This window comes from Sphaerotilus sp. (assembly GCF_031429695.1).
GTDB lineage: Bacteria > Pseudomonadota > Gammaproteobacteria > Burkholderiales > Burkholderiaceae_C > Sphaerotilus.
The window spans coordinates 1-41785 of record NZ_JANPAB010000094.1 but is presented as its reverse complement, the minus strand read 5'-3'; the positions used below and the strand labels follow the sequence as shown (position 1 = coordinate 41785).

Genomic DNA, 41785 nt, shown 5'->3' with positions numbered 1-41785 from the left:
TTCACGACCCACACCGGCCCGCCCAGCTTCTGCGCGGCTTCCACCGCCTCCTGCACCGTGAACGCCGCATAGCCTCGCGGCACCGGCACGTCGAACTGGCGCAGAACTTCCTTGCCTTGGTATTCGTGGATCTTCATCGGGTTGAACTCTTGGAGAGATTGGGAACGATGCGGAGCTGCATGGCGTAGAGGTGGCGCGCAGCAGTGGGCGCCTCGTTCGGCGGCGATGCCGAAGCGCGTGAACTTTAGCATGCTGCACTGCGGCAATCGCATGCGTGGTAACCGCTGTGTACCTGGGCGTGCAACCTGTCAGGGCAGGTCGTCGGTGTCTGGCGCGGCGTCGTCGAAGGACTCGGGCAACTCGCCCTTGAGCACCCGCCGCACCACGTCGCCTGAAAACCCCCGGGCCATCAGGAAACGCATCTGCCGGGCTTGCTCGCGTGGCTCGGTGGCTGGGCTGCCAAACCGGCGCGCCCAGACAGCGTGGGCGCGGGCCAGCTCGCTGGACTGGAGTTCTTCCAGCGGCGCGCGCATCTGGTCGGCCGTGATGCCCTTGAGGCTCAGTTCCTGGCGGATGCGGGCGGTGCCGTGGCCGGCCGCACGGCGGTGGACCACCGAGGCGACAAAACGCTCTTCGCTCAGAAAGCCACGGCTCTGCAGGTCGTCCAGCACCCGTTCGATCTCGGCCCGGTCCTCGGCGTGCGGGGCGAGCTTGCGCATCAGTTCGCTGCGCGAATGCTCACGCGCCGCAAGGTACTTCAGCGCCCGACCCTTGAGACTGAGCGTGGCTTGCAACCGTGGCTCCGTCCGGGTGGTCAGGCCTTCTCGCTGCCCATCGGGGGCAGCGGGCTGATGTCGAGCGACTCGCGGATGCGGTTCTCGATTTCGTAGGCCAGCGCAGGGTTCTCGCGCAGGAACTCGCGCGAGTTGTCCTTGCCCTGGCCGATCTTCTCGCCCTTGTAGGCGTACCAGGCGCCGGACTTGTCCACGATCTTGGCCGTGACACCCAGGTCGATGATTTCGCCCTCGCGGCTGATGCCTTCGCCGTAGAGGATGTCGAAATCAGCGGTCTTGAACGGCGGTGCGACCTTGTTCTTCACCACCTTGACGCGGGTCTCGCTGCCGATGACTTCCTCGCCCTTCTTGATCGAACCGACACGGCGGATGTCCAGGCGCACGGAGGCGTAGAACTTCAGCGCGTTGCCGCCGGTGGTGGTCTCGGGGCTGCCGAACATCACGCCGATCTTCATGCGGATCTGGTTGATGAAGATGACCATGCAGTTGGTCTTCTTGATCGTGGCGGTGAGCTTGCGCAGGGCTTGGCTCATGAGGCGGGCTTGCAGGCCGGGCAGGGAATCGCCCATCTCGCCTTCGAGTTCGGCCTTGGGGGTCAGCGCCGCGACCGAGTCGATGACGATCAGATCGACCGAACCGGAACGCACCAGCGCATCGACGATTTCCAGTGCCTGCTCGCCGGTGTCGGGCTGGCTGATCAGCAGATCCTGCAGGTTGACGCCGAGTTTCTGGGCGTACTGGGCATCGAGCGCATGTTCGGCATCGATGAAGGCGCAGACGCCGGCAAGCTTCTGCATTTCGGCGATGACCTGCAGCGTGAGCGTGGTCTTGCCGGACGACTCCGGGCCGTAGATCTCGACGACGCGGCCGCGGGGCAGGCCACCGACGCCGAGCGCGATGTCCAGACCGAGCGAGCCGGTGGAGCAGACCTGGATGTCGGGGACGACCTCGCCTTCACCGAGCCGCATGATCGAGCCTTTGCCGAACTGCTTTTCGATCTGGGCCAGTGCGGCCTGCAGGGCTTTGGCTTTTTCGGTGCTGAGGGCGGTGCCGTTCGGGTTGGATTTGCTCGGGGCGTCCATCGAAGTTCTCCTGGGTGGATGTGCCATTATGTCAAATGCTGGATGTTTGTACAGTTTTTTGAGGGCGATAATCTCGGACAGACCCCGTCCCCAGGGGACAAGAGGAGACAGACCCCATGCGCATTCTCATCGCTGAAGATGACCAGATTCTGGCCGACGGTTTGCTGCGCAGCCTGCGCTCTGCAGGATACGCCGTCGACCATGTGGGCAACGGCTCGGAGGCCGACGCGGCGCTGGCCGCCCACGAGTTCGACATGCTGATCCTGGACCTGGGTCTGCCGAAATTGCACGGTCTGGAGGTGCTGAAGAAGTTGCGTGCGCGTGGCTCGTCGGTGCCGGTGCTGATCCTGACGGCGGCCGACTCGATCGAGCAGCGCGTCAAGGGCCTGGACCTCGGTGCAGACGACTACATGGCCAAGCCCTTCTCGCTGCAGGAACTCGAAGCCCGCGTGCGGGCGCTGACGCGGCGTGGTCTGGGATCCGCCAGCGCGCTGATCAAGCACGGCCCGCTCACCTTCGACGCCACTGGCCGCGTGGCCTACATCAACGAGCAGATGATCGACCTGTCGGCGCGCGAACTCAGCCTGCTGGAGGTGCTGCTGCAGCGCGCCGGCCGCCTCGTGAGCAAGGACCAGCTCGTCGAGCGCCTGTGCGAGTGGGGCGAGGAGGTGAGCAACAACGCCATCGAGGTCTATATCCACCGGTTGCGCAAGAAGATCGAGCAGGGGCCGATCCGCATTGCCACGGTCCGGGGGCTGGGCTACTGCCTTGAGAAGATCGCCGCTGCCTGAAGTCTCGCCGCGTCGGCGCGAACAGCGATCGCTGTTCGGCGAGATCCTGGACTGGATGCTCGCACCGTTGCTGCTGCTGTGGCCGATGAGCCTGGCGCTGACGTGGCTGGCCGCGCAGGGTATCGCCAGCCGCCCTTATGACCGGGCGCTGATCGAGTCGGTGCGTTCGCTGGCGCAGCGCGTCGAGGTGCGGGGTGACAGTGTCTACTTCGACCTCTCGCGCGAGACCGCGCGCATGCTGCGGGCCGACGAGGTCGACAACGTCTACTACCAGGTGCTGGGGCCGCGGGGCGAGTTCGTCAGCGGCGACCGTGACCTGATGCTTCCCGCCGAGGACGATCCACGGGTACTGGGCGAGATGCGCGTGCGCGACGATGAGGTGCGTGGCGACAGCGTGCGCGTGGCCTACCAGTGGATCAACGGCGGGGCGGGCGAGCGGGCGGTGCTGGTGCAGGTGGCCGAGACGCTGACCAAGCGCTCGCGGCTGGCCACCGAGATCATCAAGGGCGTGATCCTGCCGCAGTTCGTGATTCTTCCGGTGGCGGTGCTGCTGGTGTGGCTGGCGCTGGTGCGCGGGCTGGCGCCGCTGAACGCGCTGCAGCAGCGCATCCGCGAGCGCGACAGCGACGACCTCTCGCCCATCGACGTGCACGAGGTGCCGGAGGAGGTCTCGCCACTGGTGCAGTCGATCAACGATCTGCTGGAGCGCCAGCAGACCGCGCTGGTGACGCAGAAACGCTTTCTCGCCGATGCTGCACACCAGCTCAAGACGCCACTGGCGGGCCTGCGCATGCAGGCGGAACTGGCCACGCGCGAGATCGACGCCGGCCACGGTGACCCGAAGGTCATGAAGGCTTCGCTGGCCCAGATGGCGCATGCCTCGCAGCGTGCGGCGCACATGGTCAACCAGCTGCTGTCGATGGCCCGCGCCGATGCCAAGGCCGGTACGGCAGCGCGTGACGAGGTCGATCTGGAGGCACTGGCCACCGACGTGGTGCGCGATTTCGTGCCGCAGTCGCTGGATGCTGGCATCGACCTGGGCTTCGAGGGGCCGGACACGCAGGTACCCAGCGGACTGCGCCGCCCGGGTGACACGCGGGTGCTGGGACACTCGATGCTGCTGCGCGAGCTGATCACCAACCTGGTGGACAACGCGTTGCATTACACGCCGCGGCGCGGCACGGTGACGGTGCGGGTGGTGCCGGATCCGTTCGGGCAGGTGGTGGTGCTGCAGATCGAGGATTCGGGGCCGGGCATTCCCGCCGGCGAGCGCGATCTGGTGTTTCAGCCCTTCTACCGGGCGCTCGGCACGACCGTCGACGGATCGGGCCTGGGGCTGGCCATCGTGGCGGAGATTGCCCAGCAGCACGGGACGACGGTGGTGCTCGACGATGCCCGTGCTGCAGCCCAGGTGCCGCCTGGCGAGGGGCCGGGCGCCCGGTTCACCATCCGCCTGCGCCACGCACCGTCGGCCGCCGCGTCTGATGCAGAGCTGCCCTCAGCTCTGCATCAGACGCCTTGATCGCGCGATCGACATCAGGATGCCCAGCGACAGGCCCAGCGTCACCAGGGCGGTTCCGCCGTAGCTCATGAACGGCAGTGGCACGCCCACCACGGGCAGGATGCCGCTGACCATGCCCATGTTGACCATGGCGTAGACGAACACGCTCATCGTGATCGCGCCGGCCATGAGCCGGGAGAAAGTGGTCGGCGCCTCGAAGGCGATCATCAGGCCACGCACGATCAGGAAGGTGTAGCAGGTGATCAGCGCGAGATCACCCATCAGGCCGAACTCCTCCGAGAAGGCGGCGAAGATGAAGTCCGAGGTGCGCTCCGGAATGAACTCCAGGTGGGTCTGGGTGCCCTTCATGAACCCCTTGCCGGTGACGCCGCCCGAGCCGATGGCGATCATGCCCTGGATGATGTGGAAGCCCTTGCCCAGCGGGTCGCGGGTCGGGTCGAGCAAGGTGCAGATGCGGTTCTTCTGGTAGGTGTGCAGCACCTGCCAGTCCACGTCCGGCTCGCAGAGGGTCGGCCCGGCCAGCACCATCGCGACGATGGCCGCGATGCCGACGATGCCGACCGGCAGGATGGCCTTCCACGACAGCCCGGCGAAGAAGATGACGAAGAAACCGGCCGAGAAGATCAGGATGCCGGTGCCGAGGTCGGGTTGCTTCGCCACCAGCAGGAACGGCATGAGCACGAGCAGGAAGGCCTGTGCGATGTCGCCGGTGCGGGGGCGCCCCTCGCGGCGCTGGAACCACCAGGCCACCATCAGGGGCGTGGCGATCTTCAGGATTTCGCTGGGCTGGATGACGATGCCGACGTTGAGCCAGCGGCGCGCGCCCTTGTGGGTCGGGTCGATGCCGAACAGTGCCGTCAGCACCAGCAGGACCATGCCCACGGTGTACAGCGGCACGGCCAGCGCCATGAACCGCTGCGGCGGCACCTGCGCGACCAGGAAGAACACGGTGCCGGCCAGCACCATGTTGCGGATCTGCAGCGTGAAACGGGCGCCGTTGTCGAAGCCGGCGGAGTACATCGCTGTCAGCCCGATGCAGGCGAGCGCCAGCATCGCCAGCAGCAGCAGCGGATCGAATCCGCTGAACCAGGGGCGCATCCGCTGCCACAGCGTGGGTTGCCCGAACGAGGACTGCAGGATCATGGTGTGCTCACGGTTGGCGGCGTTCGGCGCGGCACCCACTTCAGCGGGCGTTCCGGCGCGAGTGGCGAAAGCATCACCCTGGAGGACGGGGCGGCCGCCATGCCCGGCACGGATGTGGCAGCGGCTGGAGCGGAGGCCGCCAGCGCGCCCGACGCCGGAAAGGCCAGGGCACTCGCGGCAGCGGACGTCGCCACCGATTCCGCATCCACGCCGGCTGCCCGGGTCGGCGGCAGTGGCACGGAGGCCACCGGCAGACCTGGTCCGATCGGCGCCGAGCCGTGGCCCTTCTGGACGATGGCGAGGTCTTCCGGGGTGGGGTAGACGCCGGAGATCACGTAGTCGAGTACCCGACGCGCGATCGGGGCAGCGGCTTCGGCACCAAAACCAGCGTTCTCGACGATGATGGCCAGCGCGATGCGCGGCTCGTCCAGCGGCGCGAAGGCGGTGTAGAGCGAGTGATCGCGCTGGTAATCGGCGAGCTTGGAGGCGTTGTACTTCTCGTTCTGGCGCACGCCGACCGCCTGCGCCGTCCCGGTCTTGCCACCGCTCTGGTAGGGCGCGCCGACGAAGACCTTGGCCGAGGTGCCCGTCTGCGTCACGCCGTACAGCGCGCGGCGGATCACGGCCACATGCTCGGGCTTGAGGTCCAGCGGAGGGACGGCGTGCGAGGACACCGTGCGCCGCTCGCGGGTGACGACGTTCTCGATCTGGTGCACCACCCGCGGCTCGAAGCGCAGACCGCCGGACACCAGCGTGGACATGGCGGTGGCCAGCTGCAGCATGGTGAAGTTGTTGTAGCCCTGTCCGATGCCCAGCGAGATGGTTTCGCCCGCGTACCAGCGCTTCTGCTCGGGGCGCTTGTACTTGTTGCGTTTCCACTCGGTCGAGGGCAGGTCGCCGGTGGACTCGCCTTCCAGGTCGATGCCCGTCTTGCGCCCGAAGGTGTAGAGGTCCATCTGGTCGTGGATCAGATCGACGCCCATGTCGTTGGCCAGGCCGTAGTAGTAGACGTTGCTCGACTGCACGATCGAGCGCGTCATGTCCACGGCGCCCAGGCCACCGTCGCCGTGGCTGCGGAAGCGGTGGTTGCCGAACATGAAGAAACCGTTGTCGTAGATGACCTGGCCGGCGGTGCGCTTGCCGGTGACCAGCGCGGCCATGGCCATGAAGGGCTTGTAGGTCGAGCCGGGCGGGTAGGTGCCGCGCAGCGCCCGGTTGAGCATGGGCTTGTCGAGGGACTCGTTGAGTTCTTTCCACGAATCCTGGTCGATGCCGCCGACGAACAGGTTCGGATCGAAGCCAGGCTTGCTGACGAAGGCGAGTACCTCGCCATTGCGCGGATCGATCGCCACCAGCGCGCCGCGCCGGGTGCCGAACAGTTCCTCGATCAGGCCTTGCAGCTTGATGTCGATGGACAGGCGCACGGTGTTGCCCGGGGTCGCCGGCTCGGAGCGCAGTCTGCGGACCGGGTGGCCGCCAGCGCTGGTCTCGACCTCCTCGAAGCCGGTGGAGCCGTGCAGTTCGCGCTCGTAGCTCTGCTCGATGCCGAGCTTGCCGATGATGTCGGTGCCGCGGTAGTTGGCCTGGTCCTCGTCGGACCAGTCGGCCATGTCGTCCTTCTCGCGCTGGTTGATGCGGCCGATGTAGCCCAGCACGTGGCCGCCCAGCTCGCCGTAGGGATAGTTGCGGAACAGCCGGGCCTTGATCTCGACGCCGGGGAAGCGGTAGCGCTGGGCCGTGAAGCGGGCCACTTCCTCGTCGCTCAGCTTGGTGCGGATCGGGATGGACTCGAAGCTCTTGGAGTCGCCCATCAGGCGCTTGAAGCGGCGGCGGTCGCGCGGCTGGACCTCCACGACCTCGCCGAGCTGGTCGATCACCGACTCCAGTTCGTCTTCGAGCTGCGAGCGCGTGATTTCCAGGGTGTAGGCCGAGTAGTTGTCGGCCAGCACGACGCCGTTGCGGTCCACGATCAGACCGCGGTTGGGCACGATGGGCACCACGGCAATGCGGTTGTTCTCGGCCTTGGTGGTCAGCTCGTCGAACTTGATGACCTGCAGCGTGAACAGCCGCGCCACGAGCAGCCCGAAGCTGCACAGCACCACCAGCGCCGCGACGATCAGCCGGATGCGGAAGCGGTCGATCTCCTGTTCGACGTTGCGCAGTTCAGTCATCGCACCCAGACCCGAGCGCTTCACAGCGGACGGTTCTTGTCAGGATCCGGCGCACGCCGCTGCGGCGCGAGCAGCGCCAGGCTCACCAGCGGCCACAGCAGGCTTTCGACGACCGGCGACAGCAGCACCGGCCAACCGGGAAAGTCACCGCCAGAGGCCATGCGCAGCAGCAGCGAGGTGAGGTGCGCCGCCGCGAACAGCGGCAGCACGTGCACGGCCTGGGCCGGCGCCGTGAACCACAGCAGGCGGCGGTGGATGGTGATGGCGAAGTAGCTCACCAGCGTGTAGGCCATGGCGTGCTGGCCGAGCAGGCCGCCCTGGTGCACGTCCATCAGCAGGCCGAACATGAACGCCGTGCCGACACCGACCCGGCGAGGCTGGTGCACGTTCCAGAACACGAGGGCCAGCGCGATGAAGTCGGGCATGGCCGGCTGGCGCCCGATCGGCACCAGATTCAAGGCCAGCGCGATGAGCAGCGTGGTCCACATGAACCACGGATTCACCGGCAGCAGCAACTGGTCCGCGGAGCGGGGCATCATGGCTTGCGTGCTCCCTTGGCGGCGGGTTTGGCGGGCGGGGCGTCCTTGGCGTGGACCGGCAGCCCGGCGTCGGCCGGCGTCGGCTTGGGCGGCTGCTGCGTGCCCACCGGTTCGAGCACCAGCACATGCCGCACGCTGTCGGGCAGGGTGGCCGGGATCAGCGCGATCTTGGCGAAGTCGGACTGCGTGCGGCGGTCGAGCCGACTGACCTTCGCCACTGGCAGGCCAGGCGGGTACACACCGTCCAGCCCGGAGGTCTGCAGGATGTCGCCCACTTGCACATCGGCATTGGCCGCGACGAAGCGCAACTCCATGCTGTCGACCGACGGGTCGCCAAAGGCCACCCCGCGGTGGCCGGTGCGGATGTTGTGCACGGGGATGGCCGCGTTCTCGTCGACCACCAGCGTGATTTCGGAGGTCATCGGGTAGACGCGCGTGACCTGTCCGATCACGCCCAGCTCGTTGATCACGGGCGATCCGTGCTGGACACCCTGGTTGCTGCCGCGGTCGATGATGATCTTGCGCGTGTACGGATCGGGCGCGTCATAGAGCACTTCCGCAGCCCGAGCACGGACAGACAGCCGCGTGCGCAGCTCCAGCAGCGCACGCAGCCGGGCGTTTTCCTGCAGCAGTTGCTCGGCCTGCAGCGAACGTTCGGCCTGGCGGGTCAATTCGGCGCGGGCGCGCTCGGTGGTCTGCTGGGCCTGTGCGATACCGGAGAGGTAGTCGTTTATCGAGCCCGCACCGCGCACCGGCACCAGCAAGGCCCGTTCGATCGGATGGAGCACCACGGCCGCAGCCGTGCGCAGCGGCGTCGTCAGCCCGACCCGCGTATCCGCGGCCATCAGCAGCACCGACAGCGACGCGAAGAACAGCAGCCGCGACAGGGCCGAGGGGCCCTGTCGAAAAAACGGCGGTGGAGATCGATCCAGGGTGCCCAGTGGCATGTCAGCAGGCGCCTGCCTTCGCCGAAATCACCGAGGACGGCACGCGCTCACTCCGAGGTGAAGATCGAGCCCAGGCGCTCCATGCGCTCCAGCGCCATGCCGCAGCCGCGCACGACGCAGGTCAGCGGATCCTCGGCGATCAGCACCGGCAGGCCGGTTTCCTCGGCCAGCAGCCGATCGAGGTCGCGCAGCAGGGCTCCGCCGCCGGTCAGCATCATGCCACGGTCGGCGATGTCGGCGCCGAGTTCGGGCGGAGTCTGCTCCAGTGCCTTCTTGACGGAGGAGACGATCTGGTTGAGCGGGTCGGTCAGCGCCTCCAGGATCTCGTTGGACGAGACCGTGAAGCTGCGCGGCACGCCTTCGCTCAGGTTGCGGCCCTTGACTTCCATCTCCTTGATCTCGGAGCCGGGGAAGGCCGAACCGATTTCCTTCTTGATGGCCTCGGCGGTGGGCTCGCCGATCAGCATGCCGTAGTTGCGGCGGATGTAGTTGATGATGGCTTCGTCGAACTTGTCGCCGCCAACCCGCACCGAGCCCTTGTAGACCATGCCGCCGAGCGAGATGACGCCGACCTCGGTCGTGCCACCGCCGATGTCAACGACCATCGAGCCCGAGGCTTCCGAGACCGGCATGCCGGCACCGATCGCCGCCGCCATCGGCTCCTCGATCAGGTAGACCTCGCTGGCGCCCGCACCGAGCGCCGATTCGCGGATCGCGCGGCGTTCCACCTGGGTCGAGCCGCAGGGCACGCAGATGATGATGCGGGGACTCGGCCTGAGCAGCGAGCGCGGATGCACCATCTTGATGAACTGCTTGAGCATCTGCTCGGTCACGGTGAAGTCGGCGATCACGCCATCCTTCATCGGGCGGATGGCCTCGATGTTGCCCGGCACCTTGCCAAGCATGGCCTTCGCCTCGGCGCCGACCGCCTGGATGGTCTTCTTGCCGTGCGGGCCGCCTTCATGGCGTATCGCCACCACTGATGGCTCGTTCAGCACGATGCCCGTGCCTCGAACGTAGATCAGGGTGTTGGCAGTGCCGAGGTCGATCGCAAGATCGGTAGAGAAATATCGACGCAACGATCCGAACATGGTGAACTCGTAAGCATCCCGACAGCCGACTTGGACTGCTGGTGAGCGTGACTGGACTGGAAATTCGGGGCCCGCCAACCCATTGTGTGTCGTGGTGCGACGCAGCAATCAGTTGATCCAGAACCGACGGGTACATGAACAAAGGGCGGGTGATAATACCCCATGGCTTACGGCGTGATCTTGTCCACACCGGGCCTGCCACTCCATGTCGGCGTCTGATGGCCTCCCATGTAGGGGTCTTATCTGAGCCCCGCGCACCCATTTCATTTCATAGTTCACACAAATGGCACTCACGCCCCAGGATGTGAGCCGCATCGCCAATCTGGCACGGCTTGAACTGAGCGAGGCCGAGCAGGCGAGTCTGCTGGGCGATCTCAATGGTTTCTTCGACATCGTCGAGCGCATGCGTGCGGTGGACACCACCGGCGTGGCCCCGCTGTACACCCCGCTGTCGGCGGTGCAGGACGTGGTCCTGCGTCTGCGCGAGGACGCGGTGACCGAGTCCGACAACCGTGCCGCCAACCAGAAAAGCGCCCCGGCCGTCGAAGGCGGGCTGTTTCTGGTGCCGCGCGTGATCGAATGAGATCGAGTGAAACAGCCATGACCTTGTCGACTTCCCCCTTGCACGCCCTGGGCGTGGCCGAACTGTCCCGACTGCTCGACCAGAAGCAGGTCTCCAGCGTCGAACTGACCCGCCACCTGCTGGACCGCGTGAATACCCACGCCGCGCTCGGTGCCTTCCTGGCGGTCGATGCCGACGTCGCGCTGGCCCAGGCCACCGCCGCCGATGCATGGCGCGTGCGCGGCGTGACCGGCGCTGGCCACACGCTGCTGGGTGTGCCGATCGCGCACAAGGACATCTTCGTCACCCGCGACTTCCCGAGCACCGCCGGTTCGAAGATGCTGGAGGGTTACCGCAGCCCCTTCGATGCCACCGTCGTCAGTCGGCTGGCGTCGGCCGGCGCCGTGACGCTGGGCAAGCTCAACTGCGACGAGTTCGCGATGGGCGGCTCGAACGAGAACTCGGCCTACACCCCGGCGCGCAACCCGTGGAACACCGACCGCATTCCGGGTGGTTCGTCCGGCGGCAGTGCAGTCGCGGTGGCGGCTCGGCTGATCCCGGCAGCCACCGGCACCGACACCGGCGGCTCCGTGCGCCAGCCCGCTTCACTGACGGGCATCACCGGCATCAAACCGACCTATGGCCGCTGCTCACGCTACGGGATGATCGCCTTCGCGTCGAGCCTGGACCAGGCGGGGCCGATGGCGCGTTCGGCCTTGGACTGCGCGCACCTGCTGCAGGCCATGAGCGGCTTCGATCCACGCGACGCCACCAGCGCCGAGCAACCCGTCCCGGACTTCGTGGCAGCGACCACCGCGCTGCGCGAAGGCGCGACCGCCTCCCGCCCGCTGGCCGGCCTGCGCATCGGTCTGCCGAGAGAGTTCTTCGGCGAGGGCGTGTCGGCCGACGTGCTGGCCGCGACCCGGGCAGCACTTGCGGAGCTGGAAAAGCTCGGCGCCACGCTGGTCGAGGTCAGCCTGCCGCGCACCGAGCTGTCGATCCCCGTGTACTACATCATCGCCCCGGCCGAAGCCAGCTCGAACCTGAGCCGCTTCGATGGCGTGCGCTACGGCCACCGCGCGGCGCAGTACAAGGATCTGAACGACATGTACCGCAAGAGCCGCAGCGAAGGCTTCGGCACCGAGGTGAAGCGCCGGATCATGATCGGCGCCTATGTGCTGTCACACGGGTACTACGACGCCTACTACCTGCAGGCCCAGAAGCTGCGTCGCATGATCGCCGACGATTTCCAGGCGGCGTTCATGCAGTGCGATCTGATTGCCGGCCCGGTGTCGCCGAACGTGGCACGCCCGATCGGCAGCCAGACCGACCCGGTGGCCGAGTACCTCGCCGACATCTTCACGCTGCCGGCGTCACTGGCCGGTTTGCCCGGCATCAGCGTGCCGGCGGGGTTCGGTGCGGGTGGTCTGCCCGTGGGCCTGCAGCTCATCGGCAATTACTGGCAGGAAGGCGCGCTGCTGCACGCTGGCCATGCCCTGCAGCAGGCCACCGACTGGCACCAGCAGGCGCCGCAGGGCTACTGAACGCTCATTCGGCTGCAGGTGCTGCGACGGGCTGGCCCGAATTGCCCAGGTGCACGACGCTCAGCAGTCCGAACGCTGCGACCACGATCAGACCCGCCAGCACCAGCACCTTGACACGGGTACGCCGCGTCAGGGTGCGGTTGGTGGTCCTGCTCGGGCGCACAAGCAGCAAGAAGGTGGCACCTGCGAGCAGCAGGGTGACCACCGCCACCGTCCACCAAGGCAAATCCCCTACCAAGGCTGCCGTGGCCGATGTGAACTCACCCAGCGTCAGCGCGAATACGCTGCCCGTCAGTGCCAGCCGTGGGTGCGAGTGCCTGTGGCAATACTTGCAGCGGGCTGGCCAGGCCGGATTGGCAGTGAGCTTGTCCAGCGCAGAAAAGCCGCGGTGCTGGCAATGGGGGCAGACGATCCGCATGGCTGGGCAAGGTACTGGTTTGTGTCGTGCAATTGTCGCGCGGGAGTCACGCCGTGATCAAGGTCGCTGACCCAGCGCATCGACCATCGCCTTGATGGCCGACATCTGCGGCCCGGCCTTCCAGGCGTAGGTCGGCCCGGTGTAACCGAACCAGTCCCAGCAGCCCTGCGGATTGAACGGCACGGTCGAGGCGTTGACCTGCGGGTACAGCACGAGCATGCGGTTGTTCTCGGCCCATTCGTTGTAGCCGGTGTCGGCGATGAAGTTCTTGCCTATTTTCTCGGCCGATTGCGCGCAGCCGTGGAGGGCGACATGGACCTTGCAGGTCTGACCAGCGTCGCAGGACCGTGGCACGTACAGGAAGGCCTCCTCGGCCATGCCCGTGCCCGCAGGGGCGAAGGCGCGCTGGTTGAACGTCACCATGCGGCCAGCCAGGCTGTTGGCCTTGGGTTGCAGCGGGCCATGGAGATGGGCCAGCAAGGCACCGGACTGGTCGTAACCCTGGCCATTGACCTCGCAGTGGCTGATGTAGGGCGTGGCGTTGGCGTCGCAGGCGTTGCCGCGGGTCGGGGTGATCACGGCGTGCCCGGCAGGTACCTTGTTGACGTAGACCAGCTGACTGGCGGGAACACCGACCTGCTGGAAGAACGACACCGTGGCATTGACGGCCGGTTGCTTGACGACCGTGTCCCGCGTGCCGCTGAACACGTAGAGGCGACGCCCCTTCAGGGTGCTCAGCTTGTCGATCTGGCCGGCGGACTCGAACTGCCGGGCGGCGCCGGCCATCAGTGCGGCGTTGGGGTGGACCAGCGGCACCTGGCCCATGCAGATGCTGGTGTAGGCCATGTTGCCGGCAGCGCAGTAGTACGGACCGCCGGCGATGAGGCCCGCGCCCTTGAAGGTGGCGGAGTAGGCCACCTGCAGCTGCGCCGCCATGAAGGCACCCGACGACAGGCCGGAGACCGAGAGTTCGTTGCGGTCGATCTGGAAGTGGGGCAGTGGCTCGGCGGCCTGCGCGGGCGAGCCGGACAGTGTGGCGGCCAGCAGCAGGCCGGGCGTGAAGAGGTTGGTGCGGGGCATCGGCGGCTCCTGAAGTGGCGAATGGGGCAGGCCGGACATCGACTTGAGCCAAGCGTAACCCGCAATGCTGCATCGCAACATGAAGGACGTCGCTCGCGTGCCACACCCGTCGGCCGTGCGCGGGCGGACCGTATGATGCGCGCCCCCTCGACCTCCGCCTCGTGTCCGCCCATGACAGCCATTTCCCGTTTCTGCGCGATTGATTTCGGCACCTCGAATTCCGCGGTGGCCGTGCCCCGGAACGGCGAGATGGTGCTGGTGCCCCTGGAAGAGGGTGCCACCACGATGCCGACCGCCACCTTCTACCTCGGCGAAGGGCCGGACCTGCAGAACCTGCCACGTCTCGTCGGCCGTGCGGCCATCGCGTCCTATGTCGAGGGCACCGAAGGCCGGTTGATGCGCTCGATGAAAAGCGTGCTCGGTTCAGCGCTGATGGCGCAGCACACCGACATCGGCGCTGGCCGCTCCGTGAGTTTCGCCGAGGTGATCGCCGGCTACCTGCGCCACCTCAAGCGCAGCGCCGAAGCCCACGCGGGCCATGCGCTCACCGCGGTGGTGATGGGCCGCCCGGTGTTCTTCGTCGATGATGACCCTGTGCGTGATGCGCAGGCGCAGGCCTCGCTGGAAGAGGCGGCGCGGGCCGCGGGCTTCGAGGAGGTGCAGTTCCAGTTCGAGCCGCTGGCTGCCGCGTTCGACTACGAGTCGCGCATCGACGCCGACCAGCGCGTGCTGGTGGCCGACATTGGCGGGGGCACGTCCGACTTCTCGATCGTGCAGGTCGGCCCCAGCCGGCGGGATCGGGTCGATCGGCACAGTGACGTGCTCGGTCACCACGGCATCCACATCGCAGGCACCGATTTCGATCGGCGCATTGAATTGGGCAGCATCCTGAGCGAGTTCGGGTTCGGCGCGCTCGGGCCGTCGATTGGTGGACAGCCGGCGCGCGAGGTGCCCAGCCGCGTCTACTACGACCTGGCGACCTGGCACCTCATCAACAGCGTCTACCGGCCGCAGCGCGTGCAGGAGCTGCGCGCGATGAAGATCAACTACGCCGACCTGCGCCACCACACCCGGCTGATGACGGTGGTCAACGACCACCTCGGCCACGACCTGCTCGGCCGCGCCGAAATGGCGAAGATCGCGTCGGCCGCGGGTGACGAGGCCCGCATCGACCTGCGGCTGGTGGAGCGCGGCCTGTCGGTGACGATGACCCCCGCCCAGGCACAGCGTGCGCTGGACGATGACATCGGCCGCATCGCCGACGCAGCCCAGGAAACGGTGCGCCTGGCGGGACTGCGGATCGAGCAGATCGACGCGCTGTACTTCACCGGAGGCTCGACCGGTCTGCACCTGCTGACCGACCGACTGGCAGCGGCGTTTCCCCAGGCCAGGGCGCTGCAGGGCGAGCGGTTGGCGAGCGTCGCCAGCGGGCTGGGGCTGGATGCCCGGCGCCGCTTCACCCGCTGAACCACCCGGTCAGAGCGCGCGCTGCGAGCGGCGTGGTTCGTCCTGGCGCGGCATGGAGGGCGCCGAGGCCGAGACTGGGGGCGCCGGCAGCATCTGCGGCGTAGCGTCGTGGGCGCGTCGGTCCGGCCGGGGCGGCGCGACCGCGGTGTCTCGCGGCGGAGTCGGCATGGGGGCCGGCGCAGGAGCCACCCAGCGTGGTGGGCGCTGGTCCCGTGGTTCCGGCATGGGGGTGCGCCACTGGCGCTGGGGTGGTTCGATCACGATCGGCGCAGGCACCACGATCACGCGCGGCGGGGGTGCGGGCAGCGGGGGCTGTGTGTCCCAGGAGGGAGCGGGCGCGGCTTGCCAGTGTCGGGGGCGACGGTCGGTCCAGTCGTCAGGAGGTGGCTGGTCATTCTCGGCTGGCCCCATGGCCCAGGCGGCGAAGGCGTCGGCCTGCGGGATTCCGACCTGCCAACGGCCGTTGCGGTCGCGCTCGGCCCGGCGACCGGGCGGCAGCAGCAGCGTGCCGTCCTCGTTTTCGATGCGCAGTGCGCTGCGCCAGGCGGTGGCGCTGCCTGCGTCGGGGCCTCGCCGGTCCGGCGCATCGATGCGGAACAGGCCGGCGCCGTGCGGCTGGTGCCGGCCGGCGGCGGTGTCCACCTGCCAGCGCCAGGCGCTCTCGCCGCGGCGCAGCTCCAGCACCACGCCGCCGCGTTCGAGGTCCAGCTCGACGCCGTCGCGGTCGAGCCGGCGCACGAGCAGTTCGCTCTTTTCGTCGAGTTTCAGGCGGTTCGGGCCAATGTCGATCACCAGGCGGCTGTTCCAGCTGGTCTGCAGCCGGTCGCCTTCGCGGATCGCCATCTGGCGTGCGCGCGGGCCGTCGCCGAGTTCGACGACCTCGCCGCTGGCGCGCTGCACACGCAGGCGGCCGTCCAGATCGGCGATGCGGCCGCTGCGTTCACCGTCTTCCTGGTGCCAGGCGGTGGTCTGGGCCAAGGCTGGCGGAGCGGTGGTCGCCAAGGCGGCGATGACCAGCACGGCGGCGATCAGCAAGGGCATGTGAAAACTCCATGGGCAGTGCGAATGCACCTGCAACGGTTCAACCCCTCACTCGGACGACGCCCGACGGGTCGACGCCCCGTGAAAACCACCCGAGCCCGAATGGCGAAAAAGTGACACCTTGTTCTGCCTGCTCTTTGGATCGGACCAGACGTTGGCGGCGTGACTGGCCCGAGGGTTTGTCATATTTCACAGTTCGGTGGGCACTGGCTCAGTCGGTGATCTTGGACCGCGCGGAGATCGGTATCCCTAAGTGCTTCTTTTGTATGGCTTTTTTGCCAATCCGGTGAGAGTGGCTGTAGAAATGATCTAAGTGCTTGATTTCATTGGTTATTCCGATATGGCTTTCTTGACCCCCTGACAATTTCTCCGCTACAGTGGGAGATCGTGTTGATTTGTGGGTATTCGTGGCCGGTTTTCATTTCCAGGGAACTTCAGCGCTTGCGCTGGACGCCAAGGGCCGCCTGAGCGTTCCTGCGCGTCAGCGCGAGGTGCTGCACGCGATCCCGGAAGACCGCCTGACGCTCACGCGGCATCCCGATGGGTGCCTGATGGTGTTTCCGCGCACGGTGTGGGAGACGTTCCGTGCCCGCATCGAGTCGCTGCCGCTGTCGGCCAGCGGCTGGAAGCGCCTCCTGCTCGGCAGCGCCATGGATGTCGAGATGGACAGCGCCTCCCGTGTGCTGATTTCCCCGGAGTTGCGCGCGGCCGCGGCGCTCGGCCGGCAGGTGCTGCTCATCGGCATGGGCAACCACCTCGAACTCTGGGACGTGCAACGCCACTCGGCGGCCGAGGCCGCTCTACTGCAGCAACCCATGCCGGTGCTGCTGCAGGACTTCAGTTTCTGACCCCCTCTCCATGGCCCTAGACGACGCAGTACCCCGACAGCACCGCACGGTGTTGCTCCATGAAGCGGTCGATGCCCTTGTGCACCGGCCGGATGGCACCTATGTGGACGGCACTTTCGGCCGTGGCGGTCATTCGCGCCTGGTCCTGTCGCGCTTGTCACCCGAAGGCCGACTGCTGGCCATCGACCGCGACCCGGAAGCCGTGGCCCATGCGACCCAGGGCGAGGCGGGCATCGCCGACCCGCGCTTCTCGATCGACCACAACCGCTTTGCCGACTATCCCGCCGTGATGGCCCGCCACGGCGTGGCGCAGCTCGACGGCCTGCTGCTCGACATCGGCGTGTCGTCACCGCAGATCGACGATCCCGCGCGCGGCTTCAGCTTCCGCCACGATGGCCCGCTCGACATGCGCATGGACCCGACCCGCGGCCAGAGCGCCGCGGAGTTCCTCGCCACCGCGCCGAAGGAGCGCATCGCCGAGGTCGTGCGCGATTACGGCGAAGAACGCTTTGCCCCGGCCATCGCGCGGGCCGTGGTCGCGCGCCGCGAGTCCGGGCATCCCTTGCAGCGCACCAGCGAGCTGGCGGAACTGCTCGCCAGCGTCGTGCGCACCCGCGAGCGCGGCCAGGATCCGGCCACGCGCACCTTCCAGGCGCTGCGCATCCTCGTCAATGGCGAGCTGGACGAGCTGGAGCAGGCGCTGGCGGCCTCGCTGGCGGCGCTCAAACCGGGTGGGCGGCTGGCGGTGATCAGCTTCCATTCGCTCGAAGACCGGATTGTCAAGACGTTCATCAACCGCCATTCCCGGGAAGAGTTCGACCGGCGCGCGCCGTTTGCCGAACCCAAGCCGGCGCTGCTGAACGCGCTGGCGCGCATCAAGCCCTCCGACGAGGAGGTCAGTGGCAATGGACGCTCGCGCTCGGCGGTGCTGCGGGTGGCCGAACGAACCGACGTCGCGCTGCCACCGGTGTGGACGCGCCCATGACCCGTCTCAATATCCTGCTGCTGCTGGCCGTCATCGCCAGCGCGCTGTATCTGGTTCAAGTGTCCTACGAGACCCGCCGCCAGTTCATCGCGCTGGAGCGCGAGCGCAACCAGTCGCAGCGCCTCGAACAGGACGCGGACAAGCTGCGGGTGCTGCTGCGCACCCAGGCCACGCACTTGCGCGTCGAGCAAATGGCCCGCGAGCGTCTGCAGATGACGGTTGCCACGCCAGCGGTGACCCAGTACCTCACGGCCGATGGTTCGCTGCCTGTCACCGCGCCGTCGTCTGCCGCTGCTTCGAAAGGCCGTCCATGAAGCTCCCCGGAAGGGATGCGCTGCGCGAGCGTCTGGCCGCGCGCAAGCCGGCGCCCCAGGGCGCGAAGTACGCCTCCAGCCCGCTGCTTGCGGCCAAGACGCCGATCTGGCGATCGCGATTTCTCGTGCTGGGCGTGGGGTTGACCTTCTGCCTGCTGATCGGGCGGGCGGTCTACATCCAGGTCGTCAACCACGACTTCTTTCAGCAGCAGGGCGAGAGCCGTTACCAGCGCACCTTCGAGCTGCAGGCGAGCCGCGGCCGCATCACCGACCGCACCGGCCAGGTGCTGGCCGCCAGCGTGCCGGCGCAGTCGATCTGGATCATCCCCAAGGACTTCGATGCGACGCCTGCCCAGCAGCAGGCGCTGGCCCGGCTGCTCGGCATGACGGCGGGCGAGCTGGGCAGCCGGCTCAAGGAGAACCAGAACTTCGTCTGGCTGCGCCGCCTGGTGGACGACGGCGTGGCCGCGCAGATCAAGGCGCTGGCGCTCAAGGGGGTGCACCAGCAGCGCGAGTACCGCCGCGAGTACCCGGAAGGTGAGGCGGTGGCGCACCTGGTGGGCTTCACCAACATCGAGCAGACTGGCCAGGAGGGCATCGAGCTGGCCTTCCAGAAGGATCTGGACGGTCGCAACGGCAGTCGCAGCGTCATGCGCGACCGCCTGGGCAATGTGATCGAGGACATCGGCGACCGGATCGAGCCGGCCGACGGCCACGACATCGCGCTGTCGATCGACACCAAGATCCAGTTCGTTGCTTACCAGCGCCTGCGGGATGCCGTGACGCTGCACAAGGCCAAGGCCGGCAGCGTGGTGGTGCTCGACGCGCAAACCGGTGAGGTGCTGGCGCTGGCGAACTACCCGAGCTACACCCCCGGCGACCGCCAGACCCGCACCGGCGCCAACCTGCGCAACCGGGCGCTGACCGATACCTTCGAGCCCGGCTCGACCATGAAGCCCTTCATCACCGCGCTGGCGATGCAGACGGGCCGGGTCAATCCGGGCACTGTCATCCAGACCGCCCCGGGCAGCATCACCATCACCGGCTCGACCATCCGCGATTCGCACCCGCATGGCGCGCTCACGGTGCAGCAGATCATCCAGAAGTCCAGCAACGTCGGCACGGTCAAGATGGCCATGCAGATGCAGCCGCGCGAGATGTGGGACGTGTTCCATGCGGTCGGCTTCGGCCAGAAGCCGCCGCTGGCCTTTCCGGGACTGGCCACCGGCAAGCTGCGGCCCTACAAGAGCTGGCGGCCGATCGAGCAGGCGACCATGAGCTACGGCTACGGCCTGTCCACCTCGCTGTTCCAGCTGGCGCGTGCCTACAGCGTGTTCGCCCGCGACGGCGATCTGGTGCCGGTGTCGCTGCTCAAGCAGGCCGGGCCGGTGGCGGGGGAGTCGGTGTTCCGGCCCGAGGTAGTGCGTGAAGTGCGCACCATGCTGAACATGGCCGCTGGCGAAGGCGGCACGGCGCCCAAGGCGCAGGCGGTTGGCTACTCGGTCGGCGGCAAGACCGGCACTGCCCACAAGCAGGATGGCGGCAGCTACGTCAGCAACAAGTACCGCGCCTGGTTCGTCGGCATGGCGCCGATCCACGCGCCGCGCATCATCGTCGCGGTGATGGTCGACGAGCCGAGCAACGGCATCTACTTTGGCGGCGATGTGGCCGCGCCGGTGTTCAGCCAGGTGGTGCAGCAGACGCTGCGCGTGATGGGCGTGGCGCCGGATCTGGAGATCAAGCCGCAGATCATCGCCCGTTCCCAGGCGGCCAAGGCCGAAGAGGAGTCGTTCTGATGGCGCACCCCGAGACGCTGGCCGGTCTGTCTGCCGTCGTCGGCTGGCTGCAGCAACGCGCACCGGGCGCACTGCTGCGCACCGACAGCCGCCAGGTGCAGCCCGGTGACCTCTTCATCGCGTGGCCGGGCCATGCGCAGGACGGCCGGGTGCATGTCGGCGCCGCGCTGGCGGCCGGCGCGGCGGCCTGTCTGGTCGAAGCCGACGGGGTGGAAGCGTTTGCATTCGACGATGCCCGGATCGCCGCCGTGCCGGGCCTGAAGGCGCTGACCGCCGGTCTGGCCGATGCCTGGCACGGACAGCCGAGTGCGGCGCTGTCCGTCATCGCCACCACCGGCACCAACGGCAAGACCTCCACCGCCTGGTGGACGGCACAGGCGCTGAGCCTGTCGGGGCGGCGTTGCGGCGTGATCGGCACGCTCGGCGTGGGCGAGCCACCCAGTCGCGTCGCGCCCGACGCGCAGGTCATCGCCACCGGCCTGACCACGCCCGATCCCGTCACGCTGCACCGCAGCCTGCGCGCCTTCGTGGACCAGGGCTTCGCGGCCTGCGTGATGGAGGCCTCGTCGATCGGCATCGCCGAGCACCGCCTGGACGCGGTGCGCATCGGCGTGGCGCTGTACACCAACTTCACGCCGGATCACCTCGACTACCACGGCAGCATGGCCGACTACTGGCTGGCCAAGCGCGCGCTGTTCGATTGGCCGGGGCTGCGTGCCGCAGCGGTCAACCTCGACGATGCCCAGGGTGCGCTGCTGGCCGAGGAGCTGGTGGCCCGCGGTGATCTGGACGTGTGGACCTACGCGATCCAGCCGCGCACGGTGCCTGCCCGTCTCCAGGCTGATGGGCTGCACTACGAAGCCGCCGGCCTGTGTTTCAGCGTGCGCGAAGGCGCCGACGTCGTTGCGGTCCGCACCGGGTTGATCGGTGAATACAACGTCGCCAATGTGCTGGCGGTGTTCGGCGGACTGCGGGCGCTGGGCCTGTCGCTGGCCGAGATCGCACTGCTGGCGGCCGACTTCATGCCGGTGCCTGGGCGCATGCAGCGGGTCGAGCTGCCGGAGTCCATCGCCGCGGGCGTGCTGCCGCAGGTCGTCGTCGATTACGCCCACACGCCCGATGCACTCGACAAGGCCCTGCAGGCGCTGCGGCCGTTCGCGGTGGCGCGGGGCGGGCGGCTGTGGTGCGTGTTCGGCTGTGGCGGCAACCGGGACGTGACCAAGCGCCCGGTGATGGGCCGCATCGCGCAGACGCTGGCCGACGAGGTGGTTCTCACCAGCGACAACCCGCGCAACGAGGCGCCCGCGGACATCCTGGCCCAGATCGCTGCCGGCTGTGTCTGGTCACCGCTGCTGCGCACCATCGAGGACCGGGCGGTGGCCATCGCCACCGCGCTGGCCGACGCCGATGCCCGCGACGTGGTGCTCATCGCTGGCAAGGGCCACGAGGACTATCAGGAGACGGCGGGCGTGAAGCGCTTTTTTTCAGATCTGGGTGAGGCGGCCGCTGCGCTACAACGCCGTGTGTCCCACCGTCCCTGAGCCCTTGCGATGATCTCCCCTGCATTCCTGACCCTGGGCGAGGCCCACGCGCTGGTGGCGGCGCGCCTGCCCGGCACGCGGCTGGTCGGTGACCCGGCCACGGCGCTGCTGCGGGTCCACACCGACACCCGCAGCCTGCGCCCGGGCGACCTGTTCGTCGCGCTGCGTGGCGAGCGCTTCGATGCCCACAGTTTCCTGCCGCAAGCCGGTGCGGCGGGTGCGGTTGCCGCAGTGGCCGAGCACGGGCTGGCCGAGGCCGGGCTGGCCGGCCTGGAAGTGCCCGACACGCTGCGCGCGCTGCAGGTGCTGGCCGAAGGCTGGCGCGCCAGCCTGGCGTTGCCGCTGATCGCAGTGACCGGCAGCAACGGCAAGACCACGGTGACGCAGATGATCGCGTCCATCCTGCGCACGGCGTACGGCGACAAGGCCCACGCCACCGCCGGCAACCTGAACAACCACATCGGCGTGCCGCTGACGGTGCTGGGCCTGCGCCGGCACCACCGCATCGCGGTGATCGAACTCGGCATGAACCACCCCGGCGAGATCGCCGAACTCGCGCGCATCGCCCAGCCGACCGTCGCGCTGGTGAACAACGCGCAGCGCGAGCACCTCGAATTCATGAAGACGGTGGAGGCGGTCGCACGCGAGAACGGCGCGGTGATCGCTTCGCTGCCGGCCGATGGCGTGGCGGTGTTCCCGGCCGACGACGACTACACGCCGCTGTGGCGTGCCCTGGCGGGTGTGCGACCGGTGTCGACCTTCGCGCTCGGCACCGGCACGGGCGCGACGTTGACCGCGCAGGCCGACTGGAAGGGCGACCACTGGGACGTCCGACTGGACACCCCGGCCGGCGCGATGGCGCTGGCACTGGCCGTCGCCGGGCAGCACAACGTGCGCAACGCACTGGCGGCGGCGGGTTGTGCGCTGGCCGCGGGTGTGCCGGCCGAGGCGGTGCGTGACGGGCTGGCCGCGTTCGAACCGGTCAAGGGCCGCTCGCAGGTGCATCGCCTGGACTGGCGCGGTCGCACGATCACCTTGGTCGACGACAGCTACAACGCCAATCCCGACTCGGTGCGGGCGGCCATCGACGTGCTGGCGGCGTTGCCCGGGCCGCGCTGGCTGGTGCTGGGTGACATGGGCGAGGTGGGTGACCAGGGGCCGGAGTTCCATGCCGAAGTCGGGCGCTATGCCGCCGAAAAAGGCATCGACAGCGTCTGGACCGCAGGCATACTCGCGGCCCACGCCGCGCAGGCCGTCACACCGCCGACCGTGGTGCAGCACCACGCCGACGCGGCCGCCCTCGTGGCGGCGATGCAGGCCGAGGGCGCTGCGTTGCCCGAGGCGCAGTCGGTGCTGGTCAAGGGCTCGCGCTTCATGAAGATGGAACAGGTGGTCGCCGCGGTCAAGGGCGGGTCGGCCAGCCCAGGAGAACAACATGCTCATTAGCCTCGCACAGTGGTTGCAGGGCCTTTACCCCGAGAGCCTCGGCTTCCTGCGGGTCTTCCAGTACATCACCTTCCGGGCGGTGATGGCGGCGGTGACCTCGCTGCTGATCGGGCTGGCCTTCGGGCCATGGGTGATCCGCCGCCTGACCGCGCTGAAGATCGGCCAGCCGATACGCGAATACGGCGTGCAGGCGCACATCGTCAAGCGTGGCACGCCGACGATGGGCGGCGTGCTGATCCTGCTGGCGATCGCCATCTCGACGCTGCTGTGGTTCGACTGGAGCAACCGCTTCGTCTGGATCGTGATGACCGTGACGATGGGCTTCGGCGCCATCGGCTGGGTCGACGACTGGCGCAAGGTGGTGCAGAAGAACCCCGAGGGCATGCCGTCCGGCGAGAAGTACCTGTGGCAATCGCTGATCGGGCTGGTCGCGGCGCTCTACCTCGCGTTCAGCGTGTCGGAGACCTCGAACATGCGCGTGCTGGAACTCTTCATGCGCTGGGTCATCTCCGGCTTCTCGAACGACCTGCCGCCCAAGGCCGACCTGATCGTGCCCTTCTTCAAGACGGTGAGCTACCCGTTGGGCGTGTTCGGCTTCATCTTCCTGACCTACTTCGTCATCGTCGGCACCAGCAACGCCGTGAACCTGACCGACGGCCTGGACGGGCTGGCGATCATGCCGGTGGTGCTGGTCGGCTCGGCGCTGGGCCTGTTCGCCTATGCGACGGGCAGTTCGGTGTTCTCGAAGTACCTGTTCCTGCCGCACATCCCCGGCGCGGGCGAGCTGGCGATCTTCTGTGCGGCGATGGCCGGCGCGGGGCTTGCCTTCCTCTGGTTCAACGCCCACCCGGCGCAGGTCTTCATGGGCGATGTCGGTGCGCTGGCGCTGGGCGGCGCGCTGGGCACGATCGCGGTGATCGTGCGCCAGGAGATCGTGCTCGGCATCATGGGCGGCATCTTCGTGGTCGAGGCGCTGTCGGTCATGGTCCAGGTCGGCTGGTTCAAGTACACCAGGAAGCGCACCGGCACCGGCCAGCGCATCCTGCTGATGGCGCCGCTGCACCACCATTTCGAGAAGAAGGGCTGGATCGAGACACAGGTGGTGATCCGCTTCTGGATCATCACGATGCTGCTGTGCCTCGTGGGCCTGTCCACCCTGAAGCTGCGCTGAGCTGTACTGGCGCACGGAAACGACAATGAATGCACTGAAGGACTTGTCGCTGCTGATCCTGGGCCTGGGGGAGTCGGGACTGGCGATGGCGCGCTGGGCACGGCGTTGCGGCGCGGCGCGCATCGTGGTGGCCGACACGCGCGAGGCGCCGCCGAAGCTGGCGGAGCTCGCCGCCGAGGTGCCCGGAGCCGAGTTCCACGGCGGGCCGCTGTCGCTGTCCTTGCTCGACGGCGTGACGCTGGTGCTCAAGAGCCCCGGCCTGTCGCCGCTGGACCCGGCGCTCGCGCCGCTGCTGGACGCGGCGTGCGCGCGCGGCACGGCGGTGCAGGGCGAGCTGTCGCTGTTCGCGCTGGCGCTGAAGGATGTGCAGGTCGCGCAAGGCTACGCGCCCAAGGTCATCGCCATCAGCGGCACCAACGGCAAGACCACCACCACGTCACTGACTGCGCAACTGGCCGAACGCGCCGGACTGCGCGTGGCGATGGCGGGCAACATCGGCCCGACGCTGCTGGACACGCTGACCGCTGCGCTCGACGCGGCGGTGTTGCCCGACGTCTGGGTGCTGGAACTCTCCAGCTTCCAGCTGGACGGCGTCACCGGCTTCAACCCGACCGCCGCCACCGTCCTCAATGTGACGCAGGACCACCTCGACTGGCACGGCTCGATGGCTGCCTACGCCGAGGCCAAGGCGCGCATCTTCGGGCCGGACACGGTGCGGGTGCTCAACGCCGACGATGCGCAGGTCGAGGCCATGGCGGCACGCGACGCGTGCACCCATGTCGTCCGTTTTGGTCTGGATGCGCCGCGCCGCGTGGGCGACTGGGGCCTGGTGATCGACAACGGCATCGCCTGGCTTGTGCGCGCGCAGGCGGCGGACGATACGCCCGTGCGCGTGCGCCGTGGCGCCGTGGCGGTACCGGTCGAGACGACGCTGCAGCGGCTGATGCCGGCGGATGCGCTGCGCATCCGCGGTCGGCACAACGCCGCCAATGCGCTCGCGGCGCTGGCGCTGGCCACCGCCGTCGGCGTGCCGCTGGCGCCGATGCTGCATGGTCTGCGCGAATACCGCGGCGAGCCGCACCGCGTCGAATACATCAACACCATCGACGGCGTGGACGCCTACGACGACAGCAAGGGCACCAATGTCGGCGCTACCGTCGCCGCGTTGACCGGCCTCGGCGCGGACCGGGCGCCGGCAAAGCTGGTCGTCATCCTCGGTGGCGACGGCAAGGGCCAGGACTTCACGCCGCTGGTCGCGCCCGTCGAGCGCCATGCCCGCGCTGTCGCGCTGATCGGCCGTGACGCCGCGGCGATCGGCCGCGTGCTGCAGGACGTGGCCGTGCCGATGCAGACCTTCGCCACGCTCGAAGATGCGACCCGCTGGTGCTACACCCAGGCCCGCTCCGGCGACGCCGTGCTGCTCAGCCCTGCGTGCGCCAGCCTCGACATGTTCCGCAACTACGCCCACCGCGCCGAGGTCTTCATCGACACCGTGCAGGCGCTGGCCAATGACCATGGGGAACTGGGCGCATGAACGCGATCAGCCGACTCGGCGACTGGTGGGGCCGCCGCACGCGGGCCGATGTGCCGGTGCGCAACTGGACCGCAATTTCCTCCGGCACGCCCACGCGCTGGGTCGGTTTCGACGAGACGCTGGCCTGGGTCATCGCCGGGCTGCTCTCGCTCGGGCTGGTGATGGTGTATTCGGCCTCGATACAGCTCCCGGACAACCCGAAGTACGTCAACTACACGTCGAACTACTTCCTGATGCGCCACATCCTGTCCATCACGCTGGCCGTCGTGGCCGCGTGCGCGACACTGGCCATTCCCATGCGCAGCTGGGAAAAGATGGCGCCATGGCTGTTCGTGGTGGCGCTGCTGCTGCTGGTCATGGTGCTGATTCCGGGCATCGGTCGCGTGGTGAACCGGTCGCGGCGCTGGATTCCGCTCGGGGTGATGAATTTCCAGCCGAGTGAACTCGCCAAGCTCGCCATGGCCATGTACGCCGCCAACTACATGGTGCGCAAGATGGACGTGAAGGAGAGCTTCAGCCGTGCCGTGCTGCCGATGGCGATCGCGCTCGGCGTGATCGGGCTGCTGCTGCTGGCCGAGCCGGACATGGGCGCCTTCATCGTCATCGCGCTGATCGCGGTGGGTATCCTGTTTCTGGGCGGGGTGAACGGCAAGGTGTTCACGATCATGATGGCCACGCTGCTGGGCGCGTTGTTGTCGATCATCTGGCTGTCGCCGATCCGCTGGGAGCGCATCAAGGCGTTCTGGAATCCGTGGGACGAAGCCAACGCGATGGGCAAGGCCTACCAGCTCACCCACTCGCTGATCGCCTTCGGGCGCGGCGAGGTGTTCGGTCAGGGGCTGGGCCAGTCGGTCGAGAAGCTGCACTACCTGCCCGAGGCCCACACCGACTTCCTGCTCGCCATCATCGGCGAGGAACTGGGCCTGATGGGCGTGCTGGCGGTGATCCTGGCGTTCTTCTGGATGGTGAGGCGCACCTTCATCATCGGGCGGCAGGCCATCGCGCTCGACCGCGTGTTTGCCGGGCTGACCACACAGGGCATCGGGCTGTGGATCGGCGGGCAGGCGTTCATCAACATGGGCGTGAACCTGGGGGTGCTGCCGACCAAGGGGCTGACGCTGCCGCTGCTGAGCTATGGCGGCTCGGCCATCATCCTGACCTGCATTGCCCTGGCGGTGGTGCTGCGCGTGGACATGGAAAACCGCCAGATCCTGCGCGGTGGAGGCAGCCGTGAACGCTGAGCCGCAGACCACGCCGCGCCGCGCCCACCATCTGGTGGTGATGGCCGCCGGCACGGGCGGCCACATCATGCCGGGGCTGGCCGTCGCGCGCGAGATGCAGGCGCGCGGCTGGCAGGTGAGCTGGCTGGGCACGTCGCACGGGATGGAAAACCGGTTGGTTCCGCCGTCGGGTCTGCCGATGGACACGATCGACTTCGCCGGTCTGCGTGGCAAGGGGAGGTTCGGCGCGCTGCGTGGCGGGGTGCAGTTGCTCAAGGCACTGTTCGCCTGCCGCAGCATCCTGAAGCGGCGCCAGGCCGACGCCGTGCTCGGCATGGGCGGGTATGTCTGCTTCCCCGGGGGTCTGATGGCGCGCTGGCTCGGGCTCCCGCTGGTGCTGGTCAACGCGGATGCGGAGCTGCTGCTGTCGAACCGCTCGCTGCTGAAGTTTGCCGACCGGGTGGCGTTCGGTTTCGACGGCGAGGCGGCACGCGCCGTGCCACAGGGCACCGTCACCGGCAACCCGGTGCGCACCGAGATCGAGGCCATCGCGCCGCCTGCCCAGCGGTTTGCCGGCCGCACCGGGCCGCTGCGTGTGCTGGTGGTCGGCGGCAGTCTGGGGGCGCAGGTGCTCAACGACACCGTCCCGCGTGCGCTGGCGCGGCTGTCTGCGGCCGAGCGGCCGGTGGTCACCCACCAGACCGGCCTGGCACACCACGAGAAGGTGCGCGCCGCCTATGCACAGGCCGGGCTGCTCGATCTGGCGCATGGCTCCACGGGCGTCGAGGTCGTGCCCTTCATCGACGACATGGGGCGTCGGCTCGCCGACTGTGATCTGATCGTCTGCCGGGCGGGCGCGGTGACGGTCAGCGAGCTGTGCGCGGCGGGCGTGCCGTCGGTGCTGGTGCCGCTGGTGGTGAGCACGACGGCGCACCAGCGCGACAATGCGCAGTGGATGGCGCAGCACGACGCCGGCCTCCACCTGCCGCAGACCGAGCTGACGCCGGAGCGGCTGGCCGATTTGCTGCGCCATCTCGACCGGCCCCGTCTGCTGCGGATGGCGGAGCGGGCGCGCGCACTGGCGTTGCCGCACGCCGCGCAGCGCGTGGCCGACGCGATCGAACAACTCACCCAGCTTCCCACCCGGACCTCCACCAAGCCTTCATGAAACACGCGGTCAAGCACATCCATTTCGTCGGCGTCGGTGGCGCCGGCATGAGCGGCATCGCCGAGATCCTGCACAACCTGGGCTATGTCGTCTCGGGATCTGACCAGTCCGATGGCGCGGTCACCCGCCGCCTGGCCGAACTCGGCATCCGCATCCACATCGGCCACGAAGCGGCGCACATCGCTGGCGCGCAGGCCGTGGTCACCTCGACCGCGGTCAAGGGCGACAACCCCGAAGTGATCGCGGCCCGCGCCCAGCGCATCCCGGTGGTGCCGCGCGCGGTGATGCTGGCCGAGCTGATGCGCCTGAAGCAGGGCATCGCCATCGCCGGCACGCACGGCAAGACCACCACCACCTCGCTCGTCACCAGCGTACTGGCCGAGGCCGGACTCGACCCCACGTTCGTCATCGGCGGCAAGCTGAACGCGGCGGGCGCGAACTCCGCACTCGGTTCAGGCGAGTACATCGTCGTGGAAGCCGACGAGTCGGACGCGTCTTTCCTCAACCTGCTGCCCGTGCTGGCCGTCGTCACCAACATCGACGCCGACCACATGGATACCTACGGCCACGACTTCGCTCGGCTGAAGGCGGCGTTCGTCGATTTCCTGCACAAGATGCCGTTCTATGGCGCGGCCGTGCTGTGCAGCGATGATCCCGGTGTGCGCTCGATCATGCCGATGATTTCCCGGCCAGTGGTCACCTACGGTCTCGGCGAGGACGCGCAGGTGCGCGCGGTGGACGTGCAGGCGCTGCCCGGCGGCCAGATGCGCTTCACCTGCCAGCGCCGCAACGGCGTGGCGCTGGCCGATCTGCACATCACGCTGAACCTGCCGGGCGAGCACAACGTGCGCAACGCGCTGGCCGCCATCGCCATCGCCACCGAGCTGGAGCTGCCGGATGCGCCGATCGCCACGGCGCTGGCGAAGTTCAGCGGGGTGGGGCGGCGCTTCCAGCACTGGGGTGACCACCCCGCCAAGGACGGCGGCCAGTTCACGCTGATCGACGACTACGGCCACCACCCGGTCGAGATGGCGGCGACGATCGCGGCGGCGCGGGGCGCGTTCCCGGGTCAGCGCCTCGTGCTGGCGTTCCAGCCGCACCGCTACACCCGCACCCGCGACTGCTTCGAGGACTTCGTCAAGGTGCTCGGCACTGCAGACGCCGTGCTGCTGACCGAGGTGTATTCGGCCGGAGAGTCGCCGATCGTCGCTGCCGACGGGCGGGCACTGGTGCGCGCACTGCGCGTGGCGGGCAAGGTCGATCCGCTGTTCGTGGACGACATCGCCGAGCTGCCCCAGACCATTGCCGAGCAGGCGCAGGGTGGTGATGTGGTGATCGTGATGGGCGCGGGCACGATCGGCGGCGTGCCGGCGCGGGTGGTGGAGCTGGTCGGAGGGCGGGCGTGATGAGCGGGACGGACGTGAACAAGCTGGGCAAGGTCGCCGTGTTGCTGGGCGGTACCTCGGCCGAGCGCGAGGTGTCGCTGATGAGCGGCACAGGCGTGCTGCAGGCGCTGCAATCGCTGGGCGTCGATGCGCATCCCTTCGATCCGGCCGAGCGTGGCCTGCACGAGTTGAAGGCGCAGGGCTTCGACCGCTGTTTCATCGCGCTGCACGGCCGCCACGGCGAGGACGGCTGCGTCCAGGGCGCGCTGGAGATGATGGGCATTCCGTACACCGGTTCGGGCGTGATGGCCTCGGCGATCGCGATGGACAAGGTCATGACCAAGCGGCTCTGGTTGGCCGAAGGGCTGCCGACGCCGCGCCACGTCTGGCTGGCCCCTGACCAGCAGGACGCCGCCACCATCGCCGCCCTGCCAGCGCAGCTTGGCCTGCCGCTGATCGTCAAGGCGCCGCGTGAAGGCTCCTCCATCGGCGTGACCAAGGTGAACGCCGCCGAGGACATCCATGCCGCCGTGGCCGAATCGCTGCGCTTCGACCCGGATGTGCTGGGTGAGGAGTTCATCCAGGGCGACGAGGTCACCTGCCCGGTGATGGGCGAGGGGGCCAGTGCCCGCGCGCTGCCGGTGATCCGCATCGTGCCCCCCGAGGCAGGCTACGACTACCAGAACAAGTACTTCACCGACGATGTGCGCTATCTGTGCCCAAGCGGGTTGCCCGAGGCCGAGGAGCACGAGATCCAGCGCATCGTGCTGGCCGCGTACCGCTCGCTCGGTTGCCGAGGCTGGGGCCGGGCCGATCTGATGATCCGCGCCAGCGACCGCCAGCCTTTCCTGCTGGAGATCAACACCTCGCCGGGCATGACCAGTCACTCGCTGGTGCCGATGTCGGCACGCGCGGCCGGTATCGACTATCCGCAACTGTGTCTGCGGGTGCTGGCTGCAGCACGCCTGGACAGCGCGCGGCTGCAGACGCAGCCGCAGCCGGCTTGACGGGACAGCATGCGCAGCTACTCCGCGACTTCCGCTACCCGCCCGACCGCCACGGCCGTGCCGATCGACGTCCGGTTGATGCGCTCCGGGGCCAATGTGCTGCTGGTGCTGGTGCTGCTGGCCGGGCTGGCCGTGCTGGTGACCCGGGTGGCGCGCTCACCGTGGTTCAACCTGCGCGAGATCCACGTCGAGGGCGAGGTGGCCCACAACACCGCCGAAACCGTGCGCAGGCATGTCACGCCGCTGCTGCAGGGCAGCTATCTGACGATGAACCTGGGTCAGGCCCGCACGGCGTTCGAGTCGGTTCCCTGGGTGCGTCGCGCTGAAGTGCGGCGGATCTGGCCGCACGACCTGGTCGTGCGCATCGAGGAACACCGTCCGGTGGCCTACTGGGCGCGCGAGGACACCGACCACCTGCTGGTGAATACGCACGGCGAGCTGTTCGAGGTGAACCTTGGCGATGTCGAGGACGACAACCTGCCCACGCTGGCTGGTCCGACCGGGACCTCGCTGCAGGTGATGACGATGTGGCTGGCGCTGGTACCGGTCCTCGCGCCACTGCGCCAGCGCGTCGACCGGGTGGTGCTGACCGACCGCGGTTCCTGGCGCGTGCACCTGGACCGCGACACGCTGCTGGAACTCGGGCGGGGCGAGTCCGACCAGATCGTCGCTCGCACCCAACGGTTTGTCCAATCCGTGGGACAGATCACCGCGCGCTTCGATCACCGGGCCATCGAGTACGCGGACCTGCGGCACAGTGAAAGTTATGCCCTGCGTCTGGTCGGCATGGGCACGACGCCGGTGGCCGTCCGCGCAGGCAAGGGTCATTGAAGGCGATATGCAAGGAACACGAATGGCCAAGGAATACAACGATCTGGTCGTCGGACTCGATATCGGCACCGCCAAGGTCATGGCCGTGGTGGCTGAGATCCTGCCAGACGGCGAGATGCGTCTTGCCGGGCTCGGTGTGGCGTCCTCGCACGGGCTCAAGCGGGGGGTCGTGGTCAACATCGACGCCACCGTGCAGTCGATCCAGCACGCCCTGAAAGAAGCCGAAATGATGGCCGATTGCAAGATCGGGCGCGTCTACACCGGCATTTCCGGGAGCCACGTCCGTGGCCGCAACTCCACTGGCATGGTCATTGTCCGGGACAAGGAAGTCGGAGCGATCGACGTGGCCCGCGTGGTCGAGACGGCCAAGGCGATCAATATCCCCAACGACCAGCGGCTTTTGCTGGTCGAGCCACAGGAATTTGTCATCGACGGCCAGGAAGTGCGCGAACCGGTGGGCATGAGCGGCGAGCGGCTGGAGGTGCGGGTGCATATCGTCACCGGCGCCTTCAGCGCCGCTGAAAACATCGTCAAGTGCGTGCGGCGCTGCGGGCTGGAGGTCGAGCAGCTGGTGCTGAATCCGAGTGCGTCGAGCCTGTCGGTATTGACCCCGGATGAAAAGGACCTCGGCGTCGTGCTTGTGGATATCGGGGCGGGCACCACCGATGTGGCGATATTCACGGACGGGGCAATCCGTCATACTGCAGTGATACCGATTGCCGGGGATCTGATCACCAGCGACATTGCGATGGCCCTGCGCACGCCGACCAAGGATGCTGAAGACGTCAAGATCGAGTTCGGCGTGGCCAAGCAGCTGCTGGCCGATCCATCCGAGCAGCTGGAGGTGCCCGGTCTGGGGGACCGGGTGCCTCGGGTGCTGAGCCGGCAGGCCTTGGCCGGCGTGATCGAACCGCGGGTAGAAGAGATTTTTTCGCTGGTTCAGCAAGTGATTCGGGACAGTGGCTACGAGGAGCTGCTGTCTTCTGGCATTGTGCTGACCGGTGGTTCGGCAGTGATGCCGGGAATGATCGAATTGGCGGAAGACATATTCCTCAAACCCGTGCGCATGGGGATTCCGACGTACAGCGGAGCCCTACATGACATGGTGGCCAGCCCCCGCGCCTCGACGGCGATGGGCTTGCTGGAGGAAGCGCGCCTGGCGCGCATGCGGGGATTGAGGTCGAATCCATCCGGCGGCACGGCGCAGGGTTTGTTCGGCAAGGCACGGGATTGGTTCTTGAAGAGTTTCTGATGTAATTCAGATCCAAGGAGAGCGGCATGGGAATCGAGATGATTGAAGAGTTCAACCAGGGCACGCAGATCAAGGTGATCGGCGTGGGCGGCGGCGGCGGCAATGCGGTCGATCACATGATCAACCTTGGGGTGCAAGGGGTGGAGTTCATCTGCGCCAACACGGATGCCCAGGCCCTGAATCGCTCCAAGGCACACACTTTGTTGCAATTGGGGCACACTGGTTTGGGGGCTGGTTCGCGTCCCGAAGCTGGAAAAGCCTCCGCCGAAGAGGCGGTGGACCGCATCAAGTCGTCGCTCGAAGGCGCGCACATGGTGTTCATCACCGCCGGCATGGGTGGCGGCACCGGCACCGGCGCGGCTCCGGTCATCGCCCGCCTCGCCAAGGACATGGGCATCCTGACGGTCGGCGTCGTCACCAAGCCGTTTGACTTCGAAGGCCCGCGCCGCACGAAGCAGGCCGATGTCGGTCTGAACGAACTCGAAGCCAACGTCGATTCGCTGATCGTCGTGCTCAACGAGAAGCTGCTCGAAGTGCTGGGCGACGACGTGACGCAGGAAGAGGCGTTTGCCGAAGCCAACGACGTGCTGCGCAACGCGGTCGGCGGCATCAGCGACATCATCCACATCCCCGGCCTCGTCAACGTGGACTTCGAGGACGTGAAGACCGTGATGAGCGAACCCGGCAAGGCCATGATGGGCACGGCCACCGCCAGCGGTCCGGACCGCGCCACCAAGGCGGCCGAAGCCGCGGTGGCCTGCCCACTGCTGGAAGGCGTCGACCTGTCTGGCGCGCGTGGCGTGCTGGTGCTGATCGCGGCGAGCAAGCAGAACTTCAAGCTCGCCGAAAGCCGCAACGCGATGACCACCATCCGCCGCTACGCCGCCGACGAAGCCCACGTCATCTACGGCACCGCCTACGACGAGAGCCTGGGCGACGCCCTGCGCGTGACGGTGATCGCCACCGGCCTGGCCTCGGCCGGCAAGCAGCAACAGCAGCAGGTCCCGCAGCAGCGCGTGGCGCCGATGCAGGTCGTGCAGCCCTCGATGGGCCAGCGCACCGGCACCGACAACATCCCCGTGCTGACGCACCCGCTCATCGCGCCGAGCCACGCCAATGCGCCGAGCGTGTGGCGGCCCAACCGCACCCAGGCCTCTGCCAAGGTCGATGCGCTGGCTGCCAACGGCATGGACGAGATCGAGATCCCGGCTTTCCTGCGCAAGCAGGCCGACTGATCCGCGTTCGCCCGCTGCTGCCGCTCCCGTCTCGGCCCGGTGTCCTTCAGGACACCGGGCTTTTCGCTGCCTAAAATGCGTCCATGCTGCAACAACGTACCCTTCAGTCGCTGACCCGTGCCGTCGGAGTCGGTCTGCACAGCGGCCAGAAGGTCGAATTGACGTTGCGGCCCGCGGCGCCGGACACCGGGCTGGTCTTTCGCCGCATCGACCTGCCGCACCCGGTGGACATCCCCGTGACACCCGGGTCGGTCTGCGACACCCGCATGGCCACGACCATCTCACCGGGTGGTGATCCGGGCGCCCCCAAGGTCCAGACCATCGAGCACCTGCTGTCTGCCATCGCCGGTCTGGGCATCGACAACCTCTACATCGACATCACGGCCGACGAGGTACCCATCCTCGATGGCTCGGCGGCCAGCTTCGTGTTTCTGCTGCAAAGTGCCGGCATCGCGCTGCAGGACGCGCCGAAGAAGTTCCTGCGTGTCAAGAAGGCAGTCGAGATCCGCGAAGGCGAAGGCCGCACGCTGAAGTGGGCCCGGCTTGCACCGCACCACGGCTACCGCCTCGGCTTCGAGATCGAGTTCGACCACCCGGCGGTGGATGCCACCGGCCAGCGCGTTGTCTTCGATTTCGCCACGGGTCGCTACAAGCAGGACATTGCCCGCGCCCGCACCTTCGGCTTCACGAAGGACGTGGAGATGATGCGTTCGCGTGGCCTGAGCCTGGGTGGAAGCATGGACAACGCCATCGTCATCGACGACTACCGCGTGCTGAATGCAGACGGCTTGCGCTACGACGACGAGTTCGTGAAGCACAAGATCCTCGACGCGATCGGCGATCTGCACGTCTGCGGCAAACCGCTGCTGGCGGACTACACCGCCTTCAAGAGTGGCCACGCGCTCAACAACAAGCTGCTGCGCAAACTGTTGGCCGACGAGACGGCCTGGGAGATCGTGACCTTCCCGGACGAGACGCTCGCGCCCCAGGGCATGGCCGAACTCGCTCCCGCGTGGTGAGCCGGGAGACGCGGCGATGATGGTCTTCCGTGTCCTGGTCTTTTTCCTGCTGGTGGCAGGGCTGCTCAGCTTCGGGCTTTACCTCGCGACGGGGCAGGTCATCTGGCGTCGCCGGGCGATCGCCGTCATCCGCTGGACAGTGATCGCAGGGCTGGCGTTCTTCGCGGTGCTGTTGCTGGAACGGCTGGCCCTCGTCCTGTAGTGGTGCGGTGTGCGTGTGCCAGTTGGCGCCACCGTGCTCAACTTCCTTCTGTCCCATCCGACAACACCTGAGAATGGTGTTCCGGCCTGTGGACTGATCTGCACGCTGGGGCGGTTTGCGGGAACGGGCACGCTGATCTCGCCCGGAGAGCAGGAAGTCTTCGACATGGGCGACGCGCACACCCTCTACATCACCGCGGGCTCCGGCAACAGCTTCAAGCCGATGCTGGTGCTGCGACAGCGGGGCGATGCCGGCCCCGGCGAGAAAGTCCGCATCCGGTCGGTGGATGTCCTGGCCGGCGAGAGCCGCGGCGCAGCATTCCTGCGTGTCAATCCACGTGGGCAAGTGCCGTTTCTGGTGACCGCCGATGGCCAGCGCCTGGGCGAATCCAATGCCATCGCCTGGTTCCTGAGTGAAGGCACGGCCCTGATGCCGACCGATCCTTTCCACCGGGCGCAGGCGCTGCAGTGGATGATTTTCGAGCAGACCGCGCTGGAGCCGAACATTTCGCCCGCGCGCTTCTTCTCGCACATCGTGCCGCAGCGCGCCGCCGAACACGCCCAAGACTTCTCGCGCTGGCACAGCGACGGCTGTGCCGGCCTGGCCGTGCTGGATGCGCACTTGCGCCAGCACGCCTTCCTCTGTGGCCATGGCTACTCGGTCGCCGACATCGCCGTCTACGGCTACACCCACCTGGCGGGAGAGGGTGGATTCGATCTGGGCGACTGGCCGGCGATCGGGGCCTGGGTTGTGCGGGTGCAGGCGCAGCCGGACTACCTGGGTGTAGAACAACTCCTGTCGGCATGAGCCCGCACGCGGTGGTCGACCGGCCTGTTGCGGCGGAGAGGGGGTTTCCCTCAGAGGCGCCGATGCTGGAGGCGCTCCATCAGCCAATCTGGATCTTCGACATCGACCACAGCCGCGTCCGCTGGGCCAACAGCGCCGCGCTGCAGCTCTGGCAGGCCGGGTCGCTGGCCGAACTGCGCCTGCGCGACATGGGGGAGGACATGTCCGACAGCGTCGCCTGCCGCCTGCGCCAGTACCAGCAGGATTTCGAGTGCGGCGATGCCCGCTTCTCCGAGCAGTGGACGCTCTATCCCGGCGGGCGGCCCGCGACGATGTGGGTCGGCTTCAGTGGCGTACGCCTGCCGGACGGCCGGATGGCCATGCTCTGCGAAGCCCGACCGCAGGAGGCCATGCCGCCCGACTCGCTGCGCAGCGTCGAGGCGCTGCTGCACACCGAAGTCATGACCACGCTCTACAGCCGCGGTGGCCGTGCGCTCTACCGCAACCCGGCGGCGCGGGCCAGCGTGGCCGAAGGCAGCGAGTCTCTGCGGCAGCGCCTCGTCGAGCGCAGCGACCTCCGCGCGCTGGTGCGTGCGCTGGTTGAACGCGGCCACTGCAAGCGCATTGCCCGCGTCGTGACCGCCACAGGGACGCGCTGGCACGATCTCTCGGCCCGGCTGTGCCGGGACGCCGCCACGGGGCGTCAGGCCCTGCTGGTCACCGAGATCGACATCAGCGATCTCAAGCAGGCGCAGGCGCAGGCGCAGTACCTTGCCGATCACGACCTGCTGACGGGCTTGCCTAACCGCAACCACGTCATCAAGGCCTACCCGCAGGCGCTGGAAGACTGCCGGCGCAGGGGCTTGCAGGCGGCACTGATCTTCATCGACCTTGACCACTTCAAACGCGTCAATGACTCGCTCGGCCACGGCGTCGGCGACGAGCTGCTCATGCACCTGGCCCTGCGCTTGCGCGCCGTGCTCGGGCCACAGGACCGGGTGGCACGGTTGGGGGGCGATGAATTTCTGCTCCTGGTGCCGCACGCAGATGCGGCGGCGGTGGCCTCCCGGCGCGTGCAGGAGCTGGTGGCACTCATTGCGCAGCCGGTGCAGATTTCACAGACGGAGTTGCGCGTCACCCCTTCCGTCGGCGTGAGCCTGTTCCCGCAGGACGGCACCGACATCGACACCCTGATGCGCCACGCCGACCTGGCCATGTACAGCGCCAAGGCGGCCGGGCGCAACGGCATGGCCTGGTTCCAGCCGGCCATGAATGCGGCGGCACAGTCGCGGCTCGACCTGGAGGTGGAGCTGCGCCGTGCGCTGGCGCATGGCGATATCCGGGTGTACTTCCAGCCGCGCATCCACGTCGAGACCGGGCAGGTCATGGGCGCCGAGGCGCTGGTTCGCTGGCTCCACCCGCAGCGCGGCATGATTCCGCCGGACGTTTTCATCCCGGTCTGCGAGGACTGTGGCCTGATCTGCGAGCTGGGTGCGATGGTGCTGGAAGTCTCGGCACGGCAGCAGGTGTACTGGGCGCAGCAAGGCCGGGTGCTGAAAATTTCCGTCAATCTCTCGCCGCGCCAGTTCTTCTACAGCGCGTTGCTTCAGGACGTGCGTGACATCCTCGACCGCACCGGCTGTGACCCGCGTGCGCTCGAACTGGAAATCACCGAGTCGGTGCTGCTGGGCCACGACGGGCGCACTGTTGCCACGCTGGAGGCGCTGAGTGCACTCGGGCTGGGCATCGCGATCGACGACTTTGGCACCGGCTATTCCAACCTGGCCTACCTGCACCGCTATCCCGTCGATACGCTCAAGATCGACCGCTCGTTCATCCGCGCGCTGGACACCTTGCCCGCGCTCACCGAGATGATCGTGACCATGTGCCAGGTGCTGAAGGTCCACATGGTGGCCGAAGGGGTCGAGACCGCCGAGCAGCTTGCATGGCTGCGTGCGCGGGGCGTGCATGAATACCAGGGCTTCCTGTTCAGCCCGGCTGTGCCGCCAGAGGTGTTCGAGCGCCTGGACCTGGACGGCCCAATGGCGCCGTCTCAGTAGCTGCGTCCGCCCCGGTACTGGGCGTGGGCCTTGCGGTTGAGCGTGCCGCCCTGGGCCAATGCAGCGAACGAACTGCCCGCATGCGCGTGCGTGATCGCCAGCCCGAGCGCGTCGGCGGCGTCCTTGCCCGGCAGTACCGGCAGTTGCAGCAGGCGCTGCACCATCGCCTGCACCTGCTCCTTGCTGGCATGGCCGTGGCCGACGATGGCCTTCTTCATCTGCAGCGCGGTGTACTCGCACACGCTGAGCGTGCTGCTGGAGGACACCAGCGCCGCCAGTGCTGCACCCCGCGCCTGCCCGAGCAAGAGCGTGCTCTGGGGGTTGACGTTGACGAAGACGATCTCGACCGAGGCCGTGTCCGGCTGGTAGGTCGAGACCACCTCGCGCACGCCCTCGAAGATGATGCGGATGCGCTGCGGCAGGTCGCCGCGGGGCGCTTCGGCCGTCTTGATCGTGCCGCTGGCGACGTAGCTCAGGCGCGGGCCATCCGCGTCGATGACGCCGAAGCCGGTGACCTGCAGGCCCGGGTCGATACCGAGGATGCGCATCCGGGCCTTGTCCTGGTCGCGTGGCCGGTCAGTGGCGGAAGTGCCGCGTGCCGGTGAGCACCATCACGATGCCACGCTCGTCGGCGGCGGCGATGACCTCGGCATCGCGCATCGAGCCGCCCGGCTGGATGACACAGGTCGCGCCAGCGTCCACCACGACATCCAGCCCGTCACGGAATGGGAAAAACGCATCGCTCGCCACGGCGGTGCCCTGGAGCGTCAGACCGGCGTGGCCCGCCTTGATGCTGGCGATGCGCGCCGAGTCGAGGCGGCTCATCTGGCCGGCGCCGACGCCCATCGTCATGCCGTCCTTGCAGAACACGATGGCGTTGCTCTTGACGAAACGCGCCACGGTCCAGGCGAAGCGCAGATCGTTCATCTGCTGCGCGCTCGGCTGCAGCTTGGTGACGACCTTGACCTCACCGCCCGCGATGTCCACGTTGTCCGCCGACTGCAGCAGCATGCCGCCGCCGACGCGCTTGAAGTCCAGCGCGTTCGTGACCTTGGCGACCGGCACCTCCAGCAGGCGCACATTGGTCTTGCTGGCGTAGGCGGCGCGGGCTTCGGCCGTGAAGGCCGGGGCGATGGCGACTTCGACGAACTGCTTGTTGGCGTTGATCTCGTTCACCACGTCGGCGTCCACCGGGCAGTTGAAGGCCATGATCCCGCCGAACGCGCTGGTCGGGTCGGTCTTCAGCGCCTTCTGGTACGCCTCCAGCGGTGTTGCACCGACGGCCACGCCGCACGGATTCGCGTGCTTGACGATCACGCAGGCCGGCACGTCGAACGCCTTCACGCATTCCCAGGCAGCGTCGGCGTCGGCGATGTTGTTGAAGCTCAGCTCCTTGCCCTGGATCTGCTGCCAGCCCGACAGCAGCCCGGCGGCCGGTGCGGCTTCGCGGTAGAACGCGGCCGACTGGTGCGGGTTCTCGCCGTAGCGCATGCCCTGCACCTTGTGGAGCTGCAGGTTGAAGACGGCGGGGTATGCCTCGCGGGCGGGCACGGCTTCGGTCGTCTCTTCCGAGCCGTCCTCCAGCGCGGTCAGGTAGTTGCTGATCATCCCGTCGTAGGCGGCGGTGTGCGAGAACACCTTCTTGGCCAGCATGAACTTGGTGCCGCGCGTCAGGCTTGTGCCCTTTGACGCGGTCAGCTCGGCCAGCACCTGCGGGTAGTCGCTCGGGTCGATCACGACGCCCACGTCCTGCCAGTTCTTGGCCGCCGCCCGCAGCATCGCCGGGCCGCCGATGTCGATGTTCTCGATCGCGTCCTCCAGCGTGCAGTCGGCTCGTGCCGTGGCCTGCGCGAAGGGGTACAGGTTGATGATCAGCAGATCGATCGTGTCGATGCCGTGTTCCTTCAGCGCAGCCATGTGCGCCGGCACGTCGCGGCGGGCGAGCAGACCGCCGTGGACCCGCGGGTGCAGCGTCTTCACGCGGCCGTCGAGCATCTCGGGGAAGCCGGTGATCTCGCTGACTTCGGTGACGGGCAGGCCCGATTCGGCCAGCAGCCTGGCGGTGCCGCCGGTCGAGAGCAGCTTGATGCCGTGGGCGTGCAGCGAGCGGGCGAACGCGACGATGCCGGTCTTGTCGGAAACGGAAAGGAGGGCGGTGGTCATGGGTGGATTCGGACGGTTTTGTGGATCTTTTATGGAGCGTCAGTCGATCAGCTTGTGTTCGACGAGCTTGCGGCGCAGCGTGTTGCGGTTGATGCCCAGCCACTCGGCGGCGCGGCTCTGGTTGCCCTCGGCCTGCGACATCACCACGTCCAGCAGCGGACGCTCCACCGCCTTGACGACCATGTCGTAGAGCGCGTGCGGCTCCGTGCCTTCGAGGTCGCGGAAATAGACGGCCAGGATCTCGCGGATCGACAGGTCGATGGGACTGTGTTCGGAGGGGCTGGTGCTCATGCGGCCTGTGCTTCTGCGTCTGCGGTGTCGTCGTTCATGGGGGCAGCGGCCTGGGGCCACGACGGATGGTCGTCGGCCAGCGCGCCCAGAAAATCCTGCACGGCCAGCGCCTGCGCGGCCGTGCGCTCGATCAGGTTCATGCGCTGGCGGAAGTCGCGTCCGCCGGGCAGGTCGTGCACCGCCCAGCCGATGTGCTTGCGCGCGGTGCGGACCCCCGCGCGTTCGCCATAGAGGCTGTAGTGGTCGTGCAGATGCTCGATCAGCCAGTCACGCACCAACAGCGTCGGCGGCGCGGCGGCGATCTCGCCGGTGTCGAGGAAGTGCGCGATCTCGCGGAAGATCCACGGCCGCCCCTGCGCGGCGCGGCCGATCATCAGCGCATCCGCGCCGGTGGCTGCGAGCACGGCGCGTGCCTTCTGCGGGCTGGTGATGTCGCCGTTCGCGCACACGGGGATGCGCAGCGCGGCCTTCACCGCGGCGATCGTGGCGTACTCGGCGTCGCCCTTGTAGCCTTGCTCGCGGGTACGGCCATGCACGGTGACCATCGCCACGCCACGCGCCTCGGCGCCCAGGGCGATCGCCATCGCGTTCTTCTGTTCGTTGCACCAGCCGGTGCGCATCTTCAGCGTGACTGGCACGCCGTGGGGTGCGGCGGCCTCGACCACAGCGGCGACGATGTCCAGCGCCAGCGTCTCGTCCTGCATCAGCGCCGAGCCCGCCCACTTGTTGCAGACCTTCTTGGCCGGGCAGCCCATGTTGATGTCGATGATCTGCGCGCCGCGGTCGATGTTGTAGCGGGTGGCCTCGGCCATCATCTCGCCATCGGTGCCGGCGATCTGCACGGCGATCGGCTCGACCTCCCCGTCGTGGTTCAGGCGGCGCGAGGTCTTCAGGCTGTCGCGCAGATCAGCGCGCGAGGTCACCATTTCGCTCACGGCATAGCCCGCGCCCAGTCGCTTGCACAACTGGCGGAAGGGCCGGTCGGTCACGCCGGCCATGGGCGCGACGAACAGGCGATTCGGCAACGAGTGGGGGCCGATGCGCATGGAAGAGGAGGGCGGGGAGGGGGTGGGGAGGTGCTGAAAAAGGAGGCAGGAGTATAGCGGCGCGGTACATGGGCCACGGCAGCCGGGCAGACTCGGCCGATCGGCTGTCCCGGTGTATAAACACCGATGTATCCGCACACCGTGGACTGCAAGGTGTCCTGATCTAATGATTTCGCACACACCGATAGGTGGAAATCACCTGGGCAACGAACGTGACGAACACGAAACGAAGAGTCTTTGACGCGAGCTTCAAGCTGCAGGTCGTGCAGATGATCCGGTCGCAGGGCCTGGGC

Annotated in this window: 39 protein-coding genes; 24 read left to right on the top strand and 15 right to left on the bottom strand. The window is 67.8% G+C overall.

What is annotated here, in order from left to right:
* The 3 genes from RMP06_RS18350 to recA form a co-directional block, all read right to left on the bottom strand.
* Window positions 1-137: ATP-grasp domain-containing protein (locus RMP06_RS18350; RefSeq protein WP_310463240.1), on the bottom strand; the 137-nt coding region annotated here is incomplete at its 3' end.
* A 171-nt stretch (window positions 138-308) separates the two neighbouring features.
* Window positions 309-794 (bottom strand): recombination regulator RecX, encoded by a 486-nt coding sequence (gene recX / locus RMP06_RS18345; protein WP_310463236.1) that lies wholly within the window; start codon window positions 792-794, stop codon window positions 309-311.
* A 20-nt stretch (window positions 795-814) separates the two neighbouring features.
* Window positions 815-1876: a recombinase RecA gene (recA, locus tag RMP06_RS18340; RefSeq protein ID WP_310463235.1), complete on the bottom strand. Its 1062-nt coding sequence runs from the start codon at window positions 1874-1876 to the stop codon at window positions 815-817.
* Between the two features lie 116 nt (window positions 1877-1992).
* On the opposite strand from recA, the gene RMP06_RS18335 reads away from it, so the two are divergent.
* Both RMP06_RS18335 and RMP06_RS18330 read left to right on the top strand, forming a co-directional pair.
* Window positions 1993-2667: a response regulator transcription factor gene (locus RMP06_RS18335; protein ID WP_310463234.1), complete on the top strand. Its 675-nt coding sequence runs from the start codon at window positions 1993-1995 to the stop codon at window positions 2665-2667.
* 55 nt (window positions 2668-2722) lie between these two features.
* The gene (locus RMP06_RS18330) at window positions 2723-4189 is read left to right on the top strand and encodes a sensor histidine kinase (RefSeq protein ID WP_310463239.1); all 1467 of its coding nucleotides are present in this window, start codon (window positions 2723-2725) and stop codon (window positions 4187-4189) included.
* Here the strand turns inward: RMP06_RS18330 and rodA are convergent.
* The 5 genes from rodA to RMP06_RS18305 are packed head-to-tail and all read right to left on the bottom strand — an operon-like array spanning window position 4166 to window position 10080.
* The gene (rodA, locus tag RMP06_RS18325; RefSeq protein ID WP_310463238.1) at window positions 4166-5326 is read right to left on the bottom strand and encodes a rod shape-determining protein RodA; all 1161 of its coding nucleotides are present in this window, start codon (window positions 5324-5326) and stop codon (window positions 4166-4168) included. The genes RMP06_RS18330 and rodA overlap by 24 nt on opposite strands.
* Window positions 5327-5328: 2 nt before the next feature.
* The gene (gene mrdA / locus RMP06_RS18320) at window positions 5329-7503 is read right to left on the bottom strand and encodes a penicillin-binding protein 2 (RefSeq protein WP_310463233.1); all 2175 of its coding nucleotides are present in this window, start codon (window positions 7501-7503) and stop codon (window positions 5329-5331) included.
* A gap of 20 nt (window positions 7504-7523) precedes the next feature.
* Window positions 7524-8042 carry a rod shape-determining protein MreD gene (mreD, locus tag RMP06_RS18315; protein ID WP_310463232.1) on the bottom strand — a complete coding sequence of 173 codons (519 nt, stop codon included), beginning with the start codon at window positions 8040-8042 and terminating at the stop codon, window positions 7524-7526.
* A complete protein-coding gene (gene mreC, locus RMP06_RS18310; RefSeq protein WP_310463231.1) occupies window positions 8039-8989 on the bottom strand; it encodes a rod shape-determining protein MreC in 951 nt (316 codons plus the stop codon). Before mreC ends, mreD begins: the two co-directional genes overlap by 4 nt.
* Window positions 8990-9036: 47 nt before the next feature.
* Window positions 9037-10080: a rod shape-determining protein gene (locus tag RMP06_RS18305; RefSeq protein ID WP_310463230.1), complete on the bottom strand. Its 1044-nt coding sequence runs from the start codon at window positions 10078-10080 to the stop codon at window positions 9037-9039.
* Window positions 10081-10363: 283 nt separating this feature from the next.
* Between RMP06_RS18305 and gatC the strand changes: the two genes are divergently transcribed.
* A complete protein-coding gene (gatC, locus tag RMP06_RS18300; protein ID WP_310463229.1) occupies window positions 10364-10663 on the top strand; it encodes an Asp-tRNA(Asn)/Glu-tRNA(Gln) amidotransferase subunit GatC in 300 nt (99 codons plus the stop codon).
* 17 nt (window positions 10664-10680) lie between these two features.
* Window positions 10681-12186 (top strand): Asp-tRNA(Asn)/Glu-tRNA(Gln) amidotransferase subunit GatA, encoded by a 1506-nt coding sequence (gatA, locus tag RMP06_RS18295; RefSeq protein WP_310463228.1) that lies wholly within the window; start codon window positions 10681-10683, stop codon window positions 12184-12186.
* A 4-nt stretch (window positions 12187-12190) separates the two neighbouring features.
* Here the strand turns inward: gatA and RMP06_RS18290 are convergent, their stop codons facing one another.
* The gene (locus RMP06_RS18290) at window positions 12191-12604 is read right to left on the bottom strand and encodes a hypothetical protein (RefSeq protein ID WP_310463227.1); all 414 of its coding nucleotides are present in this window, start codon (window positions 12602-12604) and stop codon (window positions 12191-12193) included.
* A gap of 57 nt (window positions 12605-12661) precedes the next feature.
* Window positions 12662-13684 (bottom strand): extracellular catalytic domain type 2 short-chain-length polyhydroxyalkanoate depolymerase, encoded by a 1023-nt coding sequence (locus RMP06_RS18285; protein ID WP_310463226.1) that lies wholly within the window; start codon window positions 13682-13684, stop codon window positions 12662-12664.
* A gap of 171 nt (window positions 13685-13855) precedes the next feature.
* Here RMP06_RS18285 and RMP06_RS18280 point away from each other — a divergent pair, with 171 nt between their 5' ends.
* Window positions 13856-15151 carry an Hsp70 family protein gene (locus RMP06_RS18280; RefSeq protein WP_310463225.1) on the top strand — a complete coding sequence of 432 codons (1296 nt, stop codon included), beginning with the start codon at window positions 13856-13858 and terminating at the stop codon, window positions 15149-15151.
* A gap of 9 nt (window positions 15152-15160) precedes the next feature.
* Here the strand turns inward: RMP06_RS18280 and RMP06_RS18275 are convergent, their stop codons facing one another.
* Window positions 15161-16192: a hypothetical protein gene (locus tag RMP06_RS18275; RefSeq protein ID WP_310463224.1), complete on the bottom strand. Its 1032-nt coding sequence runs from the start codon at window positions 16190-16192 to the stop codon at window positions 15161-15163.
* A 407-nt stretch (window positions 16193-16599) separates the two neighbouring features.
* Here RMP06_RS18275 and RMP06_RS18270 point away from each other — a divergent pair, with 407 nt between their 5' ends.
* The 19 genes from RMP06_RS18270 (at window position 16600) to RMP06_RS18180 (ending at window position 37992) form a co-directional block, all read left to right on the top strand.
* A complete protein-coding gene (locus tag RMP06_RS18270) occupies window positions 16600-17040 on the top strand; it encodes a division/cell wall cluster transcriptional repressor MraZ (RefSeq protein ID WP_310463223.1) in 441 nt (146 codons plus the stop codon).
* Window positions 17041-17050: 10 nt separating this feature from the next.
* Complete coding sequence (rsmH, locus tag RMP06_RS18265; RefSeq protein WP_310463222.1) at window positions 17051-18025, top strand: 16S rRNA (cytosine(1402)-N(4))-methyltransferase RsmH; 975 nt, start codon at window positions 17051-17053, stop codon at window positions 18023-18025.
* Window positions 18022-18339: a cell division protein FtsL gene (gene ftsL, locus RMP06_RS18260; protein WP_310463221.1), complete on the top strand. Its 318-nt coding sequence runs from the start codon at window positions 18022-18024 to the stop codon at window positions 18337-18339. The genes rsmH and ftsL overlap by 4 nt, the downstream gene beginning before the upstream one ends.
* The gene (locus RMP06_RS18255) at window positions 18336-20135 is read left to right on the top strand and encodes a peptidoglycan D,D-transpeptidase FtsI family protein (protein ID WP_310463220.1); all 1800 of its coding nucleotides are present in this window, start codon (window positions 18336-18338) and stop codon (window positions 20133-20135) included. Before ftsL ends, RMP06_RS18255 begins: the two co-directional genes overlap by 4 nt.
* Window positions 20135-21676, top strand: coding sequence for a UDP-N-acetylmuramoyl-L-alanyl-D-glutamate--2,6-diaminopimelate ligase (locus tag RMP06_RS18250; protein ID WP_310463219.1), 1542 nt, complete (start codon window positions 20135-20137; stop codon window positions 21674-21676). Before RMP06_RS18255 ends, RMP06_RS18250 begins: the two co-directional genes overlap by 1 nt.
* A gap of 9 nt (window positions 21677-21685) precedes the next feature.
* Window positions 21686-23122, top strand: coding sequence for a UDP-N-acetylmuramoyl-tripeptide--D-alanyl-D-alanine ligase (locus tag RMP06_RS18245; RefSeq protein ID WP_310463218.1), 1437 nt, complete (start codon window positions 21686-21688; stop codon window positions 23120-23122).
* Entirely contained in the window at window positions 23112-24293 is a 1182-nt protein-coding gene (gene mraY, locus RMP06_RS18240) for a phospho-N-acetylmuramoyl-pentapeptide-transferase (RefSeq protein ID WP_310463217.1), read from the top strand. Before RMP06_RS18245 ends, mraY begins: the two co-directional genes overlap by 11 nt.
* Before the next feature lie 25 nt (window positions 24294-24318).
* On the top strand, window positions 24319-25827 hold the full coding sequence (gene murD, locus RMP06_RS18235; RefSeq protein WP_310463216.1) for a UDP-N-acetylmuramoyl-L-alanine--D-glutamate ligase: 1509 nt from the start codon (window positions 24319-24321) through the stop codon (window positions 25825-25827).
* Complete coding sequence (gene ftsW, locus RMP06_RS18230; protein ID WP_310463215.1) at window positions 25824-27068, top strand: putative lipid II flippase FtsW; 1245 nt, start codon at window positions 25824-25826, stop codon at window positions 27066-27068. The genes murD and ftsW overlap by 4 nt, the downstream gene beginning before the upstream one ends.
* Before the next feature lie 40 nt (window positions 27069-27108).
* The gene (gene murG, locus RMP06_RS18225) at window positions 27109-28215 is read left to right on the top strand and encodes an undecaprenyldiphospho-muramoylpentapeptide beta-N-acetylglucosaminyltransferase (protein ID WP_310463237.1); all 1107 of its coding nucleotides are present in this window, start codon (window positions 27109-27111) and stop codon (window positions 28213-28215) included.
* Window positions 28212-29621 carry a UDP-N-acetylmuramate--L-alanine ligase gene (murC, locus tag RMP06_RS18220; RefSeq protein WP_310463214.1) on the top strand — a complete coding sequence of 470 codons (1410 nt, stop codon included), beginning with the start codon at window positions 28212-28214 and terminating at the stop codon, window positions 29619-29621. Before murG ends, murC begins: the two co-directional genes overlap by 4 nt.
* Window positions 29621-30607, top strand: coding sequence for a D-alanine--D-alanine ligase (locus RMP06_RS18215; RefSeq protein WP_310463213.1), 987 nt, complete (start codon window positions 29621-29623; stop codon window positions 30605-30607). The genes murC and RMP06_RS18215 overlap by 1 nt, the downstream gene beginning before the upstream one ends.
* 9 nt (window positions 30608-30616) lie before the next feature.
* The gene (locus RMP06_RS18210; RefSeq protein WP_310463212.1) at window positions 30617-31438 is read left to right on the top strand and encodes a cell division protein FtsQ/DivIB; all 822 of its coding nucleotides are present in this window, start codon (window positions 30617-30619) and stop codon (window positions 31436-31438) included.
* Between the two features lie 22 nt (window positions 31439-31460).
* Window positions 31461-32690, top strand: coding sequence for a cell division protein FtsA (ftsA, locus tag RMP06_RS18205; protein WP_310463211.1), 1230 nt, complete (start codon window positions 31461-31463; stop codon window positions 32688-32690).
* Between the two features lie 26 nt (window positions 32691-32716).
* On the top strand, window positions 32717-33925 hold the full coding sequence (gene ftsZ, locus RMP06_RS18200) for a cell division protein FtsZ (protein WP_310463210.1): 1209 nt from the start codon (window positions 32717-32719) through the stop codon (window positions 33923-33925).
* Between the two features lie 83 nt (window positions 33926-34008).
* Complete coding sequence (gene lpxC, locus RMP06_RS18195) at window positions 34009-34944, top strand: UDP-3-O-acyl-N-acetylglucosamine deacetylase (protein ID WP_310463209.1); 936 nt, start codon at window positions 34009-34011, stop codon at window positions 34942-34944.
* A gap of 19 nt (window positions 34945-34963) precedes the next feature.
* Entirely contained in the window at window positions 34964-35146 is a 183-nt protein-coding gene (locus RMP06_RS18190) for a hypothetical protein (RefSeq protein WP_310463208.1), read from the top strand.
* A gap of 165 nt (window positions 35147-35311) precedes the next feature.
* Window positions 35312-35953, top strand: coding sequence for a glutathione S-transferase family protein (locus RMP06_RS18185; RefSeq protein WP_310463207.1), 642 nt, complete (start codon window positions 35312-35314; stop codon window positions 35951-35953).
* On the top strand, window positions 35950-37992 hold the full coding sequence (locus tag RMP06_RS18180) for a putative bifunctional diguanylate cyclase/phosphodiesterase (protein ID WP_310463206.1): 2043 nt from the start codon (window positions 35950-35952) through the stop codon (window positions 37990-37992). The genes RMP06_RS18185 and RMP06_RS18180 overlap by 4 nt, the downstream gene beginning before the upstream one ends.
* Here the strand turns inward: RMP06_RS18180 and ruvC are convergent.
* From ruvC to dusB, 4 genes are read right to left on the bottom strand one after another with little or no spacing between them, the layout of a single operon-like run.
* Window positions 37986-38540 (bottom strand): crossover junction endodeoxyribonuclease RuvC, encoded by a 555-nt coding sequence (gene ruvC, locus RMP06_RS18175; RefSeq protein WP_310463205.1) that lies wholly within the window; start codon window positions 38538-38540, stop codon window positions 37986-37988. The two genes, RMP06_RS18180 and ruvC, sit on opposite strands and share 7 nt — an antisense overlap.
* A 28-nt stretch (window positions 38541-38568) precedes the next feature.
* Window positions 38569-40155, bottom strand: coding sequence for a bifunctional phosphoribosylaminoimidazolecarboxamide formyltransferase/IMP cyclohydrolase (purH, locus tag RMP06_RS18170; RefSeq protein WP_310463204.1), 1587 nt, complete (start codon window positions 40153-40155; stop codon window positions 38569-38571).
* A gap of 39 nt (window positions 40156-40194) precedes the next feature.
* Window positions 40195-40446 (bottom strand): helix-turn-helix domain-containing protein, encoded by a 252-nt coding sequence (locus RMP06_RS18165; RefSeq protein ID WP_310463203.1) that lies wholly within the window; start codon window positions 40444-40446, stop codon window positions 40195-40197.
* Window positions 40443-41492, bottom strand: a complete 1050-nt coding sequence (dusB, locus tag RMP06_RS18160; protein ID WP_310463202.1) for a tRNA dihydrouridine synthase DusB — start codon at window positions 41490-41492, stop codon at window positions 40443-40445. The genes RMP06_RS18165 and dusB overlap by 4 nt, the downstream gene beginning before the upstream one ends.
* Window positions 41493-41785 lie beyond the last annotated feature (293 nt).

What these genes read in the sequence shown, in the direction of transcription:
- recA (WP_310463235.1), bottom strand. Translation starts at nt 1,876, where the DNA reads ATGGACGCCCCGAGCAAATCCAACCCGAACGGCACCGCCCTCAGCACC.
- RMP06_RS18255 (WP_310463220.1), top strand. Translation starts at nt 18,336, where the DNA reads ATGAAGCTCCCCGGAAGGGATGCGCTGCGCGAGCGTCTGGCCGCGCGC.
- purH (WP_310463204.1), bottom strand. Translation starts at nt 40,155, where the DNA reads ATGACCACCGCCCTCCTTTCCGTTTCCGACAAGACCGGCATCGTCGCG.
- ftsL (WP_310463221.1), top strand. Translation starts at nt 18,022, where the DNA reads ATGACCCGTCTCAATATCCTGCTGCTGCTGGCCGTCATCGCCAGCGCG.
- lpxC (WP_310463209.1), top strand. Translation starts at nt 34,009, where the DNA reads ATGCTGCAACAACGTACCCTTCAGTCGCTGACCCGTGCCGTCGGAGTC.
- dusB (WP_310463202.1), bottom strand. Translation starts at nt 41,492, where the DNA reads ATGCGCATCGGCCCCCACTCGTTGCCGAATCGCCTGTTCGTCGCGCCC.
- RMP06_RS18280 (WP_310463225.1), top strand. Translation starts at nt 13,856, where the DNA reads ATGACAGCCATTTCCCGTTTCTGCGCGATTGATTTCGGCACCTCGAAT.
- RMP06_RS18190 (WP_310463208.1), top strand. Translation starts at nt 34,964, where the DNA reads ATGGTCTTCCGTGTCCTGGTCTTTTTCCTGCTGGTGGCAGGGCTGCTC.
- RMP06_RS18305 (WP_310463230.1), bottom strand. Translation starts at nt 10,080, where the DNA reads ATGTTCGGATCGTTGCGTCGATATTTCTCTACCGATCTTGCGATCGAC.
- mraY (WP_310463217.1), top strand. Translation starts at nt 23,112, where the DNA reads ATGCTCATTAGCCTCGCACAGTGGTTGCAGGGCCTTTACCCCGAGAGC.
- mreD (WP_310463232.1), bottom strand. Translation starts at nt 8,042, where the DNA reads ATGATGCCCCGCTCCGCGGACCAGTTGCTGCTGCCGGTGAATCCGTGG.
- ruvC (WP_310463205.1), bottom strand. Translation starts at nt 38,540, where the DNA reads ATGCGCATCCTCGGTATCGACCCGGGCCTGCAGGTCACCGGCTTCGGC.
- RMP06_RS18165 (WP_310463203.1), bottom strand. Translation starts at nt 40,446, where the DNA reads ATGAGCACCAGCCCCTCCGAACACAGTCCCATCGACCTGTCGATCCGC.
- RMP06_RS18180 (WP_310463206.1), top strand. Translation starts at nt 35,950, where the DNA reads ATGAGCCCGCACGCGGTGGTCGACCGGCCTGTTGCGGCGGAGAGGGGG.
- ftsW (WP_310463215.1), top strand. Translation starts at nt 25,824, where the DNA reads ATGAACGCGATCAGCCGACTCGGCGACTGGTGGGGCCGCCGCACGCGG.
- RMP06_RS18335 (WP_310463234.1), top strand. Translation starts at nt 1,993, where the DNA reads ATGCGCATTCTCATCGCTGAAGATGACCAGATTCTGGCCGACGGTTTG.
- RMP06_RS18330 (WP_310463239.1), top strand. Translation starts at nt 2,723, where the DNA reads ATGCTCGCACCGTTGCTGCTGCTGTGGCCGATGAGCCTGGCGCTGACG.
- murG (WP_310463237.1), top strand. Translation starts at nt 27,109, where the DNA reads ATGGCCGCCGGCACGGGCGGCCACATCATGCCGGGGCTGGCCGTCGCG.
- RMP06_RS18290 (WP_310463227.1), bottom strand. Translation starts at nt 12,604, where the DNA reads ATGCGGATCGTCTGCCCCCATTGCCAGCACCGCGGCTTTTCTGCGCTG.
- RMP06_RS18210 (WP_310463212.1), top strand. Translation starts at nt 30,617, where the DNA reads ATGCGCAGCTACTCCGCGACTTCCGCTACCCGCCCGACCGCCACGGCC.
- RMP06_RS18285 (WP_310463226.1), bottom strand. Translation starts at nt 13,684, where the DNA reads ATGCCCCGCACCAACCTCTTCACGCCCGGCCTGCTGCTGGCCGCCACA.
- ftsA (WP_310463211.1), top strand. Translation starts at nt 31,461, where the DNA reads ATGGCCAAGGAATACAACGATCTGGTCGTCGGACTCGATATCGGCACC.
- ftsZ (WP_310463210.1), top strand. Translation starts at nt 32,717, where the DNA reads ATGGGAATCGAGATGATTGAAGAGTTCAACCAGGGCACGCAGATCAAG.
- murD (WP_310463216.1), top strand. Translation starts at nt 24,319, where the DNA reads ATGAATGCACTGAAGGACTTGTCGCTGCTGATCCTGGGCCTGGGGGAG.
- gatA (WP_310463228.1), top strand. Translation starts at nt 10,681, where the DNA reads ATGACCTTGTCGACTTCCCCCTTGCACGCCCTGGGCGTGGCCGAACTG.
- RMP06_RS18250 (WP_310463219.1), top strand. Translation starts at nt 20,135, where the DNA reads ATGGCGCACCCCGAGACGCTGGCCGGTCTGTCTGCCGTCGTCGGCTGG.
- murC (WP_310463214.1), top strand. Translation starts at nt 28,212, where the DNA reads ATGAAACACGCGGTCAAGCACATCCATTTCGTCGGCGTCGGTGGCGCC.
- rsmH (WP_310463222.1), top strand. Translation starts at nt 17,051, where the DNA reads ATGGCCCTAGACGACGCAGTACCCCGACAGCACCGCACGGTGTTGCTC.
- mrdA (WP_310463233.1), bottom strand. Translation starts at nt 7,503, where the DNA reads ATGACTGAACTGCGCAACGTCGAACAGGAGATCGACCGCTTCCGCATC.
- RMP06_RS18275 (WP_310463224.1), bottom strand. Translation starts at nt 16,192, where the DNA reads ATGCCCTTGCTGATCGCCGCCGTGCTGGTCATCGCCGCCTTGGCGACC.
- mreC (WP_310463231.1), bottom strand. Translation starts at nt 8,989, where the DNA reads ATGCCACTGGGCACCCTGGATCGATCTCCACCGCCGTTTTTTCGACAG.
- RMP06_RS18185 (WP_310463207.1), top strand. Translation starts at nt 35,312, where the DNA reads ATGGGCGACGCGCACACCCTCTACATCACCGCGGGCTCCGGCAACAGC.
- gatC (WP_310463229.1), top strand. Translation starts at nt 10,364, where the DNA reads ATGGCACTCACGCCCCAGGATGTGAGCCGCATCGCCAATCTGGCACGG.
- RMP06_RS18245 (WP_310463218.1), top strand. Translation starts at nt 21,686, where the DNA reads ATGATCTCCCCTGCATTCCTGACCCTGGGCGAGGCCCACGCGCTGGTG.
- RMP06_RS18215 (WP_310463213.1), top strand. Translation starts at nt 29,621, where the DNA reads ATGAGCGGGACGGACGTGAACAAGCTGGGCAAGGTCGCCGTGTTGCTG.